The organism is Micromonospora sp. NPDC049107, from assembly GCF_040648595.1.
In the GTDB taxonomy this organism is placed as follows: Bacteria; Actinomycetota; Actinomycetes; order Mycobacteriales; family Micromonosporaceae; genus Micromonospora.
The window spans coordinates 200830-257268 of the sequence record NZ_JBEZEC010000012.1 but is presented as its reverse complement, the minus strand read 5'-3'; the positions used below and the strand labels follow the sequence as shown (position 1 = coordinate 257268).

53 protein-coding genes and 2 tRNA genes (2 of these 55 cut by a window edge) are annotated in these 56439 nt (G+C 72.4%); 16 read left to right on the top strand and 39 right to left on the bottom strand.

Annotation, left to right across the window (positions count from 1 at the left end; genetic code table 11):
- The 4 genes from AB0B55_RS27755 to AB0B55_RS27740 all read right to left on the bottom strand — a co-directional run.
- Positions 1-625 carry the 5' portion of an ATP-dependent Clp protease proteolytic subunit gene (locus AB0B55_RS27755; protein ID WP_357133539.1) on the bottom strand. It extends 38 nt beyond the left edge of the window, so 625 of the gene's 663 nt are visible here — the first part of the coding sequence; the start codon lies at positions 623-625; its stop codon lies off the left edge, out of view.
- A 10-nt stretch (positions 626-635) separates the two neighbouring features.
- Entirely contained in the window at positions 636-1277 is a 642-nt protein-coding gene (locus AB0B55_RS27750) for an ATP-dependent Clp protease proteolytic subunit (protein ID WP_088988027.1), read from the bottom strand.
- 245 nt (positions 1278-1522) lie between these two features.
- On the bottom strand, positions 1523-2869 hold the full coding sequence (gene tig, locus AB0B55_RS27745; protein ID WP_355052307.1) for a trigger factor: 1347 nt from the start codon (positions 2867-2869) through the stop codon (positions 1523-1525).
- Positions 2870-2985: 116 nt separating this feature from the next.
- Positions 2986-3059: transfer RNA gene (locus AB0B55_RS27740), tRNA-Pro, on the bottom strand.
- A 333-nt stretch (positions 3060-3392) separates the two neighbouring features.
- On the opposite strand from AB0B55_RS27740, the gene AB0B55_RS27735 reads away from it, so the two are divergent.
- Positions 3393-3466, top strand: a tRNA-Gly gene (locus AB0B55_RS27735).
- A gap of 53 nt (positions 3467-3519) precedes the next feature.
- On the opposite strand, the gene AB0B55_RS27730 is transcribed toward AB0B55_RS27735, so the two are convergent.
- Together AB0B55_RS27730 and AB0B55_RS27725 are read right to left on the bottom strand one after the other, a co-directional pair.
- On the bottom strand, positions 3520-3942 hold the full coding sequence (locus AB0B55_RS27730) for a nitroreductase family deazaflavin-dependent oxidoreductase (protein ID WP_357133542.1): 423 nt from the start codon (positions 3940-3942) through the stop codon (positions 3520-3522).
- The gene (locus tag AB0B55_RS27725) at positions 3942-4565 is read right to left on the bottom strand and encodes an NAD(P)H-binding protein (RefSeq protein WP_357174801.1); all 624 of its coding nucleotides are present in this window, start codon (positions 4563-4565) and stop codon (positions 3942-3944) included. Before AB0B55_RS27725 ends, AB0B55_RS27730 begins: the two co-directional genes overlap by 1 nt.
- A gap of 101 nt (positions 4566-4666) precedes the next feature.
- Between AB0B55_RS27725 and AB0B55_RS27720 the strand changes: the two genes are divergently transcribed.
- The gene (locus tag AB0B55_RS27720) at positions 4667-5044 is read left to right on the top strand and encodes a helix-turn-helix domain-containing protein (protein WP_357133546.1); all 378 of its coding nucleotides are present in this window, start codon (positions 4667-4669) and stop codon (positions 5042-5044) included.
- Between the two features lie 52 nt (positions 5045-5096).
- Here AB0B55_RS27720 and AB0B55_RS27715 read toward each other — a convergent pair whose 3' ends face one another.
- Positions 5097-6218 (bottom strand): hypothetical protein, encoded by a 1122-nt coding sequence (locus AB0B55_RS27715; protein ID WP_357174798.1) that lies wholly within the window; start codon positions 6216-6218, stop codon positions 5097-5099.
- A gap of 155 nt (positions 6219-6373) precedes the next feature.
- Here AB0B55_RS27715 and AB0B55_RS27710 point away from each other — a divergent pair, with 155 nt between their 5' ends.
- Complete coding sequence (locus AB0B55_RS27710; RefSeq protein ID WP_357174795.1) at positions 6374-8521, top strand: M14 family zinc carboxypeptidase; 2148 nt, start codon at positions 6374-6376, stop codon at positions 8519-8521.
- 147 nt (positions 8522-8668) lie between these two features.
- Here AB0B55_RS27710 and AB0B55_RS27705 read toward each other — a convergent pair whose 3' ends face one another.
- Positions 8669-9214 carry a hypothetical protein gene (locus AB0B55_RS27705; protein ID WP_357133552.1) on the bottom strand — a complete coding sequence of 182 codons (546 nt, stop codon included), beginning with the start codon at positions 9212-9214 and terminating at the stop codon, positions 8669-8671.
- A 198-nt stretch (positions 9215-9412) separates the two neighbouring features.
- On the opposite strand from AB0B55_RS27705, the gene AB0B55_RS27700 reads away from it, so the two are divergent.
- Positions 9413-9754: a hypothetical protein gene (locus AB0B55_RS27700; RefSeq protein WP_357174792.1), complete on the top strand. Its 342-nt coding sequence runs from the start codon at positions 9413-9415 to the stop codon at positions 9752-9754.
- A 25-nt stretch (positions 9755-9779) separates the two neighbouring features.
- On the opposite strand, the gene AB0B55_RS27695 is transcribed toward AB0B55_RS27700, so the two are convergent.
- The 4 genes from AB0B55_RS27695 to AB0B55_RS27680 form a co-directional block, all read right to left on the bottom strand.
- A complete protein-coding gene (locus AB0B55_RS27695; protein ID WP_357133556.1) occupies positions 9780-10247 on the bottom strand; it encodes a ribose-5-phosphate isomerase in 468 nt (155 codons plus the stop codon).
- 87 nt (positions 10248-10334) lie between these two features.
- Positions 10335-11534 (bottom strand): DUF1015 family protein, encoded by a 1200-nt coding sequence (locus tag AB0B55_RS27690; protein WP_357133558.1) that lies wholly within the window; start codon positions 11532-11534, stop codon positions 10335-10337.
- Between the two features lie 89 nt (positions 11535-11623).
- Entirely contained in the window at positions 11624-12187 is a 564-nt protein-coding gene (locus tag AB0B55_RS27685; RefSeq protein WP_357133560.1) for a hypothetical protein, read from the bottom strand.
- Between the two features lie 193 nt (positions 12188-12380).
- The gene (locus tag AB0B55_RS27680; RefSeq protein WP_357133562.1) at positions 12381-13004 is read right to left on the bottom strand and encodes a disulfide bond formation protein DsbA; all 624 of its coding nucleotides are present in this window, start codon (positions 13002-13004) and stop codon (positions 12381-12383) included.
- Between the two features lie 221 nt (positions 13005-13225).
- Between AB0B55_RS27680 and pepN the strand changes: the two genes are divergently transcribed.
- Complete coding sequence (gene pepN / locus AB0B55_RS27675) at positions 13226-15775, top strand: aminopeptidase N (RefSeq protein WP_357133564.1); 2550 nt, start codon at positions 13226-13228, stop codon at positions 15773-15775.
- Positions 15776-15920: 145 nt separating this feature from the next.
- Here pepN and AB0B55_RS27670 read toward each other — a convergent pair whose 3' ends face one another.
- The 14 genes from AB0B55_RS27670 to AB0B55_RS27605 all read right to left on the bottom strand — a co-directional run bounded on the left by AB0B55_RS27670 (position 15921) and on the right by AB0B55_RS27605 (position 28806).
- The gene (locus tag AB0B55_RS27670) at positions 15921-16328 is read right to left on the bottom strand and encodes a DUF5130 family protein (RefSeq protein ID WP_357174789.1); all 408 of its coding nucleotides are present in this window, start codon (positions 16326-16328) and stop codon (positions 15921-15923) included.
- Positions 16315-16611 (bottom strand): hypothetical protein, encoded by a 297-nt coding sequence (locus AB0B55_RS27665; RefSeq protein WP_357133681.1) that lies wholly within the window; start codon positions 16609-16611, stop codon positions 16315-16317. The genes AB0B55_RS27670 and AB0B55_RS27665 overlap by 14 nt, the downstream gene beginning before the upstream one ends.
- A 72-nt stretch (positions 16612-16683) precedes the next feature.
- On the bottom strand, positions 16684-18150 hold the full coding sequence (locus AB0B55_RS27660; protein ID WP_357174786.1) for an amidase: 1467 nt from the start codon (positions 18148-18150) through the stop codon (positions 16684-16686).
- 106 nt (positions 18151-18256) lie between these two features.
- Positions 18257-19258: an amidohydrolase family protein gene (locus AB0B55_RS27655; RefSeq protein ID WP_357174783.1), complete on the bottom strand. Its 1002-nt coding sequence runs from the start codon at positions 19256-19258 to the stop codon at positions 18257-18259.
- A complete protein-coding gene (locus AB0B55_RS27650; RefSeq protein WP_355052291.1) occupies positions 19258-19782 on the bottom strand; it encodes a 3-hydroxyanthranilate 3,4-dioxygenase in 525 nt (174 codons plus the stop codon). The genes AB0B55_RS27655 and AB0B55_RS27650 overlap by 1 nt, the downstream gene beginning before the upstream one ends.
- Positions 19779-20201, bottom strand: coding sequence for a RidA family protein (locus AB0B55_RS27645; protein ID WP_357174779.1), 423 nt, complete (start codon positions 20199-20201; stop codon positions 19779-19781). The genes AB0B55_RS27650 and AB0B55_RS27645 overlap by 4 nt, the downstream gene beginning before the upstream one ends.
- On the bottom strand, positions 20198-20971 hold the full coding sequence (locus AB0B55_RS27640) for a fumarylacetoacetate hydrolase family protein (RefSeq protein WP_357174776.1): 774 nt from the start codon (positions 20969-20971) through the stop codon (positions 20198-20200). Before AB0B55_RS27640 ends, AB0B55_RS27645 begins: the two co-directional genes overlap by 4 nt.
- Entirely contained in the window at positions 20968-22032 is a 1065-nt protein-coding gene (gene dmpG, locus AB0B55_RS27635; RefSeq protein ID WP_357174773.1) for a 4-hydroxy-2-oxovalerate aldolase, read from the bottom strand. Before dmpG ends, AB0B55_RS27640 begins: the two co-directional genes overlap by 4 nt.
- Positions 22029-22961 (bottom strand): acetaldehyde dehydrogenase (acetylating), encoded by a 933-nt coding sequence (locus AB0B55_RS27630; RefSeq protein WP_357174770.1) that lies wholly within the window; start codon positions 22959-22961, stop codon positions 22029-22031. The genes dmpG and AB0B55_RS27630 overlap by 4 nt, the downstream gene beginning before the upstream one ends.
- Entirely contained in the window at positions 22958-23755 is a 798-nt protein-coding gene (locus tag AB0B55_RS27625) for a fumarylacetoacetate hydrolase family protein (protein WP_357174767.1), read from the bottom strand. Before AB0B55_RS27625 ends, AB0B55_RS27630 begins: the two co-directional genes overlap by 4 nt.
- A 14-nt stretch (positions 23756-23769) precedes the next feature.
- Positions 23770-25251 (bottom strand): 2-hydroxymuconic semialdehyde dehydrogenase, encoded by a 1482-nt coding sequence (locus AB0B55_RS27620; protein WP_357174820.1) that lies wholly within the window; start codon positions 25249-25251, stop codon positions 23770-23772.
- A 23-nt stretch (positions 25252-25274) separates the two neighbouring features.
- Entirely contained in the window at positions 25275-26612 is a 1338-nt protein-coding gene (locus AB0B55_RS27615; RefSeq protein ID WP_357174764.1) for an NAD(P)/FAD-dependent oxidoreductase, read from the bottom strand.
- Positions 26609-27889, bottom strand: coding sequence for a kynureninase (gene kynU / locus AB0B55_RS27610; protein WP_357174761.1), 1281 nt, complete (start codon positions 27887-27889; stop codon positions 26609-26611). Before kynU ends, AB0B55_RS27615 begins: the two co-directional genes overlap by 4 nt.
- Before the next feature lie 14 nt (positions 27890-27903).
- Complete coding sequence (locus AB0B55_RS27605) at positions 27904-28806, bottom strand: tryptophan 2,3-dioxygenase family protein (RefSeq protein WP_357174758.1); 903 nt, start codon at positions 28804-28806, stop codon at positions 27904-27906.
- A gap of 146 nt (positions 28807-28952) precedes the next feature.
- On the opposite strand from AB0B55_RS27605, the gene AB0B55_RS27600 reads away from it, so the two are divergent.
- From AB0B55_RS27600 to AB0B55_RS27590, 3 genes are all read left to right on the top strand, one after another.
- Positions 28953-29390, top strand: a complete 438-nt coding sequence (locus AB0B55_RS27600; RefSeq protein WP_357174755.1) for an Lrp/AsnC family transcriptional regulator — start codon at positions 28953-28955, stop codon at positions 29388-29390.
- Positions 29391-29799: 409 nt separating this feature from the next.
- Entirely contained in the window at positions 29800-30273 is a 474-nt protein-coding gene (locus AB0B55_RS27595; RefSeq protein WP_357174817.1) for a hypothetical protein, read from the top strand.
- Between the two features lie 156 nt (positions 30274-30429).
- Positions 30430-31206 carry a class F sortase gene (locus tag AB0B55_RS27590; protein WP_357133686.1) on the top strand — a complete coding sequence of 259 codons (777 nt, stop codon included), beginning with the start codon at positions 30430-30432 and terminating at the stop codon, positions 31204-31206.
- Here AB0B55_RS27590 and AB0B55_RS27585 read toward each other — a convergent pair.
- Positions 31152-31931: a TioE family transcriptional regulator gene (locus AB0B55_RS27585; protein ID WP_357174752.1), complete on the bottom strand. Its 780-nt coding sequence runs from the start codon at positions 31929-31931 to the stop codon at positions 31152-31154. The genes AB0B55_RS27590 and AB0B55_RS27585 overlap by 55 nt on opposite strands.
- 54 nt (positions 31932-31985) lie before the next feature.
- Between AB0B55_RS27585 and AB0B55_RS27580 the strand changes: the two genes are divergently transcribed.
- The gene (locus AB0B55_RS27580) at positions 31986-33572 is read left to right on the top strand and encodes a DUF6194 family protein (RefSeq protein WP_357133594.1); all 1587 of its coding nucleotides are present in this window, start codon (positions 31986-31988) and stop codon (positions 33570-33572) included.
- Between the two features lie 68 nt (positions 33573-33640).
- Here the strand turns inward: AB0B55_RS27580 and AB0B55_RS27575 are convergent, their stop codons facing one another.
- Positions 33641-34177: an HNH endonuclease gene (locus tag AB0B55_RS27575; RefSeq protein WP_357133596.1), complete on the bottom strand. Its 537-nt coding sequence runs from the start codon at positions 34175-34177 to the stop codon at positions 33641-33643.
- Positions 34178-34336: 159 nt separating this feature from the next.
- Here AB0B55_RS27575 and AB0B55_RS27570 point away from each other — a divergent pair, with 159 nt between their 5' ends.
- From AB0B55_RS27570 to AB0B55_RS27560, 3 genes are all read left to right on the top strand, one after another.
- The gene (locus AB0B55_RS27570) at positions 34337-35503 is read left to right on the top strand and encodes a mechanosensitive ion channel family protein (RefSeq protein ID WP_357133598.1); all 1167 of its coding nucleotides are present in this window, start codon (positions 34337-34339) and stop codon (positions 35501-35503) included.
- 236 nt (positions 35504-35739) lie between these two features.
- Positions 35740-37119, top strand: coding sequence for an MFS transporter (locus AB0B55_RS27565; RefSeq protein ID WP_357133600.1), 1380 nt, complete (start codon positions 35740-35742; stop codon positions 37117-37119).
- 66 nt (positions 37120-37185) lie between these two features.
- Positions 37186-37617, top strand: a complete 432-nt coding sequence (locus AB0B55_RS27560) for a globin (RefSeq protein WP_357133602.1) — start codon at positions 37186-37188, stop codon at positions 37615-37617.
- A gap of 36 nt (positions 37618-37653) precedes the next feature.
- On the opposite strand, the gene AB0B55_RS27555 is transcribed toward AB0B55_RS27560, so the two are convergent.
- The 4 genes from AB0B55_RS27555 to ettA form a co-directional block, all read right to left on the bottom strand.
- Positions 37654-38238 carry a YbjN domain-containing protein gene (locus AB0B55_RS27555; RefSeq protein WP_357133604.1) on the bottom strand — a complete coding sequence of 195 codons (585 nt, stop codon included), beginning with the start codon at positions 38236-38238 and terminating at the stop codon, positions 37654-37656.
- Positions 38239-38370: 132 nt separating this feature from the next.
- Positions 38371-39087 (bottom strand): hypothetical protein, encoded by a 717-nt coding sequence (locus AB0B55_RS27550; RefSeq protein WP_357133606.1) that lies wholly within the window; start codon positions 39085-39087, stop codon positions 38371-38373.
- Positions 39084-39530: a thioesterase family protein gene (locus AB0B55_RS27545; protein ID WP_355052274.1), complete on the bottom strand. Its 447-nt coding sequence runs from the start codon at positions 39528-39530 to the stop codon at positions 39084-39086. Before AB0B55_RS27545 ends, AB0B55_RS27550 begins: the two co-directional genes overlap by 4 nt.
- Positions 39523-41199, bottom strand: coding sequence for an energy-dependent translational throttle protein EttA (gene ettA / locus AB0B55_RS27540; RefSeq protein WP_357133610.1), 1677 nt, complete (start codon positions 41197-41199; stop codon positions 39523-39525). Before ettA ends, AB0B55_RS27545 begins: the two co-directional genes overlap by 8 nt.
- Before the next feature lie 328 nt (positions 41200-41527).
- Between ettA and AB0B55_RS27535 the strand changes: the two genes are divergently transcribed.
- Together AB0B55_RS27535 and otsB are read left to right on the top strand one after the other, a co-directional pair.
- Positions 41528-42928, top strand: a complete 1401-nt coding sequence (locus AB0B55_RS27535) for a trehalose-6-phosphate synthase (protein WP_355052272.1) — start codon at positions 41528-41530, stop codon at positions 42926-42928.
- Between the two features lie 41 nt (positions 42929-42969).
- On the top strand, positions 42970-45531 hold the full coding sequence (gene otsB, locus AB0B55_RS27530) for a trehalose-phosphatase (protein ID WP_357133688.1): 2562 nt from the start codon (positions 42970-42972) through the stop codon (positions 45529-45531).
- A 248-nt stretch (positions 45532-45779) separates the two neighbouring features.
- Here the strand turns inward: otsB and cobA are convergent, their stop codons facing one another.
- Genes cobA through cobC form a run of 3 tightly spaced genes read right to left on the bottom strand, consistent with a single transcriptional unit; the run spans position 45780 to position 49250 of the window.
- On the bottom strand, positions 45780-47012 hold the full coding sequence (cobA, locus tag AB0B55_RS27525) for a uroporphyrinogen-III C-methyltransferase (protein ID WP_357174747.1): 1233 nt from the start codon (positions 47010-47012) through the stop codon (positions 45780-45782).
- A gap of 31 nt (positions 47013-47043) precedes the next feature.
- Positions 47044-48168, bottom strand: a complete 1125-nt coding sequence (cobT, locus tag AB0B55_RS27520) for a nicotinate-nucleotide--dimethylbenzimidazole phosphoribosyltransferase (RefSeq protein WP_357174814.1) — start codon at positions 48166-48168, stop codon at positions 47044-47046.
- Positions 48168-49250 carry an Rv2231c family pyridoxal phosphate-dependent protein CobC gene (gene cobC / locus AB0B55_RS27515; RefSeq protein WP_357174744.1) on the bottom strand — a complete coding sequence of 361 codons (1083 nt, stop codon included), beginning with the start codon at positions 49248-49250 and terminating at the stop codon, positions 48168-48170. Before cobC ends, cobT begins: the two co-directional genes overlap by 1 nt.
- 122 nt (positions 49251-49372) lie before the next feature.
- Between cobC and AB0B55_RS27510 the strand changes: the two genes are divergently transcribed.
- On the top strand, positions 49373-51505 hold the full coding sequence (locus tag AB0B55_RS27510) for a transglycosylase domain-containing protein (RefSeq protein WP_357133617.1): 2133 nt from the start codon (positions 49373-49375) through the stop codon (positions 51503-51505).
- Between the two features lie 38 nt (positions 51506-51543).
- On the opposite strand, the gene AB0B55_RS27505 is transcribed toward AB0B55_RS27510, so the two are convergent.
- Both AB0B55_RS27505 and AB0B55_RS27500 read right to left on the bottom strand, forming a co-directional pair.
- Positions 51544-52113, bottom strand: a complete 570-nt coding sequence (locus tag AB0B55_RS27505) for a GNAT family protein (RefSeq protein WP_357133619.1) — start codon at positions 52111-52113, stop codon at positions 51544-51546.
- Positions 52110-53507, bottom strand: a complete 1398-nt coding sequence (locus AB0B55_RS27500; RefSeq protein ID WP_357174740.1) for a cobyrinate a,c-diamide synthase — start codon at positions 53505-53507, stop codon at positions 52110-52112. Before AB0B55_RS27500 ends, AB0B55_RS27505 begins: the two co-directional genes overlap by 4 nt.
- Before the next feature lie 173 nt (positions 53508-53680).
- Between AB0B55_RS27500 and AB0B55_RS27495 the strand changes: the two genes are divergently transcribed.
- Positions 53681-54502, top strand: a complete 822-nt coding sequence (locus AB0B55_RS27495; RefSeq protein WP_357133623.1) for an SURF1 family protein — start codon at positions 53681-53683, stop codon at positions 54500-54502.
- Between the two features lie 54 nt (positions 54503-54556).
- On the opposite strand, the gene AB0B55_RS27490 is transcribed toward AB0B55_RS27495, so the two are convergent.
- Positions 54557-56149, bottom strand: coding sequence for an ATP-dependent DNA ligase (locus tag AB0B55_RS27490; protein WP_357133625.1), 1593 nt, complete (start codon positions 56147-56149; stop codon positions 54557-54559).
- A gap of 110 nt (positions 56150-56259) precedes the next feature.
- Positions 56260-56439 carry the 3' portion of a hypothetical protein gene (locus AB0B55_RS27485; RefSeq protein ID WP_030333429.1) on the bottom strand. Its footprint extends 27 nt past the window's final position, so only the last 180 of its 207 coding nucleotides appear in the window; its start codon lies off the right edge, out of view — the gene reads right to left on this strand; the stop codon is at positions 56260-56262.

Genomic DNA, 56439 nt, shown 5'->3' with positions numbered 1-56439 from the left:
GGCTGGTCAGAATCGTGTCCACCAGCCCGTACTCCTTGGACTCCTCGGCCGTCATGATCTTGTCACGGTCGATGTCCTTGCGGACCTGCTCGATCGGGCGGTTGCAGTGGCGGGACAACATGTCCTCCAACTGCGTCCGCATCCGCAGGATCTCCCGGGCCTGGATCTCGATGTCCGAGCCCTGCCCGTAGCCGCCCTCGGTGGCCGGCTGGTGGATGATGATCCGCGAGTTCGGAAGCGCCATCCGCTTACCCGGGGTGCCCGCCGACAGCAGCACGGCCGCGGCGCTGGCCGCCTGCCCGAGGCAGACCGTCTGGATGTCGGGGCGGACGTACTGCATGGTGTCGTAGATCGCCGTCATCGCGGTGAAGGAGCCACCCGGCGAGTTGATGTACATGATGATGTCGCGGTCCGGGTCGGTGCCCTCCAGCGTGAGCAGCTGGGCCATCACGTCGTTGGCCGACGCGTCGTCCACCTGGACACCGAGGAAGATGATCCGGTCCTCGAAGAGCTTGTTGTACGGGTTCGACTCCTTGACCCCGTACGACGTGCGCTCGACGAACGACGGCAGCACGTAACGGTTGTGCACGGCCGCGAACTGGGGCGGCAGGCTCAGGTCGGTCATCGTCAGCTCCTCAGCTCAGGGTCCCGGCGCCATCCGGAACCTGAGCGGCCCCGATGATCACCTTGTCGATGAAGCCGTAGTCCATGGCCTCCTGGGCGGTGAACCAACGGTCCCGGTCCGAGTCCGCCTCGATCTGCGACTGGTCTTGGCCGGTGTGGTGCGCGACCCGCTCCTGGAACATCCGCTTCGTGTAGAGCATCTGCTCCGCCTGGATGGCGATGTCGGACGCCGTGCCGCCCAGGCCACCGGACGGCTGGTGCATCATGATCCGGGCGTGCGGCAGGGCGTAACGCTTGCCCTTGGTGCCCGCGCAGAGCAGCAGCTGACCCATCGAGGCAGCCATGCCCATCGCCACGGTCGACACGTCGTTGTCGATGAACTGCATGGTGTCGTAGATCGCCATGCCCGAGTAGACCGAGCCACCCGGCGAGTTGATCCACAGGTTGATGTCGCGGTCCGGGTCCTCCGCGGCGAGCAGCAGGAGCTGCGCGCAGATGCGGTTGGCGACCTGGTCGGTCACCTCACTGCCCAGGAAGATGATGCGTTCCTTGAGCAACCGGTTGTAGACCGAGTCGTCGAGGTTGCCAATGGAGTCGCCACCGCGCGCGTCAATCGCCCGGAGCGACTTCTTGGGGATGTGCATGTCGGTCATGGCAGCCCTTCGCTCTCCGTACCGTCTTTCCCGACACTAACCGCTGTGCGGGGCGGCAGAGTCCCGGTCGGGGCACTGTTCGCTCTCAGCGCAGCTGTGTCGGGCACCCGCGGCGCGGGCCTTCCGGGCGTACCCCGGCAGCGCTCAACTCCGGGCGTACCCGGCAGCGCTCAACTCCGGGTGTCCCCGGAAAGGGTTTGGCCGCCGTGCACCGCGCAGCGGCGGACGGCGGCCGCACCCGACGATCAGTGCTCGTGGTTGTGCTCGGCCTCGTTGGCGGCGCGCAGCGCGTCCAGGGTGACCGGGTTGCCGGCCGAGTCCTTGATCGTGATGCGCTCCATGACGGCCGCGAGCGCCTTGCCGCGCCGGACGTCACCGAAGACCGCGGCGGCGGCGCCGGAGCGCACCAACTGGTCGTAGTACTGCTGCGGGGCCATCCCGGCGCGCTGCGCCCGGTGCACGATCTCGTGCCCGAACTCGTCGTCGGAGACCTGCACGTCCTCCGCGTCGGCCAGCGTGTCGAGCAGGAGCTGCACCTTGACGCCCTCGGTGGCCGCCTCGGTCAGCTCGGCGTCGATCTGCTCCTCGGTCTTCTCCTCGGCCGCCAGGTATTCCTCCAGGGAGGCGCCGATCCGCTCGAGCTGGTCGACCATCGCCTGCTTGCGGCTGGCGACCTCCTCGCGCACGACGCCCTCCGGCGCCGGCACCTCGGCGGTCTCGACCAGCTGCGCCAGCGCCTTGTCGCGGGCGGCGTAGATCTGCTCGACCTGCTTGCCCTGGGTGACCCGGGACCGCAGGTCGCCGCGCAGCTCCTCGATCGTGTCGAACTCGCTGGCCATCTGCGCGAACTCGTCGTTCAGCTCCGGCAGCTCCTTCTCCTTGACCGTGCGCACGGTCACCGCCACGTCGGCGTCGCGGCCGGCGAAGTCGCCGCCCACGAGCTGGGTGGTGAAGGTGGTGCTGTCGCCGGCGGCGAGGCCGACGACGGCCTCGTCCAGGCCCGGCAGGAGCTGCTTGCTGCCCACCTCGTGGGAGATGTTGCTGGCCTGACCGCCCGGCACGTCCTCGCCGTCGACGGTCGCGTTCAGGTCGATCTGCACGTAGTCGCCCTCGGCGGCGGCCCGCTCGACCGTCTTGAGGGTGGCGAACCGCTCCCGCAGGTTCTTGACCTGCTCGTCGATCTCGCTGTCGTCGATCTGCAGCTCGTCGACGGTCACCTCGATGGTGGACGCGTCCGGGATGGTGATCTCCGGACGGACGTCGACCTCGGCGGTGAAGTTCAGCGAGTCACCGTCGTTGAACTCGGTGATCTCGACCTCGGGACGCCCCAGCGTCTTCAGGTCGTGCTCGCGCACCGCGGCCATGATGTTCTCCGGGATGGCCTCCTGGACCGCCTCGTTGAGGACGGTGCCCCGGCCCACCCGCTGGTCGATCACCGCGGTCGGCACCTTGCCCCGGCGGAAGCCCGGGACCTGGACCTGCGAACCGATCTCCCGGTACGCCTTCTTGAGGCTCGGCTCGAGCTCGACGAACGGCACCTCGATGGCGAGCCGCACGCGCGTCGGGCTCAGAGTCTCGACGGTGCTCTTCACAGGCGTACTCCTTGACGGATCTGGGTTTGATTCTGGGCCTTCGATTGGCCCATCGAGTGTAGGCGAGCCGGCGGGGCCGGCTCGCAGCGCCCGGGGAGACCGGACGCGGACGACAGTCGGGGTGGCGGGATTTGAACCCACGGCCCCTCGCTCCCAAAGCGAGTGCGCTACCAAGCTGCGCCACACCCCGTGGCGACGTGCAGTCTATGCCGTCGCCGCGCCTCCGGCAGTGCCGGGGCGTCCGCCACCCGGACAGATCTGCCCATCTCACCCCTTAGACCCTTCAAGATCCGCGCACATCGGGGCCCGCCGCCCGCCGCGCCCGCCGCAGGATCCGCGCAACATCGGGGAAACTGCGGCTTCCCGGGGTGCGGATGCCACGACTTCGGTGATGTTGTGCGGATCTTGGAAGGCGCCACGCGGCGTCGCGACGACCCGACGCCGCGGGGGCGGTGGCGCGGTCGCGCGCCCAGGACCGGCATTGGGTACGCTGTCGGCGCGCCCCGTTGCGGCGGGGCCGAGCGCGGGCGTAGCTCAATGGCAGAGCTTCAGTCTTCCAAACTGACGGTGCGGGTTCGATTCCCGTCGCCCGCTCCACCCACGAAGCCCAGGCTCAGCGGCACCTTCGCTGAGCCTGGGCTTTTCCCCGTTCAGTCTTCGACGCGTTCCAGGACGACCACGGGAATCTCCCGGGTGATCCCCTGCTGGTAGGTGGCGTACTCCGACCTGGCCGACACCATCAGACGCCACAGGCGCGGACGCTCCCGCGTGGTGGCGGTGCGCGCCCGGGCGGTGAAGGTCTCCGTACCGACCTGCACGGTGACGTACGGGTCGGCGAGCAGGTTGAGATACCACGCCGGGTGGTGCTCCGCGCCACGGTTCGAGGCGGCCAGCACGTAGCCGTCGCCATCGCGTTCGTACACGAGCGCGGTGCGGCGCAGCTCGCCGGTTCTTCGGCCACGGGTCGTCAGGAGCAGGTCGCGCACGCCTGGCCGTGGTCTGCCTCCGGTCTCCTCGAAACGGCGGATGTGCTCGGCGACCCAGGTGTTCGGGCTGTCGTGGACCTCGGGCATCACACCTCCCGGACACTCAGGGCGGACCGGTGGTGGCGGGGCGCCTCGATTTCGTCGACCAGCGCTATCGCGAAGTCCGGGTAGCTGATCCGGCTGGCCGGGTCACCGTGCTCGGCGACCCGATAGCCGCCGGTACGGGTGCCGTCGTGGTCAAAGTCGCCGGCCGGGGCCACGTACGCCCAGTCGAGATCGCAGGTCCGCAGCTCGTCGAGGCCCGCCGCGTGGCCCAGGTAGAAGGAGCGGTACCCGTCGGGGTAGCCGGGCTCGTCCATCAGGGCGACGCCGGACGCCCCGGGCATGATCGACGCGAGGCCCACCACCACCAGGCGACGTACGCCCGCCTCGGCCAGGCCGGCGGCCAGGGCGCGGGACGACGTCGTGAAGAAGTCGCGCGGTGGCCGGGACAGGTCCACGGCGGCACTGATCGCGGCGTCCTGCCCGGCGGCGGCGCGCGCGACGCTCGCGGCGTCCGTGACGTCGCCCGCCACCACGTGCGCCTCGCCCAGGTCGCCGTGGGCCGCCGGGTCGCGTACCACGGCGGTGACCCGATGGCCGCGTCGGCGCGCCTCGGCGACAGCCCGTCGCCCGGCCCGGCCACCCGCTCCGAAGACCACGATGTTCATGGCGAATGCCTTCCACCAGGGCCGTGACCCGTACGCCCGGCCGGTTCGCCGACGCTATCGCCAGGCCTGGTTACCGCCGGGATACCAGCTATCGTCAGGCCATGAGGCAACCCCTGCCCGCCGACATGTTCGACGAGCTGTGCCCCTCCTCGCTCAATCCGATCCGGTTCGGTGACAAGTGGGCGGCGCTCATCATCCGCTGCCTGGAAGACGGGCCTCGCCGGTTCTCCGAACTACGCGTGCCGCTGCGCCGCGTCACCCCCAAGGTCCTCACCCAGTCGCTGCGCTCCCTCGAACGGGACGGGCTGGTCAGCCGCACCGTCCACGCCGGAGCGGCCGCGCACGTCGAGTACGAGCTGACGCCGGTGGGCCGCAGCATGCTCGAACCGATCGCGGTCGCCTGCGCCTGGGTGGCGCAGCACTGGGACGAGCTGCTCGATGCCCGCGAGTCGTACGACACCGGCACAGCGGCGCGGTGACCGGCGCCCGTCCCGCGCGGGCAGGACAGGCGCCGATCGCCCCGGTAGCGGGTCAGCTCGTCGGCACCAGGAGGTAGGCCCGGCGCGCGCGATCACCGCCCTCGGCGCAGTCGACGGGGCAGGCGAGACCCACGATGACGCCGTCGTCGTTGATGTCCTCGGCGGAGCGCAGCGTCACCGTCGGAGGAAGGTTCCGCACCCGGGTGTTCAGGTCGACCATCCGGCCGCCCTGCCACAGGAACGCCCGCTCGTTGTAGAAGTCGGGGCTGCTGGTCCGGGCGATGCCCACCACCTGGCCGGTCTCGTTCACGGCCCGCGCCTCGGAGTAGTTGCCACCGAGGGAACCGAGGTCGCGGATGGTGCCGTTACGCCAGAGCGTCGCCCGCAGCTCGCCGGTGGTGTTCTGCGAGATACCGACGACCTGACCCCGGTCGTTGATGTCCCGGGCGTACGTGGACTCCGTGACACCGCCGAGGGTGCCGAGGTCCGTCAGCGCCCCACCGGAGTAGAGGAAGGCGTGCAGGCCGCCGGAGGGCACTGCGGCGCCGCCCACGACGTGTCCGGAGGAGTTCACGCCGTACGCGATGCTGTCCGTCCCCCACGGGCCGGCCTGGCCGCCGAGCGTGCCCAGGTCGATGACCGTGCCGTTGCGCCAGACGACCGCCCGGGTGGGCGCTCCCTGCTTCTCGAACCGGCTGCCCACCACCAGGCCGTCGTCGTTGACGTCGTTCGCCGAGCTTCCGCTGCCCGCGCCGTGACCGGTGCCGAGGTCGGTCATCACCCCGTCGGCGTACCGGAAGGCGTGCGGAGGCTCCGTCGCGTTGACGTGGGTGGCCCCGACGACGACGCCCCGCTCGTTGATGCCCGTCGCGGAACTCGCGCCGTACGGTCCGGTGTACAGGGCGCCCAGGTCGCTCATCACCCCGCCGGCCGAGGCGAACGCGTGGAAGTTGTAGACACCGTCGATCGTGGAGACGCCCACCACGGTACGGGCGTCGTTGAGGGCGTAGCCGTCGCTGGTGGGCGGCTCCCCCGTGCTCGGCACACCGAGCGTTCCCAGGTCCACGAACGTGTACGTGGGCAGCGCCGTGGCTGCCGACGCGACGCCCGGCGCGGTCGTCAGACCGGTGGTCAGCACGATCAGGAAGGCCAGACTTCTCCGTAGTCGACTCATCGACGGTCCCCTCGTTGGCAACGGATCAGGGAATGATGTCCGTCGACGTAGCCGGATGACCTTACGTCGCCCTTACCGATCAGAGACCTTGACATGTGTCGATCGTTGCACTGGTGTAAGGACCACACGCATCGACGTCCGTCACAGGAGGGCACATGATCGTCCGACGACGGTGGACGGCTGCCGCCACCACAGCGATCCTGATCAGCGCGGCGCTGTCCCATCCCGGCACCGCGACGGCGGCACCCGTCGCCGACACCGCCCCGATCACCCTGGCCGCCACCGAGACCGCTCTGGTCCGGGTGCAGTTGCGCGATCAGGCCCAGCTCGACAGGCTCGTCGCCAGCGGCGTCGACCTCGCCAACCTGCCCCGGGCACGGGACGGCCGGATCATCGCCGACCTGGTGTTGACCGGCGCGCAGCTCGCCGACCTCACCGCGCGGGGCGCCACCGCCACCCAGGTCGTGCAGCGGGCCGGCGACGGCAGCCGGCACTTCGCCGACAGTGTCCGCGCGGCGCGGGCGCGTACCGCCGCCGGGCTCGGCGCACCGGCCGCCGGCCAGCGGACGACCGCCGCCGTCGGGGTCGACACCCTCGCGGTCCAGCAGGCGTACTGGTGGACCACCGGCGGGCAGACGTTCCTGCAGGCGCAGGTGGCCACCACCGCCACCGACGACCCGGACGTGGAGATCACCGTCAGCTGGCGGACCGCGGACGGCGTCACCGGTTCGTTCCCGCTCTACCGGTTCGAGGACTCGGGGGAATACCAGTACCACTACAACGTCCCCCAGCCGGTGCCGAGCCGACCGGTCCAGCTGACCGCCACGTCCAGCCTCGGCGGCGTCAGTCGGGCCGTCACCCCGACGCTGTGGCCGAACGCCACCCCGCCGCCGCTGCCGGCCGGCTACCAGAAGGACTTCATCGACGCGTACCTGACGCCGGTGGACATCCAGGCGCGGATCAAGCGACTGGCCCGCCAGTACCGGGACCTGGTCGACGTCATCGACCTGCCGAACAAGACCCAGGGGTACCGCCGGAACGCCGTCGCGTACCTGGGCGACCCGGCGGTCGCCGCCGTGGTCGTGGAGTCGGTCCGCTTCGGCGACCAGGGCATGAACGGCGTGCAGGTGCGCACCGTCGACCCGGGCCGACCCAACCGACCGCTGGCCGTCGGCTACCGCGACCGTGTCCTCACGGTCACGCTCGCCACCGACGCCGCGGGCAAGACGGTGAGCACCACCGACGACGTCGCGGCGGCCGTGAACGCCCGCCAGGCGAACCGGTTCCGGGCCACCGTCGAGGACGGCTCGACCGGGCTGCCGATGCCCGTCGCCGGTCCGGCCCGCCTCGACGACGGGCTCCAGGGCACCGAGGTGCCGGCGAAGCCCTGGACGGTGCAGGCCCTGCGTCTCGGCGTACACCGGGACGGGTCCCGGATCGGCGTGCTGGCGTACTCCCAGGAACACGCCCGGGAGTGGGCCACGCCGCTGGTGACGCTGGAGTTCGCCGAGCGCATGCTGGCGAACGCGCGTACCGACCCGGCCACCCGTGAGCTGCTGGAGCAGGTCGACGTGTTCGTCATCCCGACGGTCAACCCGGACGGCGCGAACTACTCGTTCAACGACTACAACTTCCAGCGCAAGAACCTGGTCAACCACTGCGAGGGACCGGCACGGGACCCGAAGTACCGCACCTCCTGGGGCGTCGACGTGAACCGGAACTACACCGTCGGGTCGTACTTCGACGGGTACGTGGGCGCAAGCGCGAACTGCCTCTCCGGCAACTACGCCGGTACGGCGGAGCTGTCCGAGGCGGAGAGCGGCAACGTCATCGCGCTGGCCAAGGCCCATCCCAACATCAGGTTCGCGATGAACGTGCACTCCTACGGCGGGTACTTCATGTGGCCGCCGGGCGCGTACCGGGCCGACGGGCGGATCACCCTGCCCCGGCCGTCGATCGACGAGTCGACGCTGTTCCTCGACAGCGCCCGGCGGATCGTCGGCGCGATCGCGCAGGAGCGTGGCACGGTCACCTGGCCGTCGCAGACCGGCCCGGTCGCCGACGTGCTCTACTCCGCCGCCGGCAACTCGGCCGACCAGCTCTACTACGAGCTGGGCATCTTCGCCTGGGACTTCGAGGTCGGCAACGACCGCTGGAACCCGGCCACCGGCGAGTGGGAGGGCGTCGGTTTCCAGCCGCCGTTCGACGAGGCGCACGGCGAGTCCCAGGAGTATGCGGGCGGCCTGGTCGAACTGGTCCGGGTGGCCCGCGACCACGCCGCCGCCGAGGCCGCCACCGGCTGACCCGCTCCCGGTTGACCCGAACGACGGACGCTCCGGCCGGCCACGGATGAACCGTGGCCGGCCGGGTAAGCAGCAACACTGCCTGGTGGGGAGACGACCGGGTGCACGGGCGGGCGGCGCATTGCCGGCCCGTCCGTGCACGCCTCGTCACACGTTCGAGGTGACCCAGTTCCAGGCCGAGACGACCCACTCGGTCTGCTGGAGCCAGGCCACGCCCAGGCCGACGAGGAAGACCGCAGTGGCCAGGTGAGCGCCCCGCGCGCCGCGCCGGACCCGTCCGAGCTGCCGCTCCAGCACCAACCGCCCGACCGCGCGGGCCAGGGCGAACAGGCCGACCGCCACCAGCAGGCTCAACACGAGCACCAGCAGCGGGCCGGACAGGTCGCCACCGCCGGAGAGCGCCCAGATCCCCCAGCACACGAAGGCGAACAGGCCACCCGCCGCGCTCCACTCGCCGCCGCGACGCAACTGCGCCAGCCGCCAGCTCAACGGCCGGCGCGGGACGGGTTCGCCCGGCCAACCCGTACCGGTCGGCTCCTCGACCACGGGGAACGGTTCGGTGCGCGGGGTACGCGGTTGACCCACCGGCGCGACACCTCGGCGGAAGCCGTCCCGCTGCGCCGGCACATCGACGCCTGCCTGCGGTGGGACCTCCACGGTGCGTTCCGCCCACGGCTGCGTCTGGTCTGCCATCTCGTTCCTCCCCCTGACGGACGGCCTCAGCACCGCCCGAACCCGAGGGTAGCCAGCCGGCAAATCGGTCGCAGACCGCCGTCCGGCGTGACCAAGATCCGCACAACTTACGAGATGTTGCTGCCTCCGACGCTCGGGAAGCAGCAACATCCCTGATGTTGTGGGGATCTTGATGGCGTGGGGAGGTACGGTCGGCTGATGGGTGACCCGGACCGACGCCGGCGACGGCTGCGCCACCATCCCGAATCCGACGCGGCCCCTCGCAGCGCCGACGGCTCGACGGCCAGCACGGCCGGCGTCCACGACGGTGGAGATCCGCCACCGCGACGTCGAGGGGCCGGCGGCGACGACCGCGACGGCGAGCGGGGGCTACGCGGGCTGGTCGGCTCCGGCTCGTCCCAGGTGGGGCTGAGCGCGGCGCTGCGGGCCCGCGACGCCGCCCGGCCGAGCGACGACGACCTCGCCGCCGCAGAGGCCCGGGTGGTGGTCGTGCGCCGCAACTGGGTACCCCGCGAGGACCTGCCCCGCCCGCCGCGCTGACGGCGGGCGACGCGGGTCGGCAGGGTCAGGGCAGGTCGGGCAGTTCCCGGGTCTGCTCGTACTCGGCGACCTGGGTGATCCGGCGGGCGTGCCGCTCGTTTCCGGAGAACGGCGTGTTCAGGAACGCCTCGACGATGCCCGTGGCCTCGTCCAGCGTGTGCTGACGGGCGCCCACCGCGACGACGTTCGCGTCGTTGTGCTGCCGGGCGAGCTGAGCCGTCTCGACACTCCAGGCCAGGGCGGCACGAACCCCGGCGACCTTGTTCGCGGCGATCTGCTCACCGTTGCCGGACCCGCCGATGACGACCCCGAGGGAGGTCTCATCGGCGACCACCCGGTCACCGGTGTGCAGGCAGAACGTCGGGTAGTCGTCGTCCGGGTCGTAGCTGTGCGGGCCGACGTCGACCACGTCGTACCCCTGCTTGGCCAGGTGGTTGGCCAGGTGCACCTTCAACTCGAAACCGGCGTGGTCGGATCCCAGGTAGACGCGCATACCGGGCAGTCTGTCAGGCCGCGCTCCAGAGCGACGCAGGGGCGGCGCTCTGGAGGCGGGTACGTCACACGGTCGGGCGGTACGCGCTCAGCGGGGCAGCTCGGCGACCACCAGGCCACCGCGCGCCTTCGGGGTGAACCAGGTGCTCTTGCGGGGCATCTTCTCCCGGGCCAGATTCACCGCGACGAAGTCCGCCACGGTCACCGGCGCGATGAGGACGGCCAGCTCGGCACGCCCGGCGTCGACCTCTCCGGTGAGCCAGCTCGCCGGGTAGTCCCCGCCCACGTAGGTGATCCGCTTGTCGCCCGGGTCCAGACCCAGGGCGTCGCGCAGCAGCAGCCGCTCGACCAGGGCGTGATCCAGGTTTTCCAGGCGGGCGTCGGCGGTGGCGGGCAGGCGCACCGCGTACCCCTGGTCGGCCAGCCGGAGGTGGACGGTGCCGCCGGCCGTCGGGACCTCGACCGGGCCGTCGATCGGCTCGACCTCGGCCCCCGCCGCGCGCAACCGGTCGAGCAGCTCGGCCGGCGTGGTGGTCAGCTCGCTGACCAGCCGGTTGTACGGCTGGATGGCCACCGACGCCGGGGTGGTCACCACGGCCAGGAAGCGCGACAGCCCACCGCTCTGGGCGGCCAAGCTGCGGTGGTTGCCGTCGGCGACGACCAGCTCACCGCCGCCCGCCAGGGCGGTCAGCGCGTCCTGCTCCGGGCCGGGGCCGAGCAGCCAGATGGCGTGGGTGCGGCCCGCCTGGTCGGTGTCGGTCGCGGCCGGCGCCCCGGCCGCGTCGGTCGCCGCCGCGAGCGCGGCGTGCAGCTCGTCGCCACTTCCGGTCTGCAGCAGGAGTACGGGTGAGAGCAGGTGACCCAACGCCTCGGCCAGCGCCACGCGCTCGCGCACCTTGGCGATGAACACGTCCTCGTTGCGGATGACCAGGCCCGGCTCGTCGGCGCTGGTGGAGATCTGGTCGGTGTCCACCATCGCGAACAGCCCGTACGCCGGTTCCTCGCCCGGGGCGCTGATCCGGTACAGCACGACCACCTGCTCGGCGGGTGTGTAGCTGCCGTCGGCCTTGGCCTCGGCGAGTCGGGCCACCGAGGCCGGCAGCGCGTCGAGGAACGACGTCCCCAGGCTGTCCGGAGCGCGGTGCGGCATCTCGATGCCGAGGGCACTGTGCGGGTTCGCCTCGATGATCGCGGTGATCTCCGCGTCGTCGGCGAACTCGTCGTAGTTCTGCGCGCCGGTGCCGCCAGTGGTGATCCAGGCCCGGGTGATCGGATGCACGACCGTCATGCCCACTGACGCTACCGGCGTCGCCGGACCGGACGACGGGGACCCGCGCGGCGTCCACCAGATGAAAGCGCCCATCCGCCGGCGTGCGGTCAGCCGGCGCGGCCGGACGCGCCGTTGTGCCGGCGGTGTCGCCCCGCGACGACCGGTCCGGCGTTGCCGCGCCGACCGCCCCCGACCGGACCGGTGACCGCGTTGCGGCGAGGCGAGGCGGGCGGCCCCGGCACGGGACGCTCGGGCGGCGGCGCCGGAACGGGCCGCGGGTTCAGCGGCGGAGTGGGCACGGGGCGCGGCGCGGTGGGCGCCGGCGGGGGCGGAGCCGGTTCGGCCGGCGCGGCCGCCACCACAGCGACCGGTTCCAACGCCGCCACGACCGGTTCCAACGTCGCGACGACCGGTTCCAACGTCGAGGGCGCCGGGTCCACCGGTGCGGGCGTCGCCAGCGCGGCCCGCGCGGGTGTCAGGCGCGAGGTGACCGGCACCCGGGCCACGCCGACCACGATGGGCGGCGCGAGCAGGTCCGCCACGTCGGCGGGAAGGTCGGGGCGGACCGTCGGCCAGCGGGAACCGTCGACCGACCAGTACGCCGCGCCGGGAGTCTCGATCACCCCCTGCCGGGTCAGCTGATCGTCACCGGACGCACGGTGCTTGGCCATCGGGACTGCCTCCACGAGCTGCGGTGTGCGGCCCTGCGGGGCCACTGCGCGGACACCGAGGGAAACGACGTCCCCCGCCCAGCGGTGACGCTGTGAGCGTTTCCGGCCCCCGCAGCCGCACCGGGCCTCCGGCGCGACGAACCCCCGCCCGGACAACCGAAGGAGTCCGGACGGGGGCAGGTGACGGTCGTGGTCAGTCGAAGATCGGGGACTGCTCGCGGGTGCGCTTGAGCTCGTAGAAGCCCGGGGTGCCGGCGACCAGGAGGACGCCGTCCCAGAGCCGACCGGCGGCCTCGCCCTTGGGACGCGGCGTGATCACCGGGCCGAAGAACGCGACCGGACTGCCGTCCGGGCCGGGCGCGTGGACGACCGGGGTGCCGACGTCCTGCCCGACGGGGCGCATGCCAGCCTCGTGGCTGGCCCGCAGCGCCTCGTCGTACTCGGTGCTGTCGGCGGCGGCGGCCAGCGCCGGGTCCAGGCCGGCCTCGGTCAGCGCGGCGACGAACAACTCCGGCCCGAGCTGCTCCTTACCGAGGTGGATGCGGGTGCCCAGCGCGGTGTAGAGCTTGCGCAGCACGTCCGAGCCGTAGCGCTGCTCGGCGGCGATGCACACCCGCACGGGGCCCCAGCCGTTGTCCATCAGTTCCCGGTACTGCTCGGACAGGTCCCGGCCCTCGTTCAGCACCGAAAGGCTCATCACGTGGTAGCGGATGTCCACTTCGCGGACCTGCTCGACCTCCAGCAGCCAGCGGGAGGTGATCCACGCCCACGGACAGATTGGGTCGAACCACATGTCGGCGGTGACACGATCGGTCACGGTGAGGTCCCTTCGCGACGGGTGGCGCCGGCAGTCCGGCGTCTCGCCTCGATACTCACCCCGCGAAGCATGGACCGGCACCCGAATGAGAGCGTGACCTCGACCACCGATGGCAGGCCGTACGTGGAAGACTCGGACCGGGCCGAACGTCACGAGCGGTCGGCAGACGGGCGCCGCCGGGCGTACGGCGAGACGTGGGATGGAGACGAACAGTGCCGGGAGTGCGTAACCTGACGCAGGTCGAGGCGACCGAGCGGGCCCGCCTGCTTGAGGTGACCGGGTACGACATCAGGCTGGACCTGGCGACCGCCGTGCTGGCCGCCGACGGCCGCACCTTCCGGTCGACGACCGAGGTCAGGTTCCGTTGCGCCGAGCCGGGGGCGAGCACGTTCATCGAGTTGGCCGCCGAGTCGGTGCGGTCCGCCACGCTGAACGGCGACCCGGTGGACCTGTCCGACTGGTCGGCCGAGAAGGGCCTGACCCTGACCGGGCTGGCCGGCGACAACACCCTGGTCGTCGACGCGGACTTCGCCTACTCCAACAGCGGGCAGGGGCTGCACCGCACGGTCGACCCGGTCGACGGCGAGACGTACCTCTACAGCCAGTTCGAGACGGCCGACGCGCAGCGGGTGTTCGCCTGCTTCGACCAGCCCGACCTCAAGAGCGTCTACACCTGGCACGCGACGGTCCCGGCGCACTGGCGGGTCGTGTCCAACATGCCGGTGCAGAGCGAGGAGCCGGCCGGCGAGGACCTCAAGACCCTCCACTTCACCGAGTCGCCCCGGATGAGCACGTACATCACCGCGCTGTGCGCCGGCCCGTACCACGAGGTGCGCGACAGCCACGACGGCATCGACCTGGGCGTGTTCTGCCGGGCGTCCATGTCGCGCTACCTGGACTCCGACGACCTGTTCCTCATCACCAAGCAGGGCTTCGACTTCTTCCACGAGAAGTTCGGCGTGCGCTACCCGCTGCCGAAGTACGACCAGCTGTGGGTGCCCGACTTCAACGCCGGCGCGATGGAGAACTTCGGCTGCGTCACGCACGCCGAGTCGCACTACCTGTACCGCTCGCAGGTCACCGACTACGAGTACGAGCAGCGGGCCAACACGATCCTGCACGAGCTGGCGCACATGTGGTTCGGTGACCTGGTCACCATGCGCTGGTGGAACGACCTGTGGCTGAACGAGTCGTTCGCCGAGTGGGCCAGCCACTGGTGCAACACCAACGCCACCCGGTTCACCGAGGCGTGGACGACGTTCCTGTCGATCCGCAAGAACTGGGGTTACCGACAGGACCAGCTCTCCTCCACCCACCCGGTCTACACCGAGATGCCGGACATGGAGGCCGTCGAGGTCAACTTCGACGGCATCACCTACGCCAAGGGCGCGAGCGTGCTCAAGCAGCTCGTCGCGTACGTGGGCGAGGAGCCGTTCGTGGCCGGGCTGCGGGCGTACTTCGGCAAGCACGCGTGGGGCAACGCCACCTTCGACGACCTGCTCACCGAGTTGGAGGCGGCCTCGGGCCGGGAGCTGCGCAAGTTCGCGGCACAGTGGCTGGAGACCGCGCAGGTGAACACGCTGCGCCCGGAGGTGACCATCGGCGCCGACGGCACGTACGAGCAGGTAATCGTCCGGCAGGAGGCGCCGACGGCGTACCCGACGCTGCGCACCCACCGGATCGGCGTGGGCCTGTACGACCTGGCCGACGGCCGGTTGGTCCGCCGCGAACGGTACGAGGTGGACGTGACCGGTGAGCGGACCGACCTCGCCGAGCTGCGTGGCCTCCGGGCGGCCGACGTGCTGCTGCTCAACGACGATGACCTGAGCTACACCAAGCTGCGCCTGGACGACCGGTCGATGGCCACGGTGGTGCAGCACATCGGCGGCTTCGACTCGTCGCTGGCCCGCGCGCTGTGCTGGACGGCCGCGTGGGACATGACCCGCGACGCCGAGCTGGCGACCCGCGACTACGTGGCGCTGGTGCTGGCCGGGCTACCCGCCGAGACCGACATCAACCTGGTCACCGCCACCCTGCGCCAGGCCACCACCGCGCTGACCCTCTACGCCGACCCCGCCTGGGCGGCCACCGGCTGGGCGGGACTGGCCCGCACGGCGAAGGACGCGCTCGCCGCCGCCGAGCCGGGCAGCGGCTTCCAGCTCGCCTGGGCCCGGGCGTTCACCTCGGCCGCCCGCTCCGACGAGGACCTGGCCACGTTGCGCGGCTGGCTGGACGGCACCGGAGCGCCGGAAGGTCTGACCGTGGACACCGAGCTGCGCTGGACGGTGCTCGGCGCGCTGGTGGCCAACGGCGCGGCCGGCGCGGCGGAGGTCGAGGCGGAGCTGGCCGGCGACCGTACGGCCAGCGGCGAGCGGGAGGCCGCGTACGCGCACGCGCTGGTGCCGACGGCGGAGAACAAGGCGGCCGTGTGGGCGCTGCTGACCGGCCCGGACGCGCTGCCGAACTGGCGGAACCGGGCGCTGTTGCAGGGCCTGGCCCACCCGGCGCAGGTGGAGCTGGTCACCCCGTACCGGGAGCGGTACTTCGCCGCGGTCGGGCAGGTGTGGGCCAGCCGGGACAGCGAGCCGGCGCAGGAGTTCGCCCAGCTCGCGTACCCGACGTACCTGGTGGACGACGACACGGTGGCGGCCACCGACGCGTGGCTGGCCGGGGACGGCAACCCGGGCCCGCTGCGTCGCCTGGTCGCCGAGGGTCGTGACGGCGTGCTGCGGGCGCTCAAGGCCCGCGCGAAGGACGCCCAGCAGAGCTGACCCAGCGAGTACGCGGCCCGGGCCGGCGTGGGTGCGAACCCGCGCCGGCCCGGACCCGTCCTCCTGGCCGCGCTGAGACAACCCGCGACACGTCGAAGCCCGACCCACCGTGCGGCGGGTCGGGCTTCGTCGTACGAGGGAGGGATCAGCCCTTGCCGGCGTGGCTGGCGAGCTGGTCGAGCCCGTTGATGATGCCGCCGGCCAGGTCGCCGCCGCTGAACGCGCCGACCATCGAGAGCGCGGCCAGCTTGGCGTACGTGTCGGGGATGCGCTTGCGCGCGTGCCGCCCGGTGACGATCTCCAGCTGCCGCTGGTTGGGCGACAGGGCGATCAGCACCGACTTGTCCGGGTCGGCGAGCTGGCGGTGCAGCCGCTGGGCGTGCTCGCGGATCGGCTCGTCGAGGCCGCCGACGAACACCGAGAAGACCAGGCCGGTGCCCTTGTCGGCCAGGCGCAGGGCCTCGTCGATGCGCAGCAGCTGACGGGTCGAGAAGGGCCCGTCGAGCACCTCGGGCGGATTCTCCGTCTCGGTCTGCTTCTCACCAACGGTCACTTGCGCCTCCGGTTCCACCGGCCGGCGCCTCGACGCTGGCCTGCTCTAGCTTGTGGCTGGTCAGCGCGGGCGCCTGCGCGCCCGCCGTCAGCGCGGTGCCGGCCGAGTCGGCCAGCTGCTCCGGGCGGCCCAGGAACCAGACCGGAGTGAAGTCGAAGGGCCGGCCCGGCCGGTAGCGCTTGGCGCCACCACCACCGCCGGTGGCACCCCCACGGCTACCGGCGTACGACAGGCCGGCGATCACCAGCACTGCCGCCAACGGGATGCCGGCGAAGATCAGCACCGTCTCGGTAACAGACAATCCCAACGCCCCCAGGCGGAAGAAGGACCTCGAACAAGCGGGTCGGATGGACGATCATGATGGCAACCGGCCAACTCCGTCGCCATTCACGTTAGCGGAGTCGACGGCCCGCCAGATTGCGGGGTGCCGATCCCACCCGTCACTGGCGTGCTCCAGTTGCGCAGCGGTAGCGATGAGCCGCGCGTCGTCGCCGTACCGGCCGGTGAGCAGCACCCCGACGGGCAGCCCGTCGGTGGTCGTGGTGCCCAGGGGCAGGGAGACCGAGGGGGCGCCGGTGACGTTGAAGATGGCGCAGTAGGGCGAGAAGCGGCGCTGCCGGTCGAAATCGGCCGCCGGATCGCCGTCGGCGGTGAACCAGCCGACGGGCGCCTGCGGGGCGGCCAGGGTGGGGCAGAGCAGGAGGTCGCAGTCGGCGGTTCGGGCCGCGCCGAGGCGTACCTGCGCCTGTAGTTCGCCGAGGGTCGCGGACAGTGTCCCCGCGGACACCTCGGCGCCCCGGGCGCGGAGCAGCCGGGTCAGCGGCAGCAGCTCCGACTCGCGGTGCGCCGGGACTGGGGCGAGCGCCAGGACGTACCAGATGATCTCGAACAGCGGCCACACCGCCGGCGTGAGCGGCGGCGACACCTCGACCACCTCGTGGCCGGCGGCGGCGAGCAGCGCGGCGGCGGAGTCGACGGCCGCGACGCAGTCGGGGTGCACCGGCTCGTCGGCGAGCATCGGCGTGGTGAACCGGCCGATCCGCAGGCGGCCGGGCTCGGCCCGACGGGCGGCGGCCAGGTATCCGCCGGGCGGCGCGGGCGGCGACAGGTACGGCTCGCCGGGCACCGGGACGGCCATGACGTCGAGCAGCGCGGCGATGTCGGCCACCGTCCGCCCGATCGGCCCGCTGGTGGGCAGACCGAACGCGCCGGAGCCGAGCGGCCCGCCGGAGACCAGGCCACGGCTGGGCTTGTAGCCGACCAGGCCGCAGAGTGACGCCGGGATGCGCAGCGAGCCGCCGCCGTCGGAACCCTGGGCCACCGGCACGAGGCCGGCCGCGACCGCCGCCGCCGCGCCGCCACTGGAACCACCGGCGGTGTACGCCAACTGCCACGGATTGCGGGCCGGTGGCGCGACGCGGCCCTCCGAGTAGAGCGAGCAGCCCAGCTCCGAGGTGGTCGTCTTACCGAGACTGACGAGGCCGGCGGCCTTGATGAACCGGACCACGTCGGCGTCGACCGGCGGGACGAAGTCGGCGAAGGCGGCCGAGCCGAAGGTGGTGCGTACCCCGGCGGTGAGGGTGAGGTCCTTGATGGCGGTCGGTACGCCGTGCAGCGGGCCGCGCGCCTCGATGGGCACCGCGTCGGCGGCGCGCGCGGCCTGCCGGGCGAGGTCCGGCGTGACGGTGACGAACGCGCCCACGGTGTCGCCGAGCGCCGCCACCCGGCGCAGGGAGTGCTCGACCAGCTCGACGCTGGACAACTCGCCGCGGGCGATGGCGGCGGCCTGTTCCAGCGCGGTCAGGTCGTGCGGCTCGGCCATTACGCCATCCTGCCGCCCGTCAGCACTTCGCGCAGCCGACACGCGCGGGCGACCATCGGACGCCCCACCGACGAATGGCGTGTCGAGCCGGCGGCGTGAGCCGTGCTCAGCCGTGCAGGAAGCGCAGGGCGTTGGTGGACCGGAGCTTGTCGCGCTGGGCATCGGTGAGGAAGTCGGCCGCGTCGACCACCGCGCCGACGGGCCGCTCCCCCAGCGGGTACGGGTAGTCGCTGCCGACCAGCACCCGGTCCTCCCCCAGCGTGTCGACCAGCAACCGCAGCGCCGGCGGCGCGAAGACCACCGAGTCGACGCTGAACCGGTCGACGTAGCTGCTCGGCGGGGCGGCGGACGCGCCCCGGACCAGGTCGCCACGGCGGTGCCAGGCGTTGTCGGCGCGGCCGAGCCAGAACGGGAAGCTGCCCCCGCCGTGCGCGAAGCAGATCCGCAGCGCCTCCGGCACCCGGTCGAAGACGCCGCCCAGGATCATCGCCAGCACCGACAGGTGCGTCTCGGCGGGCATCCCGGTGAGCCAGCGGGCCATCCAGCGGTCCAGCCGAGGGCTGCCCGGCATGTCCCAGGGGTGGACGAAGACCGGGGCGCCCACCTCGGCGCAGTGCTGCAGGAAGGTGACCACCCCGGCGTCGTCCAGGTCCCGGTCGCCCACGTGGTTGCCGATCTCCACGCCCACGTGCCCGGCGGCCAGGCTGCGGTCCAGCTCGGCGCAGGCGGCGTCCGGGTCCTGAAGGGGCACCTGACAGAACGGCACCAGCCGGTCGCCACCGGCCGCGGTGACCTCCAGGGTCAGGTCGTTGAAGATCCGGGCGACCTTCACCGCCTGGTCGGCCGGGCGGTCGTAGCTGAAGAAGACCGGCGTCGGCGACACCACCTGCACGGCGACGCCATCGGCGTCCATGTCGGCGAGTCGGCGCGACGCGTTCCAGCACTCGGCGCCGATCGGGCGGAACTCCGTCTCCCCCACCATGATCATGGCGGCGCGCTCGGAGTCCACCCGCAACCAGGGCCAGCCGGACCCGCCGCACGCCACGCCTAGGTCCGGCCACCCCTTCGGTACGACGTGCGTGTGCACGTCGACCACACCAGCGGGCATCAGCCCTTGCCCGGGTGCAGGGTGCCGCAGTTCGCGCAGGTACGCGCCGACTCGTCCGCGTAGAACGCCTGGAACACCGGCGGCAGGTCGGCCGCGATGTCGCGGACCTGCAACTCCACCTCGTGCACCTTGTGCCCGCACTCCGGGCAGTACCACTGGAACGTCTCCAGCGTGCCCTCCTCGCGGACCCGCTCCACGACCACACCGATCGAGCCGGCCTCCGGCCGCTGCGGCGAGTGCGGGGTGTTGCGCGGCAGCATCCACATCTGACCTTCGCGCACGTGCACCGTACGCGGCCCCTGCGGGGTCATCAGGTTGATGTGCATGTTGCCCTTGACCTGGTAGAAGAACTCCTCGTACGGGTCCACGTGGAAGTCGGTGCGCTGGTTGGGCCCGCCCACCACCATCACGATGAAGTCGTCCCCGCCGGGGAACATCTCCTTGTTGCCCACCGGCGGCTTCAGCAGGTGCTGGTTCTCCGCGATCCAGCCCGGAAAGCTGAACGGCTCGGCGATCTCACTCACGACTGACCTCCCGAGGGAAGAAGGGCCACGGCCTGGATCTCGATGAGCAGGTGCGGGTGCGGCAACTGGTGCACCGCCACCGTCGTACGGGTCGGCCCGGACGCGTCGAAGAACTCCGCCCACACCTCGTTGTAGCCACCGAAGTCGTTCATGTTGACCAGGTACGACGTCACCTGGACGAGGTCGGTGAGGTCCGCGCCGACCGATCGCAGCAGGTCGCCGATGTTCTCGATGACCGCCCGGGTCTGCACCCGGATGTCGAGGCTCGTGGTGCCGAACTCGTCCACCTCGACACCGGCGAAGCTGTTGTCCGGCCGTCGGGACGACGTACCGGAGACGAAGACGAACCCACGGGCGACCTTGACGTGCGGAAAGGCCCCCCGCGGAACGGCCTTGCCGGCGACGACGACCCCGCTCACGACGACGCCCGCAGGGACGCCGTGCCGAGCTTCTCGACGACCGCGCGGACGTGCGCGCCCGAGCGCAGCGGGACGGCGGCGGTGGCCGCGCCGGCCAGGAACACCCAGCCCGACTCCAGTCGCACCCCGTGCCGGCCCGCCAGTCGGATGCCCTCGTCGAGCGCGCGGCGCGGATCGCCGAGGATCGCCGCCGTCGAGCCGACCTGGGCCACCCGGCCGTCGACCTCCAGCAGCACGCCCAGGTTGTCCAGGCCCGCCGGCACCGGGGACCACGGGCCGATCACGAACGCGGCGGCCGAGGTGTTGTCCGCGATGACGTCCGGCAGCGAGAAGCGGAAGTCCGCGTACCGGGAGTCGATCAGCTCGATGGCCGGAGCGACCGCGCGCACCGCCGTGGCGAAGTCGCCGACCGGCTCACCCGGCTCGGGCAGCCGGTCCAGCAGGAACGCCACCTCCGGTTCGACCCGGGGATGGATGTACGCGGTCGGGTCGACCGCGCCGCCGTCGGGCACCCGCATCGCGTCGGTGAGCCGTCCCCAGATCACCTCGTCCACGCCGACCTGGGCCATCTTCGCCTTGCTGGTGAGCCCCATCTTCAGCCCGACCAGCCGCTCGCCGGCGTCGATCCGGCGCTGCGCGAGCGCGGCCTGCACGGCGTACGCGGCGTCCACGTCGAGGCCGGTCTCGGCGGCGAGCTGCGGGATCGGGGTGGCGGTGGTCGCTGCCGCGCCCAACTTCTCGGCGATCCCGGCGATGTCCGGTCCGATCATGATTGCTGCTCCTTGCCGGCCAGGTCGAGTGCCACGTCGACGATCATGTCCTCCTGGCCGCCGACCATCCGACGCCGGCCCAACTCGACCAGGATCGAGCGCACGTCCACGCCGTACTTCGCCGAGGCCCGCTCGGCGTGCCGCAGGAAGCTGGAGTAGACCCCGGCGTACCCGAGGGAGAGCGTCTCCCGGTCCACCTGGACGGGCCGGTCCTGCAACGGGCGGACGATGTCGTCGGCGGCGTCCATCAGCGCGAACACGTCACAGCCGTGCTTCCAGCCGTGCAGTTCGGCGACCGCGACGAAGACCTCCAGCGGCGCGTTGCCGGCGCCCGCGCCCATCCCGGCGAGCGACGCGTCCACCCGAACGGTCCGGCCGTGCGGCGCGTCGGCGCCGGCCGGCGCGGACCCGAGGACCCGGCCGTGCTCCACGGCGAGCACGCTGTTCGCCACCCCGAGGGACAGGTTGTGGTGCGCGTGGATGCCGATCTGCGTCTCCGGGTCGAGGACCTGCCGGTACGCGTCGACCCGCTGCGCCACGTCGGACATCAGCAGCCGGCCGCCGGAGTCGGTGACGTAGACGCAGTGCGCCCCGTACGACTCCATGAGTTTGGCCTGCCCGGCCAGCCCGGCCGGATCGTTCATGTGCGACATCATCAGGAACCCGGCCACGTCCATGCCGTTCTCCCGGGCCCAGGAGATGTGCTGGGCGGAGATGTCCGCCTCGGTGCAGTGGGTGGCGATCCGGACGCTCGTCACCCCGAGCGCCTGGGCGGCCTTCAGGTCGGCGATGGTGCCGATGCCGGGCAGCAGCAGGGTGGTCAGCTTCGCGGTGGTCAGCACCTCGGCGGCCGCGGAGATCCACTCGGCGTCGCTGGCCGCGCCGTGGCCGTAGTTGACGCTGGACCCGGCGAGCCCGTCGCCGTGCGCGACCTCGATGGCGGCCACCCCGGCGGCGTCCAGCGCGGCGGCGATCGTGCGCACCTGCTCGACGGTGTAGCGGTGGGCGATGGCGTGCATGCCGTCGCGCAGGGTCACGTCCTGGATGTACAGGTCGGTCATGCCACCGCTCCCGTCGCGCGCAGGGCCACCAGCCGCTCGGCGGTCCGCAGCGCGGCCGACGTCATGATGTCCAGGTTCCCGGCGTACGCCGGGAGGTAGTGACCCGCGCCGGAGACCTCCAGGAAGACCGACACCTGCAGGGCGGTGAGCTGTCGTCCGAGCGACGGCAGGTACGCCCGCACCCGGTCGAACTGCACGTCCTGCTTGAGCCGGTAGCCGGGGACGTACTCCTGCACCGTCGCCACCATGTCGCTGATCGAGGCGGCGATGGCGGCGCGGTCGGCGTCCGCGTCCGGGCAGACGCAGTAGACGGTGTCCCGCATCAGCAGCGGCGGGTCCGCCGGGTTCAGCACGATGATGGCCTTGCCCCGCTCGGCGCCGCCGACCACCTCGATGGCTCGCGCCGTGGTCTCGGTGAACTCGTCGATGTTGGCCCGGGTGCCCGGCCCCGCGGACTTCGAGGCGATCGACGCGACGATCTCGCCGTACGCCACCGGGGTGACCCGACCGACGGCGGCGACGATCGGCACGGTCGCCTGGCCGCCGCAGGTCACCATGTTGACGTTCGGCTCGTGCAGGTGCTCGTCGAGGTTGACCGGCGGCACCACGTACGGGCCGATCGCGGCCGGGGTCAGGTCGACCACCGTGCGGCCGTGCGACCGCAGCACCTCGTCGTGGCGGCGGTGCGCGCCGGCCGAGGTGGCGTCGAAGACCAGTTCGACGTCGGCGAACTCGGGCAGCGCGACGAGGCCGTCCACGCCGTCGGCGGTGGTGGCGACGCCGAGGCGGCGGGCCCGCGCCAGGCCGTCGGAGGCCGGGTCGATGCCCGCCATCGCCACCATCCGCAGCTCGCTACTGAGCCGAAGAACCTTGATCATCAGGTCGGTGCCGATGTTTCCCGATCCCAGCACCGCCACTCCGGTGGTCATGCGGCAGCCTCCTTGCTGAAGCAGGTGCGTACCGAGCCGAGCCCGGAGATCCGGGCCTCGTACGCGGCCCCGGGGGTGACCGGGACCATCGGGCCGAGCGCCCCGGAGAGCACCACGTCCCCGGCCCGCAGCGGGTCACCGGCCCGAGCGAGGGTGATGGCCAGCCAGTGCAGGGCGTGCAGCGGGTTCCCCAGGCAGGCCGCGCCCGCGCCCACCGAGACCGGCTCACCGGCGTGCTCCAGCACCATCCCGCACAGTCGCAGGTCGACGTCGGCGAGCCGCCGGGGCGTGGTGCCCAGCACGAACAGCCCGCTGGAGGCGTTGTCGGCGATCGTGTCCACGATGGAGATGTCCCAGCCGGCGACCCGTGAGTCGACAATCTCGATGGCGGGCAGCAGGTGATCGACCGCGCGGATCAGGTCGACCGTGGTGATCCGCTCGTCGGTGAGGTCCCCGCCGAGCACGAACGCGACCTCCGCCTCGACCCGCGGCTGGAGCAGCCGGTCGATGGGCACCTCGACCCCGTCGCCGACGGCCATCTCGTCGGTCAGCATCCCGAAGTCCGGCTGGAACACCCCGAAGGTCTCCTGCACCGCCCGGGACGTCAGCCCGATCTTCGCGCCCACGCGGCGCTCGCCCCGGCCCTGCCAGGCCCGCGTCTGGAGCTGCTGCACGCGGTACGCGGACTCCACGTCCCCCTCCGGCAGCAACCGGCCGCGCAGCGGCGGGCACGGCTTGCCGCTGCTACGGGCCTCGGCCAGTTCCCGGTTGGCGGCCTCAATGTCGGCTTCCACGTTCACTCCCCCGGTCACGACAGGTCCACGCAGACGTTTGTGAGTTCGGAGTAGAAGTCCAGCGAGTGCACGCCGCCCTCCCGACCGATGCCGGACGCCTTCACCCCGCCGAACGGGGTTCGCAGATCCCGCAGGAACCAGGTGTTGACCCAGACGATGCCGGCGTCCAGCCGCGCCCCGGCCCGGTGCGCGACACCGACGTCCCGGGTCCACACCGTCGCCGCCAGGCCGTAGTCGGTGCCGTTGGCCAGGGCGTACGCCTCGTCCTCGGTGTCGAACGGCGCGACGTGCACGACCGGGCCGAAGATCTCCTCCCGGTTGGTGCGGGCGTCCGCGCCCAGCCCGGCGAGCACCGTCGGCTGCACGTACGAGCCGCCGTCGCGGGCGTCGCCGAAGGTGGGCGTACCGCCGCCGGTCAGCACCTCGGCGCCCTCGGACCGGGCCAGCTCGTACGCCCCGAGCACCTTGGCCCGGTGCTGCGGGGAGATGAGCGGCATGGTGGCGGTGGCCTCGTCGGTCGGCCAGCCGTACGTCAGCTCGCCGGCCCGCTTCGCCAGCCGGGCGGTGAACTCCTCGAAGACCGGCCGCTGCACGTAGATGCGCTCGGTGCAGAGGCACACCTGACCGCCGTTGGTGAAGCTGGACCGCACCGAGCCGGCGACCGCCGCGTCCAGGTCGGCGTCGGCGAAGACCAGGCCGGCGTTCTTGCCGCCCAACTCGAAGCTGACGGCCTTCACCCCGTCGGCGGCGGCCCGCATGATCGCGCCGCCGGTGGCCGACTCGCCCGTGAAGGTGATCGCGTCCACGCCCGGGTGGCGGGTCAGGAACTCCCCCGCCGAGTCCGGACCGAAGCCGTGCACGAGGTTGAACACGCCCTCGGGCACGCCGGCGGCGGCCATCACCTCGGCCAGCACCGTCGCCGAGGCGGGTGTCTCCTCGCTGGGCTTGACCACCACGGCGTTGCCGCAGGCCAGCGCCGGGGCGACCTTCCAGGTGAGCAGCAGCAGCGGCAGGTTCCACGGCACGATGACCGCGACCACGCCGACCGGCTTGCGGACCGCGTAGTTGAGGGCCCGGCCACCGGTCGGGGTGACCGTGGTGAACGACTCGGTGGGTGCGGTCGCCACGATCTCGGCGAACGCCCGGAAGTTCGCCGCGCCGCGCGGGATGTCCAGCGTACGGGCCTGGGCGATGGACTTTCCGGTGTCGGCGACCTCGGCGGTGACCAGGTCGTCGAAGCGGCGTTCCAGCTCGTCGGCGACCCGCCGGAGCACCTCGGCACGCTCGCGCTCGCCCATCCGGCCCCACGGCCCGCGCAGCGCCGCACGGGCGGCGACCACCGCGTCGTCCACGGTGGACCGCGACGCCTCCGCCACCTCGAAGACCGGCTCCCCGGTCACCGGGCTGACCTTGGTGAACGTCGACCCCGCGTCGACGAACTCGCCGCCCACGAAGTTGCGCAGGCGCGGTGGCCCGGCCGGCGCGTGGCCGGTCATCAACGTCGGGTCCCAGAGGTTCGTCACGCGCGCCTCCCTCGGTTGAGCACCGCCGTGATCGTCCCGGCCAGCAGCAGCGCCGCCCCACCGGCGACCGCGCCGAGCACCCGGTGCTGCCGGCGCACCCGGCGGCGCACCTCGGCGTACGGGGTGGTGGAGAAGGACACCAGCTCGTACTGCGAAACGTACCGGCCGGGCAGGGCCCGTTCCAGCGCGTGCTCCACCCGCCTGCGGGTCTGGAACACCGGTGACGCGACCTTGTCCCGCATCTCCACGAAGTTGGTCAACGCCATCTGCGCGATGGCCTCCGCGTTCTCCTGCCGGCGACGTTGGAACAGCGGCAGCGCCGCCGACCACTCGTCGGCGCACTCGTCGAGGCAGCGGTCCAGCTCGACGACGTCCTCGAAGGCGCAGTTCGCGCCCTGGCCGTAGAACGGCACGATGGCGTGCGCGGCGTCGCCGATCAGACCGACGGTGCCGTTGACCTGCCAGGGCGTGCTGCGGACCGTGCCCAGCACCCCCACCGGATTGTGCTGGTAGTCGTCCACCAGGGCCGGGGCCAGGGGAACCACGTCCGGGTACCGCTCGGCGAAGTGCGCCCGGATGGCGGCCGGGTTGTCCAGGGCCGCGAAGCTTCCGACGCCCTCGTTGGGCCAGAACAGCGTGCAGGTGAAGGAGCGGTCCGGGTTCGGCAACGCGATCATCATCGACGTGCCGCGCGGCCAGATGTGCAGGGCGTCCGGGTCGAGGGCGAAGTCCCCGCCCAGCGGCGGGATCGTCAGCTCCTTGTAGCCGTAGTCGAGGAAGTCCACGCTTTCGCTCAGCAGCCCGTGCGCCAGGAGCTGCCCGCGTACGGCGGAGCCCGCGCCGTCCGCGCCCAGCACCACGGAAGCCTTGGCCGCGACCGGGCCCTGCGGGGTCTCGAAGCTCAACGAGCCGTCGGTCGGGTCGAGTCCGACGAGACGGTGGTCGAAGACGACCCGTACCCCGGGCAGCGCGGTCGCGGCGTCCAGCAGGGCGTTGTTCAGCGCGCCCCGGCTGATCGAGTTGATCGCCCGGTCGCCGGCCGCGCTGTACGACTGGAACTGCGGCTCCCCCTCGACCGGGTGGATCATCCGGCCGCGCATCGGCAGCGCGTCGGCCATCACCTGCTCGGCCAGGCCGATCCGGCGCAGCGCGTCCAGCCCGCGCTCGGAGAGCGCCAGGTTGATCGAGCGTCCCCGCTCGGCCGTTCCGGTGCGCGGGTCCGGCCGCCGCTCGTACAGGGCCACCGGGTAGCCCCGCCGGGCCAGGAAGCAGGCGGCCAGGCACCCGGCCAGGCCGGCGCCGATGATCGCGACCTCGTCCCGCCGGGCGGTCATGGGTTCACCCGTCCCACCGTGGCCTCCAGTGCGGCGGCGGCCCGCCAACAGTCGAGGTACGTCGAGTAGAGCGGCACCGGGGCGAAGCGGACCACATCCGGCTCCCGGGCATCGGCGATGACGCCGTGTTCGTACCGTAGGCGTTTGGTCAGCTCGGCGGCGTTGCCGGCGCCGACGCGGACCGAGAGCTGGCAGCCCCGGCGGGCCTCCTCGCGCGGGGTGACCACCCGCAGCGGCCGGTCGGCGGTGACCTCGTCGAGCAGCGACTCCAGCCAGCCGGTGAGGCGCAGGCTGCGGGCGCGCAGCGCCGGCATGCCGACCGCGTCGAACAGCTCCAGCGAGGTACGCACCGGACCCATCGCGAAGATCGGCGGGTTGGAGATCTGCCACGCCTCCACGGTGGACGGTGGGCGGGACACCGGCGTCATCTCGAACCGGGTGGCCGCCGCGGTGCTCCACCAGCCCTCGAAGCGCGGCAGGTCCGCATCGCCGAGGTGCCGCTCGTGCACGAAGACGCCGGCCAACGCCCCGGGACCGGAGTTCAGGTACTTGTACGAGCACCAGGCCGCGAAGTCGACATCCCAGTCGTGCAGCGCGAGGGGCACGTTACCGACCGCGTGGGCGAGATCCCAGCCGACCACCGCGCCGGCCGCGCGGCCAGCGGCCGTGATCGCCGGGATGTCCAGCAGCTCACCGGTCAGGTAGTTGACGCCGCCGAGCAGCACCAACGCCACCCGGTCGCCCTCGGCGGCCAGGTAGTCGGTGATGTCCTCGGTGCGCAGCGCGTCCTCGCCGGGGCGGGGGCGCAGCCGGACCACCGTGTCGTCCGGGTCCAGGCCGTGGAACCGGGCCTGGCTGCGCACCGCGTAGCTGTCCGAGGGGAAGGCGCTGTCCTCGATGACGATGCGGGTACGCGCGCCGGCCGGGCGGTAGAAGCTGACCATCAGCAGGTGCAGGTTGACGGTGAGCGAGTTCATCACCACGGCCTCCGCGGGCCGGGCGCCGACCAGTCGCGCGGCCGGGCCGGTCAACAGCTCGTGGTACGGCAGCCAGGCGCGCTCGGCCTCCAGGTGCCCCTCGACGCCGAGCCGCCCCCAGGCGTCCAGGTCGGCGAGGAGCTCGTCGCGGGTGGCCCGGGGCTGCAGACCGAGCGAGTTGCCGGCCAGGTACGCCGATTCGGGGTGGTCACCGCCGTCGGCGGGCGGCACGTGGAAGAGGTGCCGGTGACCCGGGTCGGCCTCGTCGAGGCGGTGCGCCTCGTCAACAGGAATGTGCATGTCTCGCTCTCCGGTCACATCGCGGTGCGGGCCGACCACAGCTCCGGGAAGACCACCCGGGCCATGCTCCGTTGCAGCCACGCCAGGCCGGCGGAACCGCCGCTGCCGACCTTCGCGCCCATCGTCCGCTGCACCGCCTTGACGTGGTTCCAGCGCCAGTCGCCGAACTCCTCGGCGACACCGCTGAGCGCCTCGCCGAGCAGCCGCAGGTGATTGTCGGGGCCGTTGTCGGCGTAGATCCGCACCCAGGCGGCCTCGACCTGCGGCTGCGGGTCGTGTTCGACCGCCACGTCGCGGTCCAACAACTCGGCTGGGATGTCGAATCCACGCCGGGCCAACAGCGCGACGACATCGTCCCAGAGGCTCGGGGCGGCCATCGCCGCGCTGAGCGCGGCGTGCACCTCGGCCTGCCGACGGAACGGGCGGATCAGCGCCGGGTCGCGCAGCCCGAGCAGGAACTCGAGGTGCCGGTACATCGCGGACTGGAAGCCGCTGCCCTCGCCGAGCAGGTTGCGGAACCGGTTGAAGTCGGCCGGGGTCATCCAGCGCAGGCCCTGCCAGGCGGCGTTCAACCCCTCCAGGTGCAGGGTGGCCCGGCGCAGCGGAGCCAGCGCGTCCCAGATCCGGTCGGCGCGCACCAGGCGCTGGGTCTCGCGCAGTTCGTGGCAGGTCAGTCCGAAGTACAGCTCCATGATCTGGCTGACCATGAGGAACGACATCTCGCCGGGGTCGTCGCTGAGAGGTTGCTGCAACTGGTGCAGCGCGCTGGCCCGCACGTACGCGTCGTACGGCACCAGGTCGGCGAACTCGAGAGTCGGCTCACCGCCGTTGCGTGCGGCGCGGGCCGCCCGTTGTCGCGGGGTCACCGGTCGCACCGTGGCGACGCGGTTCGAGGCCCGCCGCTCCGTCGATTCCACCAGTCGTCTCCCTTCCCCGAACTGCCGACGTCATGATCTCGCGGTGGGATCGGCGTACGGAATGCCGAATCAACGGGACTTGCCGTCCTGACCTGACGAACGGAAGGCAGCTAGGCGAATCTGGTTCACGAAAGTAAGGTTCGAGCGTGGACGACATGGACTGGGCGCTGCTGCGCGAGTTGCAGGCCGACTCCCGACTCTCCTTCAGCGAGTTGTCCCGCCGGGTGCACCTGTCCCCACCGGCGGTCGCCGAGCGGGTCCGCCGGCTCGAGGAGACCGGCGTGATCACCGGCTACCACGCCCACGTCGACCTGACCCGGGCCGGTCGTACGGTGGTCGCCCTGATCCGGATGTCCTGCTACGGGGCGCGCTGCATCCTGCACGACCCCGAGGTGTCCAACTGGCCGGAGATCCTGGAGATCCACCGGATCACCGGTGACGCGTGCAGCATGCTCAAGGTGGCCGCCGGCTCGATCGGGGACTTCGAGGCCGTCATCGACCGCCTGGCCCCGTACGGCCAACCATCGAGCACCATGGTCCTGTCCTCCCCCCTACCCTGGCACCCCATAACCCCCCACCCCTAACCCCCCACCCCTAACCCCCCGCCCCCTCCCCACCCCCGCCCCCTCGTTCGCGATCTTGCACTTTCTGTCGTCGAAATACGAGGAATGCCCGGGTATGCCGCGACAGAAAGTGCAAGATCGCGGGACTCTCGGCGCAGTCCCGGGTCGATCATGGAGTTGCGGTGGGTAGATGGTGATCAGATGCACCTTTTGCGGGGCACCACAACTCCATGATCGACGCGCGGGAGGGGGCGGGGCGGGGCGGGCGCGGGGGGGTGGGGGGCGGGGTGGGGGTGGGGTGGGTTTGCCTTTGGGGTGGGGGGAAAGCAGCGCGCGTGCCCAGGGGAGGGTTCCGGCGGTCGTCGCCGGTTGGGGGGAAATCATGCAGGGTCTTCGCACGATCAACCGCGCGCTCTCGTCCGCTCTGACACTGGTCGGACTCATCGGGGCGTTCGTCCTGCTGTCGGTCGCGCCGGCCCACGCGGGCGAGAACACCTTCGTCGAAGTGACACCGAACAGCGTCCCGGCGGGCAGCCGGGTCACGATCCGCGCGAGCTGCGACAACAACAACGATCGGCAGGCGAACGTACGCTCCGACGCGTTCGGGCACGTCATGCTCAGGCCGGACAACGGCTTCCTCAAGGGGGAGGTCACCGTTCCGGGCAACAAGGAGCCCGGTGACTACCAGGTCGACCTGCGCTGCCAGAACAACCAGACCGCGCAGACGATGCTGACCGTGCTCAACATGGCCTCGCCCAGCAAGGGGCCGGCGACCGGGGGCGGCGGGACCGCCGGCGGCCGGGGAACCGGCTCGGTCCTGGTGCTCGGCGGCGTGGCACTGGTGGCCGCCGCGGTCGCGCTCGGCATGATGGGCGGCCGGCGTCGGCCCGGAGCCGGCTCCTGACCCGGAGCTGCCATGACCCGCAGATCCGCGCGTACGCGGCCGGATGGCCCTGCCCGCTCCGCGCGGCCGGACCGCACGGCCCGCTCCGCGCGGCCGGACCGCACGGCCCGCTCCGCGCGGCCGGACCGCACGGCCCGCGTCCGGGCCGCGAGGACGCTGCGCGCCGCCGGCCGGCTGGTGGCCCGGGCCTCGGGCCGGCTGCGGCGGGTCGCCGGGCAGGCGGTCTCCGCCAGTGTCGCCACCACCGACCCGGACGCGCGCCCGCTGCCGCCGCGCCGTCCCGGCGGGCCACCGTTGGCCCGGCGTCGGCTGGGCGGTACCGGTCCGGGGGTGCCGGTCCTGGTCATCGCCACGCTGATGGTGCTGATCGTGGCGATGCTCGGCGTCGAACGGGTGACCGGGGTCAGTCTGCTGCCGGACCGGATCAGCGCGGGCCTGCGGCCGCCGCCGAAGAAGTTCCCGGTGCTGCCGGCCAGCCCACCGACCGCCCTCGCCATCGACACGATCGACCTGCGGGCGCCGCTGCACGACGTGGGCATCGCCCCGGACGGCACCATCGCCGTGCCCGACGTGGCCCGCGCGCAGGAGGCCGGCTGGTACGACCAGGGCCCCACCCCGGGGCAGTACGGGCCGGCGGTGATCGTCGGGCACGTGGACACGACCACCGGGCCGGCCGTCTTCCACCGGCTACGGGAACTGCGCTCCGGCGACCGGGTCGACATCACCCGCGCCGACGGGCGGGTGGCGGTCTTCGAGGTGGATTCGGTGGAGCGGTTCAGCAAGGAACGGCTACCGGTGGACGAGGTGTACGGCGACTTCAGCCGTCCCAGCCTGCGACTGATCACCTGCGGCGGCCGGTGGGTGGGCGGTGAGACCGGCTACTCGGACAACCTGGTGGTCTTCGCCTCGCTGGTCGAGGCACGTGGCGGGTGACCTCCCGCGCCGTCGTCGAGGTACGCGGCGAGCCGGGCGGCCCCGGTGAGCATGGCCCGGCCGCGCTCGGTGAGTCGTCCGCGCCACTGGGTCACTGACGCGGCCAGTGGTTCGGCGCCGCCGGCGTCCCGTACGCGACGCAGCACGTCGGCGATGTGGCTCAGCCGGTACCCGCCCCGGCGCAGCAGGTGCGCGAGTTCGGCGTCCCGGACGTCGTCGGGCGAGTAGACGCGGTGGCGGGTGGCCCGGTCGCGCTCCGGTCGCAGGATTCCGGCCGACTCCCACTTGCGCAGCGTCGCCGGTCGTACGCCGACCCGGTGCGCGAGCACGCTGATCGGTACGGCCCGCCGGGTCTGCGGCGCGGGCTTCGTGGCGGTGAGCGTGCCGACCGCCACCTCGACCGCGTCCAGGGTCTCCCGGTCGCGTCGCAGCAGGCCGTGGCCGTCATCGATCGCCCGCAACGCGGTGTCGAGCTCGCCCCGGTTGACGGCGCGCATGATGTCACCGCCGGCCGCGTGACCGTGGCCCGCGACGAGGGCGAGGTAGGCGTCAAGTGCCCGGGCGTGCGTCTCGGTGAACCGACGGTACCCGCTGACGGTGCGCTCGGCCGGCGGCAGCACACCGTCGCGTTCGTAGTTGCGGACGGCCTGCGCCGACAGCCCGTGCCGCCGGGCGAGGTCGACCGGCCGGCGTACCCCTGGGTTTGAGGGTTTTGGGGTGACCACCGTGCTCTCCTGCTCTGAAGTCTCAACCGCTGGTTCAACGATACGGTCGATGCAATGACCACTGTTCTCGACCTGCTCGCCGGCTCACCGACCCTGCTCGCGATCGGCGAGCCGACGCACGGTGAATCCGCCTTCCTCCAGATCCGCAACGACACCTTCCTGACGCTGGCCGAGCACGGTTACCGCTCCATCGCCCTGGAGAGCGACCGGGCCGCCGGGCTGCTCGCCGACGAGTTCGTGGACGGCGGGCCCGTGCCGCTCGACCGCGCGCTCGCCGAGGGGTTCAGTCACGGCTTCGGCGCCGCCCCGGCCAACCGTGACCTGCTGCTGCGGATGCGGGAGTGGAACGCCGGACGACCCGCCGCGCAGCGCCTGCGGTTCCACGGTTTCGACGCGCCGCTGGAGATCGAGGGCGCCCCGAGCCCGCGCCGGCACCTGACGTTCGTCTGCGACTTTCTCGGCCTGGACCGGTCGGCGGAGATCGACGACCTGGTCGGGGACGAGGCCCGGTGGAGCGACACGGCCGCGGTGTGGGAGCCGGGCCGGTCCGTCGGACGCTCGACGGACGCCCACCGGCTGCGGGTCCTCGCCGACGACCTGCTGACCGAGCTGTTTCTCCAGGCGCACCGCCGGCCCGCGGGCTGGCGGGAGGCCCACGTGCACGCCATGTCCGCGGTCGCGTTGCTGCGGTACCACGCCGCCGCGGCGACCGACCTCGCGCCGGAGGAACGGTTCGCGCGCCTGGCCGGGGTCCGGGACGCGCTGATGGCCGAGAACCTGCTCGCGATCCGGGCGGTCGAGGCCGACCGGGGACCGACGCTGGTCTTCGCGCACAACACGCACCTGCGACGCCATCCGGCCACCATGACGATCGGTGGCGCGACGGTGTCGTGGGCCGGCGCTGGCGCGATCGTCGGAGCGCTGCTGGGCGAGCGGTACGCGGTGGTGGTCGGCGCCCTCGGCGCGAGCCCCGCGCTCGGCATCGACGCGCCCGCCGCGTCGACCTACGAGGGTCGGCTCCAGCGTCTGGGCGACCTCCCCGGGTACGTCCCGACGGCCGACATCGAGCCGGCCGAGCGCAGGACGCACGACTACCGCTACTTCCCGCTGGACCAGGCGACCATCGACAACGCCGAGGCGGTGCTGCATATCCCGACCGGCGTCGACGCGGCCGTGCTCGCCGAGCGGATCGGCGCGCTGCCCGGCGTCGAACAGGTGGTGGCGGGCGCGGAGAACGGATCACCGGAGGCCGCGTGGGGCGATCGCTTCTTCCACGTCGGGCCGGACCGCCGCCAACCGTTCGCCACCATCGTCGAGCACGACGTGCCCGGCTTCGACGAGGCCGGGCAGCTCGACCGCCCCGGCGTCTTCCGCCTCAACCTGGAGCTGGGCCGGGCCGAGTTCGAAAAGGCGTTCGGCTTCGCGCCGGCTGCCTTCGAGGAGCACCGGGAGGACTTCGACTACGCCCGGCTGGACACTCTCACGCCGCACCCGGGCTACGCGCTGTACGGCTTCGCCAGCATCGTGATGCCGGGTCCGCAGATGCTGCCCGAGGTCGACCGGCTTCTCGCCATCGCGCACCGGCGGGCGGTCGACCGGCACGAGCGCGCGACGCGCCGGGCCGCCGGCCAGCAGGACTGAGCCCGACGCCGGCCTGCCGTCCTGCACGGCGGGGCCCGCGGGTGCAGCCGGGCCCGCACGGGTACGGGTCAGGCCGCTGCTTCGGGCTCGCGCAGGTCGAGCCAGTCGGCCCAGCGCGGGTCCGGAGCGCGGTGCCCGAGGACCCGCCACGCGGTGCCCTTCGGCGCGGCCGGCAGGGCGTGCAGCCGCCAACCCAGCTCGGCCGGAGTCTTGTCGCCCTTGGTGTGGTTGCACCGCGCGCACGCGGCGACCACGTTCTCCCATGCGTGCCGGCCGCCCCGGCTGCGCGGGAAGACGTGGTCGATGGTCTCGGCCGGGCCCCGGCAGTAGGCGCACCGCCAACCGTCCCGGGCGAAGATCGCCCGGCGGGACAGCCCGACGTGGGTGCGGTAGGGCACCCGGACGAAGCGGGTCAGCCGCACGACCGATGGCACCGGCAGCGCGTCCCGGGCGCTGTGCAGGATGCCGTCGCCGTCGGCGACGCAGACGGCCTTGGAGGAGAGGACGAGGATCGCGGCGCGACGCACCGACACGACACACAGCGGCTCGTAGGTGGCGTTGAGAACCAGCGCGCCGGAGCCCACCGCGGGTCGTATGTCAGGCATCGCGATCACCCTCCCGGTTCAGCGGCTGCTGCGAACCTGCCGCCGACCGGAGTTGGGCACGAGGGCCCGCACCGTCGACGCCCGTTCGATCACCGACGTCCGTTGCGCCAATAGTCCCTGATCGGACCCCGGATTGCACGTACTAATCCGGGGTCGGATGTGAAGCTCTTTTCCGCACCTGTCACGATGGCCGGTTCGCCCCGGTCCGACCCGGCGCTCCGGCGCATCTCACCCGGCTGGTGGGTCGGCGGCGACCGGTCCGAGGTGTTGCGGTACGAAGACAGGGTGAGTGCCGCCAGCGTGACGCCCCTTGCCCTGCCCGACGTCGTGTCGGTGAACTGTCAGGGCAGCACCTCCTGCGAATGGATCTACGGGATCACCCGCTCGGCGTGGTTCGCCGAGGGCAGCTACTGGATCCTGCTCAAGCCACTGCGGGTCCTGCTGATCCTGGCGCTGGCGATGGTGGCGCGCTGGGCGCTGCACCGGACGATCAACCGGCTGGTCCGGACGACCACCGACGGCGCGGTGCCGACGATGCTGCGGCCGCTGCGCGAGCGGGTGCCGACCGCGGCGGTCGACCCGACCGAGTTCGTGCCGGAGCGGCGGCGGCAGCGGGCCGAGGCGATCGGCTCGGTGCTGCGCAGCCTGACCACGGCGTTCGTCTTCGGCATCGCGCTGTTGATGATCCTGCGCGAGTTCAGCTTCGACCTGGCGCCGCTGCTGGCCAGCGCCGGCATCGCCGGCGTCGCACTGGGCTTCGGCGCGCAGAGCCTGGTCAAGGACCTGATCGCCGGTCTCTTCATGCTCATCGAGGACCAGTACGGCGTGGGCGACAACGTCGACCTCGGCGAGGCGTCGGGCGTCGTGGAGTCGGTCGGGCTGCGCGTCACCACGGTCCGGGACGGACGTGGCGTGCTGTGGTACATCCGCAACGGCGAGATCATCCGGGTCGGCAACAAGAGCCAGGGCTGGGCGCTGGTGGTGGTGGACCTGCCGATCGGCTTCAGCGGCACGGAGGAGGCCAACGCGGTGCTGCGGACGGCCGCCGCGTCGGTGGCGGTGGACCCGGACCTGTCGCCGGAGATCGTGGAGGCGCCGGAGGTGCTGGGCGTCGAGCAGATGACGGTGGAGGGCGCCGTGATCCGAACGGTGGTCAAGACGACTGCCGACGGCCAGTTCGCGGTGGGCCGGGAACTGCGGCGCAGGTTGGCGGAGGCGCTAGAGAACTCGGGCATCACCGCGCAGATCGCCGCTGCCCGCAGCTATCCCGGCGTGCCGAGCCGGCCCTTGCCGGACGGTGAGACCGGTCAGGGCGGCGCCACCTGACCCGGTGAGAATGGCCGGCAATCCAGGGGTCGCGGTCCAGCCGGCCCCTGGAGTATCGTCCGTTCGTTCAGTCGGGGATGCGACGAACGATCCGTTCACCCTAGCTAGTCGTCGGACGATCGGGCAGAATCCCGAAGCACGCGTTCCCGCTGGAGCGCGGTCACATCCTCGCTGATCCGACAGATCTGACGAGTGTTCCCGGCCCGGCGGCCACAAGCAGCCGTGCCCGGGGGCCGATGGAGGCGACGGTGCCCGACGAGCGACCTTCCGCGGAAGGTCCGGCCACTTTTCGCGAAGTGTTTGCCCAACGTGAGTTCCGGGCTGTCTTCACCGCCGGGTCGCTGTCCTGGGTCGGTGACTACGTCGCCAGGGCCGCCGTGACCCTCCTCGTCTACCAGCAGACCAGGTCCGTCGCGCTCTCCGCCGCCGCGTTCGCGGTGAGCTACCTGCCGTGGCTGCTCGGTGGTCCGCTGCTCGCCGCGCTGGCCGAGCGGCACCCGTACCGGCGGGTGATGGTGGCGTGTGACGTCATCCGGATGGTGCTGATGGTGCTCATCGCCCTCCCTGGTCTGCCGGTCCCGGTGGTGCTGGTGCTCCTCTTCACCACCACGCTGGCCAACCCGCCCAGCCAGGCGGCGAAGTCGGCGCTGATGCCGCAGATCCTCACCGGAGACCGCCTGGTGGTCGGACTGTCGCTGAACGGCAGTATCGGGCAGGCCGCACAGGTCGTCGGGTACCTGTTCGGCGCCGCCGTCGCCTCGATCGACCCGACCGTCGCGCTGCTGTTCAACGCCGCGACCTTCGGCGTCTCGGCGCTGCTGCTGCGCTTCGGCGTCCGGAATCACGCCGCCGCGATAGCCACCGCCCACCGGGGCCACCTGCTGCGGGAGACCGCCGAGGGCTTCGGGATCGTCTTCCGTACGCCGGTGTTGCGGGCCATCGCGGTGCTGGTGTTCAGCGCGATGCTCTTCTCGATCGTCCCGGAAGGGCTGGCCGCCGCCTGGGCCAACGACGATGCCAGGAGCGGCATGGCCGCCGGTACCGCGCAGGCCGTCATCATGGTCGCCAGTCCGGTGGGCTTCATCCTCGGCGGGCTGCTGGTGAGCCGGTTGTGCGGCCCGGCCCGCCGGTTGGCCATGATGCGCCCGCTCGCGGTGCTCGCCCCGCTGGCGCTGGTGCCCGCGCTCTTCGATCCGCCACCGCTGGTGGTGGCGCTGCTGGCCGCCCTGTGTGGATTCGCGGTCGCCGGCATGCTCCCGATGGCCAACGGGCTGTTCGTCCGGGCCCTGCCGGCCGGGTTCCGGGCTCGCGCGTTCGGCGTGATGGCCACCGGTGTGCAGGTCATCCAGGGGATCGCCGTGCTGGTTACCGGGTTGCTCGCCGAACGGTTCCCCATCCCGGTGGTGGTCGGCCTCTGGAGCGCCGCCGGAGTGCTGCTGATGACTGTCGCCACCCTGCGCTGGCCGAGCCGGCAGACGATGGAGGAGGCGGTGGCGGCAGCCACGGCCGCCAACGTCGCGCAGGCCCGCGCGGCGGGCGACGTCGCCGTCAGCGGGACGACGGGGCTCACCGACCCCCGGGCAGCCGGAGGCCACCGTCGGCACGCGGTCACGTGATCCACGGGGTGAGCCGACGCACGGCCTCCGGGTCGGGTCCACGGCCGACGCACCTGGCAGGATGGAATGGTGAACCCCGCAGGTGAATCCGACCGTCCCGACGCGTCGATGACGCTCTTCGAAGCAGTCGGCGGCGAACCCACCTTCCGCCGGCTGGTGGACGAGTTCTACGTCGGCGTCGCCAGCGATCCGCTGCTGCGACCGATGTACCCGGAGGAGGACCTGGGCCCGGCGGCCGACCGGTTGACCCTGTTCCTGATGCAGTACTGGGGTGGGCCGAACACGTACTCCGCGCAGCGCGGTCACCCACGGCTGCGGATGCGGCACGCCCCGTTCCGGATCGGGGTGGCCGAGCGGGACGCCTGGCTGCGGCACATGCGCCAGGCGGTGGACCGGCTCGACCTGGAACCGCAGCTCGCCGTCGCCCTCTGGGACTACCTGGAGCGGGCCGCGTACTTCATGGTCAACGCCATGGAGGACCCGGCCGAGCGCGCCTGACGGCGCGCGCACCGGGCACCCGGGCCGCGGCCCGTCTCAGAGCAGCGCGCCCTCGTCGTGCAGCCAGTCCACGAAGCTGGTGGCCACGGCCGCGCCGCAGTCGAGCATCTCGACCAGCAGCGCGTCGTGCGTACCGGCGCCGAGGGGGACCTGCAGCTCGGCGTAGATCGGTAGCTGGCCGCGCTCGGTCGGATCGCCGATGTACGCCTTGCAGAAGCGGCGGGTGTGGTTCCACTCGTTGACCACCCGGTAGGCCCGGTCGGCCCAGTCTGGCGGGACCGTGGCGTGCGGGCGGGCCCGCATCACCAGGATCTCGTCCTCCGGACCCTCAAGGGTCACCAGCACGGCGTGGCGCTCCCACATGGCCAGCAGGTTGCCGTCACCGTCGGCCAGGTAACGCACGTCGAGCAGGTCGAGTGCGTCACAGACCCGGCGCAGGCTCACCGGCTCGATGCTGGCCGCCATTTCGGCCAGTACGGGTCGGTCGCTGCCCGGGCAGTCGTCCCCCGGCTGGCGAGGACTCGGCGGCCCGACCCGGACCGCGCTCTCCACTGTGATCCCGCTTCGGGTTTCCGGATCACCGCCGTCGGCGGGACCGGGGCGCCATGACCACCACGGCATCGCTCGTCGCACCTCACTCCCCAGCGGATCCAGCCGCCTACGGTGCGTTGGATCCGAGGATGGACGGTACCCGGACAGCCGGGTTGAAGCACCCCCCCAACGACCGCACCGGCCCAGAAGAATGAATGGGGGTCATCCGTTCGGACGAGTAGTGAGCGGAGTCACGGCGAGATCGGTGGCCTTCTGCAACCAGGCCGCTCCGTACGGTCCCACCAGGCCCACCCAACGGCCGGCGACCCTTACCCGCACCGCGGCGCGCGCCGCAGGGACGGCCGGCTCGTCGACCGCGCCGAGGAAGCCCATCCGGACCAGTCCCTGCACCAGTCGCTGCGGCACCTCGACCGGCGGGCCCGGCGGATCGTCCGGCGTGACCACCACCGCCACGTGGTCGAGCAGCGCGTCGCGCAGGACCCGCTGACCCACCGCGCGGCCCGCCACCCCCTCGGCGCTCGCCGTACGCAGGGTGCCCGCCGCCGCGGCCGCGATCCGGCGCACCTCGACGCCGGGCAGCACCTCGACCGGCTCGCTGCGCGCCGGCGGCAGGGGCCAGCGCCACTGCGCGTCCCGGCGCTCCGGCAACGCGGTACCGCCGCGTCCCAGCTCGGCCAGCAGGTCGGCCGCGCCCACGGTGACGTCCCCGGCGGCGTCGCCGGCCACCGTGGAGGCGACCAGCACCTGCCACGGCAGCCGGGCCCACAGGACGACCCGCCCGGAAGCGCCGGCCGGCCGCAGCCGCACCGGCGCCGCCGGGTCCAGCCGGACCAGCCGGGCCAGGAAGGCGCCCGCGTCGGCCACGCCGGCCAGGCCGTGGCTGGACGCCGACGACGCCACCCGTTCCGGCCGCGTCACGATCCGCCGCCCTGCGGGGCGTACGTCAGCAGGAAGTCCCGCTCCTCGACGGTGATCCGCCGGGGCACCTGACGCGTCAGGTCGAACGGCACCAGCACCGAGCGGGCGCGACTGGCCAGCACCTCACCGTCGTACAGCTCGTAGGCGACGGTGAACCGGGACGCCTTGATCTCCTCCACCCACAGCTCGATGCGGACCGTGGGCGCGGACTCCGCGGTGGCCCGTCCGAGCGCGTAGTCGACCGGGCGCAGGTAGTCGACCTCGTGCCGGCGGATCACCACCCCGTCGGCGAACGAGCCCACTCCCCAGGCCCGGCCGCCGGCGAACATCAACGCCACCCGCGCCTCCTCGTACAGCGTGAGGAAGCGCGAGTTGTTGACGTGTCCGTACGCGTCCAGGTCGGACCAGCGCAGCGTGCAGTGGTAGACGAACCGGTCAGTCACGGGTCAGCTTGCGGTAGGTCACCCGGTGCGGTCGGGCGGCCTCCGCGCCGAGGCGGTCGATCTTGTTCTTCTCGTACGCCTCGAAGTTGCCCTCGAACCAGAACCACCTGGACGGGTCCTGGTCGTCGCCCTCCCAGGCCAGGATGTGCGTGGCGACCCGGTCCAGGAACATCCGGTCGTGAGAGATGACCACGGCGCAGCCGGGGAACTCCAGCAGGGCGTTCTCCAGGCTGGACAGCGTCTCCACGTCCAGGTCGTTCGTCGGCTCGTCGAGCAGGATGACGTTGCCGCCGATCTTGAGGGTCAGCGCCAGGTTGAGCCGGTTGCGCTCACCGCCGGAGAGCACCTTCGTCGGCTTCTGCTGATCCGGCCCCTTGAAGCCGAACGCCGCGATGTACGCCCGCGACGGCATCTCGACCTTGCCCACCATCAGGTAGTCCAGCCCGTCCGAGACGACCTCCCAGACGGTCTTGTCGCCGTTGAGGCCCTCGCGGTTCTGGTCGACGTACGACAGCGAGACCGTCTCGCCGACGCGCACCGAGCCGGCGGTCGGCTCCTCCAGCCCGACGATGGTCTTGAACAGCGTGGTCTTGCCGACGCCGTTGGGGCCGATGATGCCGACGATGCCGTTGCGCGGCAGCGAGAACGACAGGTTGTCGATCAGCAGCCGGTCACCGAAGCCCTTGCTGAGGTTCTGCGCCTCGATCACGGTGCTGCCCAGGCGCGGGCCCGGCGGGATCTGGATCTCTTCGAAGTCCAGCTTGCGGGTCTTCTCCGCCTCGGTGGCCATCTCGTCGTACCGGTCCAGGCGGGCCTTGGACTTGGTCTGCCGGGCCTTGGCGTTGGAGCGGACCCACTCCAACTCCTCGGTGAGGCGCTTCTTCATCTTGGCGTCGCGGCGGCCCTCGACGGCCAGCCGGGCGGCCTTCTTCTCCAGGTAGGTGGAGTAGTTGCCCTCGTACGGGTACGTCCGGCCACGGTCCAGCTCAAGGATCCAGTTGGCCACGTTGTCCAGGAAGTACCGGTCGTGCGTGATCGCCATGACGGTGCCGGCGTACTTCGCCAGGTGCTGCTCCAGCCAGGAGACGCTCTCCGCGTCCAGGTGGTTGGTGGGCTCGTCCAGCAGCAGCAGGTCGGGCGCCTCCAGCAGCAGCTTGCAGAGCGCGACCCGGCGGCGCTCACCACCGGAGAGCTGGGTCACGTCGGCGTCCGGCGGCGGGCAGCGCAGCGCGTCCATGGCCAGTTCGAGCTTGGAGTCGACGTCCCAGGCGTCGAGGTGATCAAGCTCTTCCTGGAGCTTGCCCATCTCCTCCATCAGCTCGTCGGAGTAGTCGGTCGCCATCTGCTCGGCGATCTTGTTGAACCGCTCCAGCTTGGCCTTGGTCTCGGCGACCGCCTCCTCGACGTTGCCGAGCACGGTCTTGGCCTCGTTGAGCGGGGGCTCCTGGGCGAGCATGCCGACGGTGTAGCCGGGCATGAGCCGGGCCTCGCCGTTGCTCGGCTTGTCCAGCCCTGCCATGATCTTGAGGAGGCTGGACTTACCGGCGCCGTTGGGGCCGAGCACACCGATCTTGGCCCCCGGCAGGAAGCTCAACGTGACGTTGTCGAGCACGACCTTGTCGCCGTGCGCCTTGCGCGCCTTTTCCAGGACGTAGATGTACTGGGCCACGGTGCGGGCTACCTCCGTCGGTTTGCTGTCGCCTGAGTGGGCGGCGCGGCGCGAGCTGAGACCTCCGCCCGCCGCCGCCGGCCGGGAGCCGGCCGCGCGCACGCCATCGTCAATCCTGACAGGTACGACGCGCTTCGCCCACATCACCCCGCCCCAGGAGTACGCCGGCGAGCGCGCCGCCTCCGATCGTCGGGCTGTCGACAAGATCACCTTCAGGATTCACCGCACACTGGGCGGGTAGGAGACTCCGGCACGGGGGCCCAGACACCGCAGCTACGCTCAGTACGCTCATCGCGGTGGACCCGTCAGTACCCGGAGGTGGCCGATCGTGACCGTCCGTAGCTCCTTTGTCGTAGTGGCGAATCGTCTGCCGGTCGACGAGGTGAGCACACCCGAGGGACGGCAGTGGCGACGCAGCCCCGGTGGGCTCGTCACCGCGCTGCATCCCGTACTCGCCGAGCACCAGGGCACCTGGGTGGGCTGGGCCGGCGGCACCGGTGCCGCTCCCGAGCCGTTCGACCTGGAGGGCATCCGGCTGCACCCGGTCCCGTTGAGCGCAGAGGAGTTGGAGCGCTACTACGAGGGCCAGTCCAACGCGACGATCTGGCCGCTCTATCACGACGCGGTGGAGACACCGGCGTACAAGCGTCGCTGGCGTGAGGCGTACCGGCTGGTCAACGCCCGGTTCGCGGAGGCCGCAGCCGACGTCGCGGCCGAGGGCGCGACGGTCTGGGTGCAGGACTACCAGCTCCAACTGGTGCCGGCCATGCTCCGCGAGCTGCGCCCCGACCTGCGGATCGGCTTCTTCCTGCACATCCCGTTCCCGCCGATCGAGCTGTTCATGCAGATGCCGTTCCGTACCGAGCTGCTGCGCGGTCTACTCGGCGCGGACCTGGTGGGCTTCCAGCAGCGGTTGGCCGCGCAGAACTTCGTCCGGCTGGCCCGGCACCTGCTCGGGCTCCGCTACGAGGGTCAGATGATCCAGGTCGACGGTCGGCAGGTGAAGGCGGGCGCCTTCCCCATCTCCATCGACACGCAGGAGATGGAGCGGATGGCGGCCGACCCGGCGATCCAGGCGCGGGCCAAGCAGATCCGCGCCGAACTGGGCGACCCGAAGACGATAATCCTGGGCGTGGACCGGCTCGACTACACCAAGGGCATCGAGTTGCGCCTGAAGGCGTTCCGCGAGTTGCTTGCTGACGGAAAGTTGACAGTTCCGGACGCCGTTATGGTGCAGGTGGCCACGCCGAGTCGCGAGCGCGTCGAGCACTACCAGGCACTTCGGGTCAAGGTGGAGCGCGAAGTTGGTCGGATTAATGGCGAATTCGGCCGAGTCGGCGTGCCGGCCGTGCATTACCTCCATCAGTCGTACAGTCGCAGTGAACTGGCCGCGATGTACGTTGCTGCGGACGTGATGATGGTGACCCCGCTGCGAGACGGCATGAATCTCGTGGCCAAGGAGTACGTCGCATCCCGTGCCGACCAGGGCGGTGCGCTCGTGCTCAGCGAGTTCGCTGGCGCCGCAACGGAGCTGCGCCAGGCATTCCTATGTAACCCGCACGACCCGGACGCGGTGAAGGACGCCCTGCTCCGGGCCGTGCACGTGGAGAAAACCGAGGCACGCCGCCGGATGCGGACAATGCAACGTCACCTGCGTACCCACGACGTGGGGCACTGGGCCAAGTCTTTCCTCTCCGAACTGGGAGTTTCCGAGGCGGAGGCCGCGTGAACACGGCCGTCAACGACGGAACGGCGATCGCCACCGGGGTGATGGACCCCGAACTGCGATCCGCCATCGGCCGGATCGCCCGGGTTCCGCAGCTCCTGATCGCCTGTGACTACGACGGCACACTCGCGCCGATCGTCGAGGATCCCAGCACCGCCGTACCGCTGCCCGAGTCGGTGGCCGCGATCCGCGCGCTCGCGGCGCTGCCGCAGACGAGCGTGGCCGTGGTCTCCGGTCGCGCCCTGCGCGACCTGGCCGCGCTCTCCCGGCTGCCCAGCGAGGTACACCTCGTCGGCAGTCACGGCTCCGAATTCGACATCGGCTTCGTCGAGCGCCTCTCCCCCGAGCTGGTCGCGGTCCGCACCCAGGTGCGCAACGCGCTGCGCGAGATCGCCGCCGAACACCCGGGCATCCGGCTCGAACGCAAGCCGGCCAGCGTCGCGGTGCACACCCGGGGCGTCGACCCGCAGGTCGCCGCCGCCGCCATCGAGGCCGTCCGCAACGGCCCGGCCGCCTTCGACGGCGTCACCGTGACGCAGGGCAAGGAGGTCATCGAGCTGTCCGTGGTGGCCACCCACAAGGGCACGGCCGTCGACCAGCTACGGACCCAGCTCTCGGCGAGCGCGGTGCTCTTCATCGGCGACGACGTCACCGATGAGAACGCCTTCGGCAACCTGCACGGGCCGGACCTCGGTATCAAGATCGGCCCAGGCGACACCAAGGCCAACTTCCGGGTGGCCGAGCCCATCGAGGCCGCCCGCGCGCTCGGGCTGCTGCTGGAGACCCGCCGGCACTGGCTGTTCGGCGAGCGGGCGGTGCCCATCGAGCGGCACTCGATGCTGGCCAACGGTCGTACCGTCGCCCTGCTCACCCCCGAGGCGAAGGTGAGCTGGCTCTGCCACCCCAAGCCGGACTCGGCGGCGATCTTCGCCGACCTGGTCGGCGGCAGCCCGGCCGGTCACTTCAGCATCGCCCCGGAGCGCGGCGGCATCCCGCTGGGCCAGCGCTACCGCTCCGGCACGATGACCGTCGAGACCCGGTGGTCCGGGCTCACCGTCACCGACTGGCTGGACAAGCCGGCCCGCGAGACGACGCCCGACGGTCCCGCCGTGGTCACCGGCGACTCGACCCTCGTCCGGGTCCTCAGCGGCAACGGGCGGGTCCGGGTGGAGTTCGCGCCGCGCCCCGAGTTCGGCCAGGTGGCCGTGCAGTTGCAGCCCGTCGGCGACGGCCTGCTGGTGCTCGGCTCGAACGAACCGGTCGCCCTCTACTCCCCCGGGGTCGAGTGGCAGGTCAACAACGACGGTGGGTACGAGACCGCCAAGGCGGTCGTCGACCTCTCCGCCGCTGGTGGGCAGGTCGTGCTGGAGCTGCGCTTCGGCACGCACAGCCTGGAGCACCACCGGGTGCCGATCCACGAGCGGCAGGCCGCTGCCGAGCAGCCGTGGAAGGACTGGGTGGCCTCGCTTCGGCTGCCGTCCACCTCCCGTGACCTGGTCGCGCGCAGCGCCCTCACCCTGCGCGGGCTCTGCCACGAGACGACCGGCTCGATCCTCGCCGCGGCCACCACCTCCCTGCCGGAGGAGCTGGGCGGCGTCCGCAACTGGGACTACCGCTACTGCTGGCTGCGCGACGCCGCGCTGACCGCCCGCGCGCTCGTCGACCTCGGCTCCATCGACGAGGCCGAGGCGTTCCTGCGCTGGGTGGACGGCTGCATCGAGCGCACCGGCGGCCACCCGGAGCGGCTGCACCCGCTCTACACCATCGACGGGTACGAGCTGGGGGCCGAGGCGGTCATCGACACGCTGCCCGGGTACGCCGGCTCCCGGCCGGTCCGGGTCGGCAACCTCGCCAACCACCAGCTCCAGCTCGACGTGTTCGGCCCCATCGCCGACCTGATCGCGGCCGTCGCCGACGCGCGCGGCTCGGTCCGCGACGACGAGTGGCGGGTCCTGGAGAACATGGTCGAGGCGGTCCGCCGCCGCTGGCACGAGCCCGACCACGGCATCTGGGAGGCGCGGCTGCCACCCCGGCACCACGTCTTCTCGAAGGTGATGTGCTGGATGACCGTCGACCGGGCGCTGCACGTGATGCGCCAGCACGGCGGCGAAGACCGGCCCGAGTGGACGGACCTGCGCGACCGGATCGGCGCGAACGTGCTGGAGCACGGCTGGCACGACGACGTCGAGGCGTACAGCGTCGCGTACGGGGACGAGGACATGGACGCCTCGTCGCTCTGGATCGGCCTCTCCGGCCTGCTCCCGGGTGACGACCCGCGCTTCCTGTCCACGGTCCTGAAGATCGAGGCGGACCTGCGCAGCGGCCCGGTCGTCTACCGGTACCACTGGGACGACGGCCTGCCCGGCCGCGAGGGCGGCTTCCACATCTGCACGGCGTGGCTGATCGAGGCGTACCTGCGCACCGGCCGGCGCACCGACGCGGAGGAGCTGTTCGCGCAGATGGTGCTGACCGCCGGCCCGACCGGCCTGCTCCCCGAGCAGTACGACCCGCTCGCCGAGCGCGGCCTGGGCAACCACCCGCAGGCGTACAGCCACCTCGGGCTGATCCGCTGTGCCCTGCTGCTGGACAACATGCTCAAGCAGTAACGACAGCACGTACGACGGGGCCGGGAGCGCTGACGCTCCCGGCCCCGTCGTCACGTGGCACCACCTCGCCGATCATGGCGCCGTGGTGGGCAACAAAACGCCGGTAAGGCACCAACCCGGGCACCACAACTCCATGATCGCCGCATCCGGACTACCCTGCTCGCCGATCTTGCACTTCCTGTCCCGACACAAGGGACATATCACGCATGTTGCCCGCCGAAACCGCAAGATCGGTGGGCACCCGTTGCTCAGGCGTCGAGGGCACCCACCACGTCGCCCACGACGACCACGGCGGGTGGGCGCACCTCGGCTGTGTGCACGTCGGCGGCGACCACTTCGAGCGTGGACCGCAGCACCCGCTGAGTGCCCGTGGTGGCTTCCTGGACCACGGCGGCCGGTGTCTGCGGCGACCGGCCATGCGCGATCAACGTCTCGGCGATAGCGGCGAGGTTCTTCAGCCCCATCAGGATCACCAGGGTGCCGCGCAGGCCGGCCAGGGCGTCCCAGCGCACCAGCGACGCCGGCGAGTCGGGCGCCACGTGCCCGGAGACCACGGTGAACTCGTGCGCCACCCCCCGGTGGGTGACCGGGATGCCGGCCGCAGCCGGCGCGGCGATCGAGCTGGTCACCCCCGGCACGACGGTCACCGGCACACCGGCCGCCGCGCAGGCCAGCAACTCCTCGCCGCCCCGGCCGAAGACGTACGGGTCGCCGCCCTTGAGCCGCACCACGGCAGCACCGGCCAGCGCCCGGTCGACCAGGATCTGGTTGATCTCCTCCTGGGCGCGTGACGGGCCGTAGGGGATCTTCGAGGCGTCCACCAGCTCGACGTCGGGGCGCAGCTCGTCCAGGAGCAGGCCGGGTACCAGCCGGTCGGCGACCACCACATCCGCCTCGGTGAGCAGCCGCCAGCCCTTCACGGTGATCAGCTCCGGGTCACCCGGCCCGGACCCGACGAGAGCCACCCGCCCGCCGGTCGAGTTAGGAAGGGCCCCTTCCTCTACCCCAGGCGTTAAGAGGGGGCCCTTCCTTGCAGCGAGCAGGTCGCGGATGGCGTCGCGGACGCTCATCGCCCGTCGGGGGTCACCACCGCCGAGCACCGCCACGGTGACCGGTCCCTGCCGGGTCACCGCCGGAGTCCAGGCGGTGGCGGCCGCCCGGTCGTCGGCGCGTACGCAGAAGATCCGCCGCTCGTCCGCGACGGCACTGACCGCGGCAGCCGCGGTCGGATCGTCGATCGCCACCTGGACCAGCCAGGCCCCGTCCAGGTCCTCGGGCACGAAGCGGCGCGGCACCCAGCGCAGCCGACCCGCGTCGACCCGGGCCTGCAACGCCGGGGTCAGCTCCGGTGCCACCAGCAGGACATCCGCGCCGGCGTCCAGCAGCGCCGGCACGCGCCGGGTGGCGACCGCGCCGCCACCCACCACGACCACCCGCCGTCCGTCGAGCCGCAGACCAAGGGGGTACGGGTTCGCGCTCATCCGGCACCACCGGACCGCTCGCTGGACGTGGTCACTTCTCGGCCACGCCGGCCGAGTCGAACGTGGCGACCTCGTGCAGCACCCGGACCGCGCCGGTGACCACCGGCAGCGCCAGCAGCGCGCCGGTGCCCTCGCCGAGGCGCAGCCCCAGATCGATGAGCGGGTCGAGGCCGAGGTGTCGCAACGCCACCGTCGCGCCGGGCTCCGCCGAGCGGTGTCCGGCGACCATGGCGGCGACCGCGTCCGGAGCGAACGCGGCGGCGGCGAGCGCCGCGGACACCGCGATCACCCCGTCCAGCAGGACCGGCGTACGACGGGCGGCGGCACCGAGGATCAGCCCGGCCAGGGCGGCGTGCTCCAAACCGCCGACGGCGGCGAGGACACCCAGCGGGTCGGCCGGGTCGGGGGTGTGCCGGGCCAGCGCGGCCCGCACCACGGCCACCTTGTGGGCGTACGTCGCATCGTCCACTCCGGTGCCCCGACCCGTGGAGTCGAGCGGGTCGACGCCGGTGAACGCGGCGATCAGCGCGGCGGCCGGGGTGGTGTTGCCGATGCCCATGTCCCCGGTGAGCAGGATGCCGGCGCCGGCGTCGATCAGCTCGTCGGCGACCCGGACGCCGGTCAGGACCGCCGCCAGCGCCTCGTCCCGGGTGAGCGCTGCGGTCACCGACAGGTCGCGGGTACCGCGGCGTACGGACGCGTCGATCAGCCGCGGCGCGGCCAGGTCCGACACGGGCGCGGCCGAGCCCGTGGGCGCGGCCAGGTCCGACGCGGGCGCGGCCGACCCGGTGGGCGCGGGCAGCGGGTGGGCCACCCCGACGTCGATCACGGTGACCGACGCGCCGGCCTGCCGGGCGAACGCGTTGACGACCGCGCCACCGGCCAGGAAGTTGCCGATCATCTGCGCGGTGACCTCCTGCGGCCACGGGGTGACTCCCTGGGCGTGCACCCCGTGGTCGCCCGCGAAGATCGCCACGGCGGCGGGCTCGGGCACCGGCGGCGGGCAGATCCCGGCCAGTCCGGCGAGGCGTACCGACAGGTTCTCCAGCAGGCCCAGCGAGCCCGCCGGCTTGGTCAGCCGGCCGTGCAGCTCGCGGGCGGCGGCCATCGCCGCCTCGTCCGGGGGCCGGATCGCCGACGTCGTGGTCTCCAGCATCATGCCTCCATGATCTCGCGCAGCACCGCGATGAACGCGTCGGTGGTGTCTCGGTCGCGTACCGCCACGCGCAGCCAGTCCGGGCCGAGCCCGGGGAAGGTGTCGCCCCGGCGGACCGCCCAGCCCCGGTCGCGCAGGGCGGCCCGTACCCGGGTCGCGTCGGGCAGGCGCAGCAGGACGAACGCGCTGGCGGGGCGGCCGGCGACGCGTACGCCCGGCAGGTCGGACAGGCAGGCGACCAGGTGGTCGCGGTCGGCGGCGAGTTCGGCGGCGATCGCGCGTTCGGCCTGGACCGCGACGGGCGTGGCGCAGGCCTCGGCGGCGGCCAGCGCGGGCGTGGAGACGGCCCAGAGCGGCTGGACGGCGGCCAGCCGGGACAGCAGGGCCGCGTCGCCGAGCAGGTAGCCGATCCGCAGGCCGGCCAGGCCCCAGGTCTTGGTGAGGCTACGGAGGACGAGCAACCCGGGCAGGTCGCGCCGCTCGGCGAGCGACTCGGGTTCGCCGGTGTCCGCGCCGCCCGTGGTGTCGGCGAACGCCTCGTCGACGACCAGCACCCGGCCGGGACGGGCGAGCGCGGCGATGGTCCGGGCGGGGTGCAGCACCGAGGTGGGGTTCGTCGGGTTGCCGATCATGACCAGGTCCGCGTCGGCGGGCACGAGGGATTCGTCGAGGCGGAAGCCGTCGGCCGGGTCCAGCAGGACCCGTTCGACCGTGTGCCCGGCGGCCCGCAGCGCCGCCTCCGGCTCGGTGAACTGCGGGTGCACCACCACGGGCCGGCGCACGCCGCGCAGCGCCTGGGCGATGAGCACGAAGCCCTCGGCGGCCCCGGCGGTGAGCAGTACCTCGTCCGGGTGACGCCGGTGCCGGGCGGCGACGGCGGCGCGGGCCGGGGCCGGGGCCGGATAGCGGGCCAGGTCGGTGAGGGTGGCGGCGATCGGATCGGCCAGCCAGGCCGGTAGCGGCGCCCGGCGGACGTTGACGGCGAGGTCGACCAACCCGGCGCTGGCCTCGGCGTCGCCGTGGTGCGCCAGGTCGGGCTCGGCGTCGACGAACGGCGACACCCCGCACGGCTGATCACGCATGTCCGCGATCCTGCCGGGAAGGTGGCCGGCGGGACAGTCGATGTCGACGTAAGCCATGTCACCACCTCGCGGGTTTATGAGTTCTTCTCATGTACGAATCGGAAATGTCATAACTTTGCGACGTGAGCAACCGACCCCTTGCTGCCGCTGGTCGTCTCGTTCCTCTCCTGCGCGCCGGGCTCATCGCCGGCATCGTGATCGCCGCCGCCGCCTACCCGCTGGTCGCCCTCACCGGGCTCGGCGCGAAGGCCACCGCGCACGCCACGGAGCAGAAGACCCGGCTGCTGACCAAAGCCCTGCCCGCCGAAACCTCCTACCTGTACGCCCCGGACGGCAAGACCGTGCTGACCATGTTCTACGAGGAGTACCGGCAGTACACGAAGCTGTCGGACATGTCGCCGAACATCCAGCAGGCGATCGTCGCCGCCGAGGACTCCCGCTTCTACCAGCACCACGGCGTCGACCCGAAAGGCGTGGCCCGCGCCTTCGTGGCCAACGCCCACTCCAGCGGGGTGTCCCAGGGCGCGTCGACGCTGACCATGCAGTACGTCCGGATGGCCCTGCGGGACAGCGCCACCACCCCCAAGGAGGTCCAGGAGGCCACCCAGCAGACCAGCCTGCGCAAGGTCAAGGAGATGCGCATGGCGCTGGACCTGGAGAAGGAGATGAGCAAGGAAGACATCATGGAGCGCTACCTGAACTCGGCGTACTTCGGTCACCGGGCGTACGGCATCTACGCGGCCAGCGAGATCTTCTTCTCCAAGACCCCGAAGGACCTCACCCCGGTCGAGGCGGCCACCCTCGCCGGGCTCGTCAAGTCCCCCTCCGAGTACGACCCGGCCGACTCCGACCAGAAGGAGGCCACCGGGCGGCGCAACTACGTCCTGGACCGGATGAGCCAGCTCGGCTACCTGTCCCCCGACTCGGCCGCCGCCGCGAAGTCCGAGCCGATCCGGCTGAAGCTCACCACCCCACCGAGCGACTGCGCCTCGATCATCGAGAAGTACCAGAGCTGGGGCTTCGCCTGCGACTACGTGAAGAACTGGTGGAGCGCGCAACCGGCGTTCGGCAGCAACCGCCTCGAACGGATGGACAAGCTGCGCCGGGGCGGCTACCGGATCGTGCTCAGCCTCGACCAGAAGGTCCAGGAGGCGGCCGAGAAGAACGTCGGCGCGAAGGAGGGCACCGGCAGCCCGTTCGCCAACGGCATCGTGGTCTCCGAACCGGGCACCGGGCGGGTCAAGGCGATGGCGGTCAACCGGAACTACTCCCTGGATCTGGCCGACAATCCACCCAGCTCCAATCCCGAGGCCGGGCCGAAGGTGAAGGCCAACTACCCCAACACGGTGGCGCCGCTGCTCGGCGGCGGAGACCTGCCCGGCTACCAGGCCGGATCGACGTTCAAGATGTTCCCGATGCTGGCCGCGCTGGACTCCGGGATGACGTTGTCCACCTCGTTCAACGCCCCGTACCGCTACAAGTCGTCCGTCTACGACGGCTGGGCGCCGTCGAACGCCAGCGGCGCGATGACCGGCCAGCAGACCATGTGGTCGGGCTTCGGCAAATCCGTCAACACGTACTTCGTGTGGCTGGAGGAGAAGGTGGGCGCGGAGAAGGCGGTCCGACTCGCCGAACAGCTCGGCCTGCGCTGGCGTACCGACGTCGACCGGGAGCAGGCGTCACCGGGCAAGGCCAACAAGTGGGGCGCGTTCACCCTCGGCGTCTCCGACGCCACCCCGCTGGAGATGGCGAACGCCTACGCGGCCATCGCGGCCGACGGCCGCTACTGCGAGGCGATACCCGTGCAGGCGATCATGAACCGGGACGGCACACCGGCCACGTACACCACGCCGGGCGGCATCCAGCGCGAGGTGGCGAAGCCCCGCTGCCGCCAGGTGGTCAGCGCCGACGCCGCCCGCGCGGCCACCGACGCCGCCCGCTGCCCGACCGGGGACACCCCGGCACGCGGGGGCTGCGGCGGCTGGTCGACGGCCGACAGCGTCCGGGGTACGGTCGGCCGCCCGGTCGCCGGCAAGACGGGTACCACCGACAGCACCCGGTCCGCCTGGTTCGTCGGGTTCACACCGGAACTGGCTGCGGCGAGCTTCATCTCCGACCCGGACAATCCGTTCAACGCGGTCGGTGACGGACAGTCCCAGATCCCGATCGCGGCGGTGGCACAGACCCTGCGCGACGGCCTCAAGGGCACACCTACCCGCCAGTTCACGCCGCCCTCGGACGCCATCGTCGGGTGACGGCGGGGGTCGGCGAAAGGTCCGCCGGGCGGCGGGGCTCAGCGCAGGTCCGCCGCCACGAACGACCAGACTTCGAGGTCGACCCGGCCACCGCCGACGAAGCCGGCGTTGCGCAACAGGCCCTCGTAGCTGAAGCCGGCCTTCTCGGCGACCCGGCGGGACGCCAGGTTGCCGGGCGCGACCCGCAGCTCGACCCGCTGGAAACCGTGCTCCAGGATCAACGCGATGGCCACCGCGTCCACCGCCTCGGCGGCCAGGCCGAAGCCCCGGGCGTGCGGGGCCATCGCGTAGGAGACCTCGGTGAGGCGGGCACCCCAGTCGGTACGCCGGGTCCAGAGGGAGCCGACCACCTGGTCGTCCTCCCGGCGGATCACTCCGTAGTGGTCGCCCTCGCCGCTGTCGCGTCGCTGCCGGGCCAGGTCGGTGCACCAGGCGTGCCCGTCGATCGGACCGGAGTCGCCGGGCAGCGGCAGCCAACGCCGGGTCAGCTTGTCGGCGAAGATCTCGCCGGCCGCCGCCGCGTCGGCCGCGGTGAGCCGGCGCACCTCCGTACGCGGGGTGGAGACGGTCAACACCGGAAACCGGCGGACCGCCACCTGACCGATCACGCCGGCACCACCGGCTGTGACACCGCCTCGGCTGCTGGCTCGCCCACCGCCGCGGCCACCACCCGGGCGGCGGTCGCCGGATGACCGGCCCAGTGCAGGGTGAGCTGCGAGGCGTGCACGTTGCGCCAGACGAACCCCTCCGGCGTGCCACCTTCCCACCGCCACGCCGGCCGCTGACCGGCGCGCGGGGTGAGCACCGCCCGGTGCTCCTTGTGCCCGACAACCACCGTGCCGCTCGCGGCGACCACGCTGTCGGTCTCGGCGGTCGCCTCCCGGTAGCCCACCACCAGACCGTCGCGGCTCGCGCCCACCGCGTCCAGCACACCGCACATCGGCAGCCCGTCCAGCTCCCGGGCCAGCCAGAGCAGACCGGCGCCCTCGGCGACCACCGGCCGGCCGGTACGCGCCAACTCGGCCACCGCGATGCAGAGCCGACGGTTGGCCGACAGTTGCTCGGCGTACGCCTCGGGCAGCGCTCCCCCGACGACCAGCGCCCGCGTGCCGACGGGCAACGCCTCGTCGCGCAGCGGGTCGACCGTGACCACCTCGGCGCCGGCCGCCGTCAGCAGCTCCGCGGCCTCCGGGTGGCTGAAGCTGCCACCCGGACCACCGGCCACCGCGACCAGCGGACGCTGCGCGGGCACGACCAGCTCACCGAGCGCGTCCCCCGGCGACCAGGCCACCGCCGGCAGGGGCGGAGCGGAACGGGCCAGCCCGAGCAGACGTTCCAGGTCGACAGTGGCGGCGACGGCCTCACCCAGGCGACGCACCGCGCGGACGGCGTCGGCCGAGGAGTCGACGACCGGCGCGACCCCGTGCCGGCGGGACGGCAGCACGGCCGGCAGATCCTGGCGGCGCAGCGCGCCGTAGACGGGCACACCCACGTCGTCCAACGCCTCGCGCAGCATGCTCTCGTGCCGCGACGACGCCACCCGGTTGAGGATCACCCCGCCCAACCACAACTGCTCGTCGTACGAGCGGAACCCGTGCACCAGCGCGGCCACCGACTGACCCATCGCGGCCACGTCGACCACCAGCACCACCGGGCTGCGCAGCGCCGCCGCGGCGGCGGCCGTGGACTCCTGCTCGGGCCGGCCGCCCACCGAGTCGTACAGGCCCATGCTGCCCTGCACGACCGCGAGACCGGCACCGGCGGCGCCGTGCGCGACCAGCGGGGCGAGCCGGTCGACGCCGACCAGCCGGGGATCGATCACCCGGCCCGGTCGGCCGGCGGCGAGACCGAGGTACGCGGCGTCGACGTGGTCCGGGCCGAGCTTGAACCCGGCGACGTCGACACCCCGCTCGGCCAGGGCGGCGAGCAGCCCGATCGCCAACGCGTTCTTTCCGTGCCCGGAGGACGGCGCGCTGAGCACCAGGCGCGGCACGACGGTCATCATCGACTCCTCGCGGGCGGCGGCGGGTACGCGACGGACAACCGAGGGGGTCGATCCGTCGGCGTGACGATACTCGCCCGCACCGACGGGCGAGCACCGCCAACCGGGGGTCGGCGGACCGTCCCGGCCCGGTCGCGGTGAGTGGCCCCGGTCATACGGGTAGCCTCGGTGCCGTGTACCGGTTCCTGCTGAGCCCACGCTGGTTGGGCGCCCTCGCGCTGACGCTGGTCGCCGCCGCCGTCATGGTGTGGCTCGGCAACTGGCAGCTGGACCGCTACCGGGGTCGTACCGAGATCAACGAGCGGATCGACGCGGGCGAGCGGATGGCCCCGGCGCCCCTGGCCGACGCGTTCCGCCCGCCGGCCGGCGGGCCCGGCACCGCCGGTCCGGCTCCCGCGAAGGACCGGGTCTGGACCCGCGTCACCGCCACCGGCCGGTACGACACGTCGAACACCGTCCTGGTCCGGGGCCGGACGGTCGACAGCCGGGTCGGCTTCGAGGTGCTCACCCCACTCGTGCTCGCCGACGGCACCGCGCTGCTGGTGGACCGGGGCTGGATCCCGCCGGCTCCGGGCGGCGCGACCGCCCAGCCGTCGGTGCCCACCCCGCCGGGCGGCGACGTCACGGTCAGCGGCCGGGTGCACGAGACCGAGAGCGGCGCCGGCGTGGTGGACCGCCGCGACGGACGGCTGGAGACCCGGCGGATCGCCGTGCCGCGGCTGGCCCGCGAGCTGCCCTACCCGGTCTACGGCGGCTACCTGCTGCTGGACGAGCAGACCCCGGCCGCCGACCCGCTCTTCAAGGCCGTCCCGGTCGGGCACACCAACAACTGGCAGAACTTCGGCTACGTCGTGCAGTGGTGGCTCTTCGCCGCGATGGCGATCTTCGGCTACGGCTGGGTGGCCCGCCGCGAGGCACGCCGGGCCGCCGGCCTCGGTGGCGCGCCGGCACCGCTGGACCGGGCGGCCGAGCCGACGCCCAGCGCCTCCGCCTGACCCCGCCCTGACAGCCTGAACCGGCGTCCGCCGGTGGGCTGGCCCCGACCGCCGTCAGCCGGTGACCCGGCCCGCGTGGATGGCGCGGACGGCGTCGATGGTGTCGGCCTCGGCGGCGGACTTGTCGTCCCGGTAGCGCACCACGCGGGCGAACCGCAGCGCCATTCCACCGGGATAGCGGGTGCTCGTCTGCACCCCGTCGAACGCGATCTCCACGACCTGCTCGGGACGCACCCGGACCACCCAGTCGCCGCGCTCGACGGCGAGGCCGAGGAACCGCTCGGTCTGCCACCGCAGCAGCTCGTCGGTGAGCCCCTTGAACGTCTTGCCGAGCATCACGAAGTCGCCGGTGCGCGGGTCACGGGCGCCGAGGTGCAGGTTGGAGAGCCAGCCCTTGCGCCGGCCGCTGCCCCACTCCACGGCGAGCACCACCAGGTCGAGGGTGTGTCGGGGTTTGACCTTGACCCAGGCCGCCCCACGACGGCCGGCGTCGTAGGGGGCGTCCGGCGCCTTGACCACCACGCCCTCCTGGCCCGCGTCGAGGGCGGCGGCGAACGCCGCCCCGGCCTGCTCCGGACCGTCGACCTCCATCCGACCGACCAGCAGTGACGCGTCCACCGCGCCGGCGAGCGCGGCCCACCGCTGGTGGCCGGGCAGGTCGATCAGATCCTCACCGTCGAGGTGCAGCAGGTCGAAGAAGTACGGGGTGAGCACCGTCGTGCCGGTGCTGGCGGCGGCCGCGAGCACCGCCGGGGCGACCGGCGTACGGCCGGTGGTGCTCGGGGTGGTGCGCCGGGCGGCCCGGCTGGAGGTCTGCTGGAACGGCAGCGGGCGGCCCGTCTCGTCCAGGCCGATCGCCTCGCCGTCGAGCACCAGCTCGCGGCCGGGCAGGGCGCGCACCGCCGCGACGACCTCGGGCACCCGGCTGGTGATCTCGTCGAGGCTGCGGGTGAACACGGCGATGTCGGCGCCGGAGCGGTGCACCTGGATGCGGATGCCGTCGAGCTTCACGTCGACCACGGCCGGCGTGCCGGTCGCGGCCAGCGCCTCGTCGACCGAGGGGGCGCTCTGGGCGAGCATCGGCGCGAGCGGCCGGCCGACCCGCAGGCCGAAACCAGCCAGCTCGGCGGCCCCTCCGCGCAGCGCGGCCACCGCCACGGCCCGCAGGTCACCGGCGAGCAGCAGGGCACGGCGGACGGTGGCGGCCGGCACCTCGGCGGCCCGGGCCACGGCATCGGCGAGCAGCCCGGCCTGCGCGCCCTGGCGCAGTTCACCACCGAACAGGCCGGTCAGCAGCCGTTGCTCGTCGGCGGTGGCCGCCGCGTAGAGGGCGCCGAGCAGAGCGCGGCGGCGGGCCTGCGCCCCCGAGCCGTGCACAGCGGCGATCTGGGCGATGGCCGCGTCGACGGCGGCCACGGTCAGCGTCGGCTCGACGGCCGGCGCGGGCAGGTCACGCAGACTGGCGTAGCCCACGCCGGTCTGGCGTTGCCGCAACTCACCGGCGAGATAGCCGGCGCCGGGCTCCACCTCGGCCGGGTCGAGCCGGCGCAGCGCGTCGGCGAGCAGCTCCACCTTGGCCCGCCGGCCGCTGGTGGCGCCCACGGCGGCGGAGGTGGCCGCCAGGTCGATGAACCGCACGACGCTCATCCTGCCAGTCACCTCCGACACCGCCCGGGCATTGCCGTGCCCGGGCGGTGTCGGCGCGGTGCCGCAGCCCGCTGGCCCTGGTTCTCAAGGCACTCAAGGGGCGGCGGGAATCAGGCGGAGACGGGCTCCTCGATGCGCAACCCTCGGGCGCGGACCTCACCGGCCACCCGGGAGAGCACCGAGTCGAGGGCGACCAGGGCGGCGGAGAGCTCACCGAGCTGTTCGTTGAGCGTGTCCTCGGACCACGCGGAGACGTCGACGTCCCCCAGTGCGCTGACGGCGGCCCCCAA

Coding starts and splice junctions, on each gene's coding strand:
- AB0B55_RS27690 (WP_357133558.1), bottom strand. CDS start 11,534: ATGACGGTCGTGCATCCGATCACCCGGGCCTGGATCACCACTGGCGGC.
- AB0B55_RS27555 (WP_357133604.1), bottom strand. CDS start 38,238: ATGCCGTGGTGGTCATGGCGCCCCGGTCCCGCCGACGGCGGTGATCCG.
- AB0B55_RS27615 (WP_357174764.1), bottom strand. CDS start 26,612: ATGACCGCCCGGCGGGACGAGGTCGCGATCATCGGCGCCGGCCTGGCC.
- AB0B55_RS27500 (WP_357174740.1), bottom strand. CDS start 53,507: ATGACCGTCGTGCCGCGCCTGGTGCTCAGCGCGCCGTCCTCCGGGCAC.
- cobC (WP_357174744.1), bottom strand. CDS start 49,250: ATGCGTGATCAGCCGTGCGGGGTGTCGCCGTTCGTCGACGCCGAGCCC.
- AB0B55_RS27560 (WP_357133602.1), top strand. CDS start 37,186: ATGGTGAACCCCGCAGGTGAATCCGACCGTCCCGACGCGTCGATGACG.
- AB0B55_RS27660 (WP_357174786.1), bottom strand. CDS start 18,150: ATGGCCGAGCCGCACGACCTGACCGCGCTGGAACAGGCCGCCGCCATC.
- kynU (WP_357174761.1), bottom strand. CDS start 27,889: ATGCACATTCCTGTTGACGAGGCGCACCGCCTCGACGAGGCCGACCCG.
- AB0B55_RS27580 (WP_357133594.1), top strand. CDS start 31,986: ATGACCACTGTTCTCGACCTGCTCGCCGGCTCACCGACCCTGCTCGCG.
- AB0B55_RS27715 (WP_357174798.1), bottom strand. CDS start 6,218: ATGAGTCGACTACGGAGAAGTCTGGCCTTCCTGATCGTGCTGACCACC.
- AB0B55_RS27710 (WP_357174795.1), top strand. CDS start 6,374: ATGATCGTCCGACGACGGTGGACGGCTGCCGCCACCACAGCGATCCTG.
- AB0B55_RS27685 (WP_357133560.1), bottom strand. CDS start 12,187: ATGGCCAAGCACCGTGCGTCCGGTGACGATCAGCTGACCCGGCAGGGG.
- dmpG (WP_357174773.1), bottom strand. CDS start 22,032: ATGACCGACCTGTACATCCAGGACGTGACCCTGCGCGACGGCATGCAC.
- AB0B55_RS27630 (WP_357174770.1), bottom strand. CDS start 22,961: ATGACCACCGGAGTGGCGGTGCTGGGATCGGGAAACATCGGCACCGAC.
- AB0B55_RS27655 (WP_357174783.1), bottom strand. CDS start 19,258: ATGCCCGCTGGTGTGGTCGACGTGCACACGCACGTCGTACCGAAGGGG.
- otsB (WP_357133688.1), top strand. CDS start 42,970: ATGGACCCCGAACTGCGATCCGCCATCGGCCGGATCGCCCGGGTTCCG.
- AB0B55_RS27700 (WP_357174792.1), top strand. CDS start 9,413: ATGGGTGACCCGGACCGACGCCGGCGACGGCTGCGCCACCATCCCGAA.
- cobT (WP_357174814.1), bottom strand. CDS start 48,168: ATGCTGGAGACCACGACGTCGGCGATCCGGCCCCCGGACGAGGCGGCG.
- AB0B55_RS27575 (WP_357133596.1), bottom strand. CDS start 34,177: ATGCCTGACATACGACCCGCGGTGGGCTCCGGCGCGCTGGTTCTCAAC.
- AB0B55_RS27565 (WP_357133600.1), top strand. CDS start 35,740: ATGGAGGCGACGGTGCCCGACGAGCGACCTTCCGCGGAAGGTCCGGCC.
- AB0B55_RS27705 (WP_357133552.1), bottom strand. CDS start 9,214: ATGGCAGACCAGACGCAGCCGTGGGCGGAACGCACCGTGGAGGTCCCA.
- AB0B55_RS27730 (WP_357133542.1), bottom strand. CDS start 3,942: ATGCCCGAGGTCCACGACAGCCCGAACACCTGGGTCGCCGAGCACATC.
- AB0B55_RS27750 (WP_088988027.1), bottom strand. CDS start 1,277: ATGACCGACATGCACATCCCCAAGAAGTCGCTCCGGGCGATTGACGCG.
- AB0B55_RS27695 (WP_357133556.1), bottom strand. CDS start 10,247: ATGCGCGTCTACCTGGGATCCGACCACGCCGGTTTCGAGTTGAAGGTG.
- AB0B55_RS27720 (WP_357133546.1), top strand. CDS start 4,667: ATGAGGCAACCCCTGCCCGCCGACATGTTCGACGAGCTGTGCCCCTCC.
- AB0B55_RS27490 (WP_357133625.1), bottom strand. CDS start 56,149: ATGAGCGTCGTGCGGTTCATCGACCTGGCGGCCACCTCCGCCGCCGTG.
- cobA (WP_357174747.1), bottom strand. CDS start 47,012: ATGAGCGCGAACCCGTACCCCCTTGGTCTGCGGCTCGACGGACGGCGG.
- AB0B55_RS27640 (WP_357174776.1), bottom strand. CDS start 20,971: ATGATCGGACCGGACATCGCCGGGATCGCCGAGAAGTTGGGCGCGGCA.
- AB0B55_RS27725 (WP_357174801.1), bottom strand. CDS start 4,565: ATGAACATCGTGGTCTTCGGAGCGGGTGGCCGGGCCGGGCGACGGGCT.
- AB0B55_RS27620 (WP_357174820.1), bottom strand. CDS start 25,251: ATGACCGGCCACGCGCCGGCCGGGCCACCGCGCCTGCGCAACTTCGTG.